The organism is Acidovorax sp. GW821-FHT10A04 (assembly GCF_059415825.1).
In genome coordinates, this window is the sequence record NZ_JBWKNZ010000024.1 from 1 (window position 1) to 51,511 (window position 51,511).

The following is a 51,511-nucleotide window of genomic DNA, read 5'->3' on the forward strand; positions in this document are numbered from 1 at the left end:
GCCGCCGTCAGGGTCGTCTTGCCGTGGTCCACGTGGCCAATCGTACCCACGTTGACGTGGGGCTTGGTCCGTTCGAACTTACCTTTTGCCATTTTTCCGACTCCGAAAAAAATCTACAAACTACACAACGAAATTTCGGCGCACCCGAACGACTTCGGGTGCGCCTGAAGGTGGTGCCCATGGCGGGAATCGGACCCGCGACCTCTCCCTTACCAAGGGAGTGCTCTACCACTGAGCCACATGGGCAATCGGAACCGCTTTCGCAACCCCAAAAAAACTTCTCTCTCAACCTGCCAGCAAACCGAACAATGGAGCGGGAGACGGGAATCGAACCCGCGTCATTAGCTTGGAAGGCTAGGGTTCTACCATTGAACTACTCCCGCGCTGCCAACTGGCCCTGCGATCCCAGCCCCAAGGGGCCTACCGCAACCTGCTTTCATTTTCTTCTACTGGTGGAGGGGACTGGATTCGAACCAGTGTAGGCGTAAGCCAACAGATTTACAGTCTGCCCCCTTTAGCCACTCGGGCACCCCTCCGGAGAATCTCGAATTATAGCACTGAATTTTTACGCTCTGCAAAAGCACATGCCAAAAAAATCCAAGCGCCACTTTTCGCCCCAGACATTGCGCGGCACCGCTTGCGACGGCGGCAGCGTTTCTGCCTGAGACCGCGATTCTATGCCACCCGAAGATGCCCCGGCGCCAAGTTCGGGCTTTTGGTGTGGAAAAAACCGCCGCAGCCCCACCAGCGGCACCAACACCACCCGGCAGGTGCGCTGTCGACCCCGGCCCCTGCTCGCGAGCGCCTGACCCCGCACCCTCCTGCCGGCCGCCGCACCAGAGCCATTTCCTGTGCAGCGTCCAGAAACTCGCGTCAGTGTGCGCAGCACAGGCGCCGGATCGAAGTATTGAATTAACTCATTAATCCATTGAATTTAATCGTTTGAAAGATGGCATGGAACGCATTGAAATACAGCCCATGCCGGGAGCCCGTCCCCCTGGCTGAGGCTTACACGACAACCCCCTACGGAGAGATCGCCCATGGACAGACCGCTTCCACCCCCGCGCCGCCTGCTGCTGGCGTCCCTGGCAACCGCACTGGCCCTGCACCTGGCGGTGCCGCTGCAGGCCCATGCGCAGAGCGCCGCCGCCGCCGAGATCGACCGGCTGCTGGCCAAGCAGGCCATCACGGAACTGATCTACAAGTACCCGCGCGCCCTGGACCGCGGTGACCGCGAGATGCTGATGTCGCTGGCCCATCCGGGCGCGAAGATGCGCTTTGGCACCCGTGACTTCCCCCACTGGGAGGCCTACGTGGATTGGCTGATCAAAGCCCATGACGAGATGGCGGGCAACAACCACCGCATCACCAACATCCTGATCGAAGTCAACGGCGACCGTGCCGTGAGCGAATGCACGGGCACCGCCACGCTGCTGGTTCCCAAGGAAGGCAACCCCAATCTCTACGAAGAGCGCTGGATGCACTCCCGCTACCTGGACACCTGGTCGCGGCGCAACGGCAAATGGGCGCTCGATGGACGCCACACGGTGAGCGACTACCGCCGCGTGCTGGACGTCCCCGCCGAGCTGGTCAAGTCGCGCTACCAGGTCATCGGCCACACCGGACGCAGCGATCCCTCCTACCGGCATTTCGAGAGCATCAAGTGATGAGCCCCCTGCTGAACCCCACCCGCCGGTGCCTGCTGGCCGCACTGGGCCTGGCCAGCGCCCCGCTGTGGGCGCAAGCTCCCGCGTGGCCGGCCCGTACCGTCAAGATCGTGGTCCCCTACGCGCCGGGGGGCGGTGTCGACCTGGTGGCACGCATGCTGGCCGAGCGCCTGCACCGGCAGTGGGGCCAACCGGTCGTGGTCGACAACAAGGCCGGTGCGTCCACGCTGATCGGTGCCACGGCGGTCGCCAAAGCGCCCCCCGATGGGCTGACGCTGCTGCTGACCAGCGAGGCCACCATCACCAGCAACCCCTTTCTGTTCGACAAGCTGCCCTACGACCCCGTGCGTGAGCTGGCGCCCATCAGCCAGCTGGTGAGCCTGCCGCAGATGGTCGTTGCGCACCCTTCGGTGCCAGCGAACACCATGGCCGAACTGATGGGCCTGGTCAAGTCGCGCACCCATGCGCTGAGCTATGCCTCCTACGGCTCCGGCAGCCTGCCACACCTGCTGTTCGAAGCGCTGCGGGCCAAGCACGCAAGCAACCTCGTGCACGTGCCCTACCGGGGGATATCGCCAGCGGTGTCTGCCGTGCACGCCGGCGAGACGCAGCTCACGCTGGCGGGCGTGTCAGGCGCCCTGGCCCTGCTGCGCGCCGGCAAGCTCAAGGCCCTGGCGGTGGGACGCGCCACCCGGCTGGCAGAAATGCCCGATGTGCCCACCCTGCGCGAGGCGGGGCTGGCCGACATCGATCCGGGCGAATCCTGGTTCGGCCTGTTCGCCACCGGGGGCACGCCCGCGAGCGTCGTGCAGAAGATCCACCAGGATGTCGCGGCCATCGGCAACGACCCTGCCTTCCGCGAGGCCGTGCTGCTCGCGCGCGGCTTCGAGCCGGTGTTCTCGAACCCTGCGGCCTTCGCGCGGTTCATCGAGGCCGACATGCGCCAGAAGGCACAGCTGATCCGCATCTCGGGCGCCAAGGCCGAGTAGGCCCCCTCCCCCCTTTTTCCTTCAGCGACTTATGCACCCGCGCGTGGTGCAGGAGATTCTTCGTGCCTTCGAAACCTTCGCCCGACCGTTCCGGCCTCGACCAGGAGCTCATCATCCGTGGCGGCCACGTGCTCACCATGGACCCCGTGCTGGGCGATCTGCCCTGTGCCGACGTGCATGTACGCGATGGCGCCATCGTGGCGGTCGGCCCCCAGCTTCCCGTGCAGGGAGTGCCCGAAGTGGACGCGCAGGACATGATCGTGCTGCCGGGCTTCGTGGACACGCACTGGCACCTGTGGAACAGCGCCCTGCGCGCCCTGGTGCGTGGCGATGACCCCGTGCACGGCTACTTTCCCGTCACCCTGGGGACCGGGCCGCTGTTCACCCCCGACGACAGCTATTGCTCCGTGCGCCTGGGGCTTGCCGAGGGATTGCTGTCGGGCATCACCACGGTCCACAACTGGGCCCACAACACCCGTTCGCCAGCACACGCCGACGCCGAACTGCGCGCCATGGCCGACATGGGCGTGCGCGGTCGTTTCGCCTACGGATGGGGGCAGGAGCAGCCGCTCGCCCAACCCATGGACCTGGGCGGCCTGGAAGGCCTGCAGCAGCAGGGCCTGCCCTCGCCGCTGCTCACGCTCGGCGCAGCCGTGCGCACCCCTGTGAGCAATCCGCGCGGCGCCGTGCCCATAGAGGTGGTGGCTGAGGAGTGCGCCCGCATCCGCTCCCTCAACCTGCCGCTGACCATGCACGCCCGCCCCGGGGTGGTGTCCGTGCTGGCCGAGCACGGCCTGCTGGGCCGCGACCTGCAGCTGGTCCATCCGCAGGGCATGGCGCCACAGGACTGCGCCTTGCTGGCAGCGGCCGGAACCACCATGACCTGCTCGCCCACGATCGAGATGCTTTACGCCCAGGCCAACCGCGGCGTGATCCAGTTCCAGGAGATGGAAGAGGCCGGCGTGCACCAGAGCCTGTCGGTGGACAGCTCCGGCGCATCCGCCAATGCCGACTTCTTCGCCTGCATGCGGGCCCTGCTGTGGTCGCACAAACAGCGCTTCGGCAACCGCATCCCGCTCACCGCGCGCCGCCTGCTGCGCCTGGCGACGCTGGACGGGGCGCGCGACCTCGGACTCGACCACCTGGTCGGGTCCCTCACACCCGGCAAGCGCGCCGACATCCAGATCGTGCGCGCCACCGATCCCAACCTGGCCCCGGCTTTCGATCCTGCGCATGCGCTCGTGTATTCGGCACAGCCGGCCAACGTGGACACGGTGCTGGTCGACGGCCGGGTACTGCTGCGCCGCAGCCAACCCACCCGCTGGGACAGCACCGACATCGTGCGCCGGGCCACCGCGTCCATGCGTGCGCTGGCCCGCCGCCACCCCTTGCCCTGAGCGCCACTTCCCAACCCGGGCCGGCAACGGAGCCAGCCCCTCACCCAAAGGAGAGCACGATGCAACACCGATACACCCGCGCACTGGCGGCCATGGCCCTGGCCGGCCTGCTCCTGCCCCCCGCGATGGCCGCCGAGCACCTGGAGCACGGCGAAAGGACCAAAGGCCGGTCTTATGCACCCGCCGTGGTCACCGAAGGCGGCCGCACCATCTGGCTGGCAGGCGAAACCACCACCACGGACCTGAACGGCAAGGACATCAAGGGCGACTTCGAAGCCCAGGCCCGCACCATCTTCGCCTTGCTGGAGCAGACCCTCCAGCGCGCCGGCGGCAGCCTGCAGGACATCGTGAGCATGACGGTCTATCTGACCGACGCCCGCAACGGCGCGATCTTCTCCAAGGTGCGCACCGAGATGTTCCCCGACCGGCGCTTCCCCGCCAGCGCGCAGATCACCGTGTCCAACCTGGCCGTCCCCGGCATGCTGATCGAGATCCAGGCCGTGGCCGTGACCGGTGACCCATGCGGCAAGGCCAAGCCATGCATCGCGCGTTGACACCCTGGCCCGCCACCGGCCGCCCGCGCTCAGGCCTGCAGTTGCTTGCAGCAGTCTTCGAGGCAGCTGCGGAAGGCGCTGGCACTGGGCGACAGCGAGCGCGAGGCGCGCCAGACCAGCTCGACATTGCGGTGGATGACCGGGTCGTGCAGTTCACGAAAGCGCGTGCGGGTCGAGCGCACCAACGCACCCACGTAGGCCGGCACAACGGTCGCGCCCAGGCCGGCCTCCACCAGGCCCACCGCCGTGCCCAGGTGGCCGACCTCGAAACGCAGCGCAGCCGTCTCGCCCCCCTGGGACACCAGCGGATCGACCAGGGCACGAAAGCCGCCCGCTGGCGCCAGGCCGATCATGGGCTGGCCCTCCAGGTCGGCCCAGACCATGCGCCGGCGCCGTTGCGCCAGGGGCCAGGCCGCCGGCAGCAGGACACCCAGGCTGTGGCGCAGCAGGATCGCCCGCTCCATCGCGACGTCCATCTGCGGAAACACGCCGAAGCCGATGTCGGCGTCTCCGTGGTCCACCGCCCGCACCAGTTGCTCGGTGGGCAGATCGGCAATGCGCACCGACACCGCGGGATGCGAGACCTGGAACTGCGCGATCACGCCGGGCAGGAAGTGGGCTGCCAGGAAGGGGGTGGTCGCCACCGTCACGCGGCCGCGGCGCTTGTGCAGCAGGTCCTGCGTGTTCGCCACCGCGTGCTCCACGTCCGCAAGGATGCGCTCGGCACTCTCGAACAGCTCGCGGCCCGCGTCGGTCAGCGCGATCTGGCGCGTGGTGCGGTCCACCAGCGGCAGGCCCAGCTGCGACTCCAGCTCGCGCACCAGCAGGCTGGTGGCCGACTGCGTCAGGTGCAGCTTGCGCGCCCCCGCAGTGAAGCCTTCGCTCTTGATCACTTCCACGAAGGCGCGCAACTGCCGCAAGGTGATATTCATAAGAAATTCAAATCAATTTCGAGCATTCATTCTATTTATTTCCCCGTCCCTACCCACCCCTCCACGGAAGCGCTCACATGAAAAAAACCTGCTTCGCCCTGTCCTTCATGGGTCTTGCCATGGTCAGTGGCGGCGTCGCCGCACAAACCCAGGTCACGCTGTTCGGCGTGGTCGACCTGGGCATCGCCCATGTTTCGCACGGCAATGCCCGCCTCACCGCACTGAGCTACAGCGGCAACAGCCACGCACGCCTGGGCTTTCGGGGCACCGAAGACCTGGGCGGCGGCATGTCCGCCAGCTTCTGGCTCGAAAGCGCACTCGCCCCCGACACGGGCGGGACCGGACTGAATTTCCAGCGCCGTTCCACCGTCAGCCTGAGCGGCGGCTTCGGCGAGTTGCGCCTGGGCCGCGACATGTCGGCGACCAACCTCAACCCCTCCTGGTTCGATCCGTTCCAGGGCACCGGCATCGGCCAGCCCACGGTCTACAGCATGCTGGGCGCACCGATCCGCGTCAGCAATGCGCTGGCCTACCTGCTGCCAAGGCAGCTGGGCGGCTGGTACGGCCAGGTGCAGTACGCCTTTGGCGAAGAGCCCTCCAACAGTGCCAACCGGCGCAACAACAATTACGAAGGTGCGCGCCTGGGCTTCGCCGACGACGCCCTGAACGTCGCAGCCGCCGTGGGCCGGCGTCACAGCGGCACCGCCACCGCGGCGGCCCAGGTCAAGGCCGCCAACGTGGCAGCGTCCTACCGCATCGGCCCCGTCACACCCATGGCCTTCTGGGCCCGCGAAGAAGACAGCCGGGGGGCACGCATCGACGCCTGGCTGATCGGTGCGTCGCTGCGCCATGGCGTGGGCGAATGGCGCGCCGCCTACAGCCACTACGACCGCAGCCACAGCGGCGACGACTGGAGCAAGCTGGCCCTGGGCTACGTGCACCACCTGTCCAGGCGGACGGCGCTGTACGGAACCTATGCCCACATCCGCAACCGCGGGGCCTCGGCCCAGTTGGTCAGCGGCACCGGCGTAGCCGACTGGCCGACCACCCCGCCCTTGGCATCCCAGGCCGGCGCCCGCTCGCAAGGCGTCGAGCTCGGCATCCGCCACAACTTCTGAAACCGCAGCAGGAGCCTCCCCCATGGACCACCTGTCCCCTTCCCCGGCCGGCAGCCCACCCCACGTGCCCTCGCGCCGCGGCTTTCTCGGCATGTTCGGCTCGCTCGGCACCCTGGGTGCCATCGGCGCAACCACCTTCGTGCCGGAGGGCCGGCCGCTCGCCCAGACCCTGGCCGCCAAGGGTTCGCGCATCGACTTCCACCACCATTTCTTCTCGCCCGCGTGGGTGCGGCTGGTGGAGCGCCAGCACCTGCAGCAGCCGGTGCTGGGCTTCGACCAGTTCAAGACCTGGACGGTGGAGAAAGACCTGGAAGCCATGGACCGCGGCGGCGTGGAAAAGGCCTTCCTGTCCGTCACGCAGCCGGGCGTCTGGTTCGGCAACGTGGCCGAGACACGCGCTGCCGCCCGCGAACTCAACGAGTTCGCCGCTCGCATGAAGGCCGACCACCCCGGCCGCTACGGCCACTTCGCGGTGCTGCCGCTGCCCGACGTGGAGGGCAGCCTGCGCGAGATCGCCCATGCCTTCGACGTGCTCAAGGCCGATGGCGTGGGCCTGCTCTCCAGCTACGACGACAAGTGGCTGGGCGATGCGTCCTTCGCGCCGGTATGGGCCGAGCTCAACCGCCGCAAGGCAGTGGTCTACGTCCATGCCACCGCGCCCAACTGCTGCGCGTGGAACTTCCAGCCGGGCATCCTGCCCACCTTCGTGGAGTTGGGCTCGGACCTCGCGCGGGCCATGGTGAGCCTGATCCACGGCGGCACCGCCAAGGTCACACCCGATGTGCGCTACATCTGGTCGCACGGCGGCGGCAGCATCTGGGCGCAGCGCTTCCTCGTCGGCGAGACGGCCGAATCGCTGGCGCGCGCGGCGCCTGCCGACTCGCGCCTGCACCACCTGCGCCGCTTCTACTACGACACGGCCGCTGCGGCGGATGCGGTGCACATGGGCATCCTGAAGATGATCGTGCCGACCTCGCAGATCGTGTTCGGCTCCGACTTCCCGTGGGTCGAGCCGGCCAGGATCGTCGAAGGGCTGGAGAAATCCGGCCTGAGCGCCAGCGAGCTGCAGGCCATCTACCGCGACAACGCCAAGGCGGTGCTGCGATGAGCGCGGGCACCCCTGTGGTGAAACAGCTGCCCGCCCAGAGCGGCCTGTCGGCAACGGACCCGGCACAGTTGCTGGCCGCCGTGCTGCGCGCCAATGCCGGCACCCGGGATGCGCGGCTCAAGCAGATCATGGACGCACTCATCCGCCATGCCCATGCCTTCGCGCTGGAGGTGGACCTGACGTCCGCCGAACTCGACCTGGGCATGGACTTCCTGGTGCGCATCGGCCAGGCCAGCGGGCCGCACAAGAACGAGGGCATCCTGCTGGCCGACATCCTGGGCCTGGCCACGCTGGCCCAGCTGCGCGGCGCGCGCGAGGCCCTGGCCCAGGGTGGCACCGAGCCCGCACTGGTCGGACCCTTCTGGCGCGCCCGGCAACCGGTGCGCGCAAGCGGCGAGAGCATCGCGACCGCGGACACCCCGGGCGCTCCGCTGCATGTGCGCGGCCGCGTGTGCTCGCTCGACGGCGCACCGCAGGCCAACGCACGGGTGGAGACCTGGCAGGCCTCGCCGCAGGGCCTGTACGAGAACCAGGACCCCGAACAGGAGGACATGAACCTGCGCGGCGTGTTCCTGACCGACGCCCAAGGCCGCTTCGACTTCCACAGCGTGCGCCCCGCAGGCTACCCCGTGCCGGTGGACGGACCGTGCGGCGAACTGCTGGCGGCCCAGGGGCGCGCCATCATGCGACCGGCCCACCTGCACTTCATCGTGGTGGCCGCAGGCCACAAGGTGCTGGCCACGCAGTACTTCGACATCGACGACCCGAATGCCCACGCGGACGTGGTGTTCGGTGCCGTGGGCTCGCTGCTGCGCCGCTTCGAACCCGATGGCCAGGGCGGCTTCTCCCTGGACATCGAACTGCGCCTCGAACCCGGGGCCACGCAGCTGCCCCATTGCCCCCTTCCCTGACCTCCATCCCCATGCAAGACAACGACAACCGAAGTTTCGCGCCGCGCGAGCGGCTCGACGGCGAAATCGCCGTCATCACCGGTGGCACCGGTGCCATCGGACTGGCCACGGCCCGGCGCATCGCCGCGCTGGGCGCACGCGTGGTGCTGCTGCAGCGCAGCGCACCCGAGGCGGCGGCGCCCGCGCTGGCGCAACTTGCCGGCAGCGGGCACCGGGCCCTGCAGGCCAGCGTGACCGACAGCGCCGCTTTGCGCGACGCCGCGCAGACGGTGGAGCAGGAAATGGGCGCCGCCACGGTGCTGGTGAACAGCGCCGGCTTCACCCGCCCGGTGCCTGCGGCCGACCTGGATGGTCTCAGCGACGAGCTGATCGACGAGATCTTCGCCACCAACTGGCGCGGCAGCTTTGCGGCCATCCGTGCGTTCGCACCGCAGATGAAGGCAACGGGCGACTCGGTCGTGGTCAACGTGTCGTCGATCGCGGCCTTCACAGGCCTGGGCAGCAACCTGGCCTACGCGGCTGCCAAGGCCGGCACCGATGCGCTGACGCGCGCCCTCGCCAAGACCCTGGCACCCCGGATCCGGTGCCTCGCGGTGTCGCCCGGTGTGGTCGACACGGCCTTCGTTCCCGGGCGCGATGCGGCCTTCAACGACCGCGTGGGCCCCACGATCCCTTTGCAACGCGTGGGGACGGCGGACGACGTGGCAGCAGCCATCGTCGCCTGCTGCACCTCGCTGCGCTATGCCACCGGCAGCGTGATCGTCGCCGACGGAGGCCGCCATCTCGGCTGACCGACCATGTCCCTCGAAACCACCACCATCCTCACCTGCGCCGTCACGGGCAATCTCACGCGGCCCGACCAGACGCCGCACCTGCCGGTCACGCCCGGGCAGATCAGCGACGCCTGCATGGAGGCCGCAGACGCCGGTGCCGCAGCGGTGCACATCCATGTGCGCGATCCGCACACCGGGGCACCGTCCATGGACGTCGAGCTCTATGCCCGCGTGGTCGAGGCGCTGCGCCGCGACCGGCCCGAACTCATCCTCAACCTCACCACCGGGCCGGGCGGGCGCTTCGTGCCCAGCGCGGACGAACCCCGCCTGGCCGCACCCGGCACCTCGCTGCTGCGGCCCGAACTGCGCGTGGCGCACATCGCGGCGCTCAAGCCCGACATCTGCTCGCTGGACCTCAACACCATGAATTCAGGCGAGCAGGTGGTGATGAACACCCCCGCCAACGTGCGCCGCATGGCCGCCGTGGTGCGCGAACACGGCGTGGTGCCGGAGCTCGAATGCTTCGACACCGGCGACCTGGTGCTCGCGCAGGCCCTGATGGCCGACGGCACGCTGGCCGGGCCAGGCCTGTACACCTTCGTCATGGGCGTGCGCTATGCCCTGCCGTTCACGCCCGCGGCCCTGATGCTGGCGCGCTCGCTGATCGCGCCGCAGGCCTGCTGGTCGGCGTTCGCCGTGGGGCGCCACGCCTTTCCCGCCGTGGCCCAGGCCCACCTGCTGGGCGGAAACGTGCGCATCGGCCTGGAAGACACCATCTACCTCGACAAGGGCCTGCTCGCCCGCAGCAATGCCGAGCTGGTGCACAAGGCGCGCCGCATCGTCGAGGACCTCGGCGGACGCCTGGCGACCAGCGCCCAGGCCCGCACCACCTGGGGCCTGCGTGCCACCAACGCCCTGCACTGAACCGATTTCTTCCCACCCAAGGACTCTCACCATGACCATTGCCTCTCCCGCGCACGCATTGCGCGTGTCCCAAAAGGCCGAAGCGCCCGAAACACTCGACCTGCAACTGCAGCCCCAGGACCGGCCCGACGCACCGCCCGGCCATGCGGTCGTCGAAGTCCTGGCGGCCGCCGTCAACCCCAGCGACGTCAAGGCGGCGCTGGGCCTGATGCCGCAGGCCATCTGGCCACGCACACCGGGGCGTGACTTTTCCGCCCGCGTGGTGGCCGGCCCGACGGAGTGGCTGGGCGCCGAGGTCTGGGGCACGGGCGGCGACCTGGGTGTCACCCGCGACGGCAGCCACGCACGCTACCTGGTGCTGCCGGTGGCGGCCCTGGCGCGCCGGCCCGATGCCGTGCCCGTGGCCGCTGCGGGCACGGTGGGCGTGCCCTTCATCACCGCATGGGAGGGCCTGCGCCGGGCGGGCCTGCAGGGCCCCGGCCAGACGGTGGTGGTGTTCGGCGCCAATGGCAAAGTGGGCCAGGCCGCCATCCAGCTGGCAACGCGCGCCGGCGCCACGGTGGTCGGTGTGGAGCGGGGCACCAGCAGCTACCGCGGCCACGCCAGCCGGCCCGTCCCCGTGCTGGACGGAACCCTCCCCGAGCTGGGCCAGGCCCTCCACGACGCCACGGGCGGGCGCGGCGCCGACATCGCCTACAACACCGTGGGTTCGCCCTACTTCGCACCCGCGCTGCAGGGCCTGGCCGTGGGCGGCACGCAGGTGCTCATCTCCACCATCGAGCGCTCGGTGCCGTTCGACATCCTGATGTTCTACCGCCGCAACCTGCAGTTGCTCGGGGTGGACAGCCTCAAGCTCAGCGTGGTGGACTGCACCGCCATCCTGAACCTGCTGGCACCCGGCTTCAGCGATGGCTCGCTGCGCGCCTTCGACGTCGATCCTGCCGGCCTGGTCCCCCTGGAGGAAGCGGCCGACGCCTACCGGCGCGTGATTGCGGGCTCGTCCTCGCGTGTCGTGCTGGCCCCCTGAACGGAGACAAGCATGCACCTGGTACGACATGCCGATGCGCCCGGCTACGACGCCCCGGGCCACGAAGGCTTCGCGATGGCACGCCTGCAGGGCCGCGAGGCCGGCCCCGCGGACACGGCCTGGATAGGGCTGTCGCTGGTGGCGCCCGGAGGCAGCACGACGCTGTCGGCCTCCCCCCTCGAGAAGTTCTACGTGGTGATGGATGGTGAGCTCGAGATCACCAGCCAGCAACCCGGCGGCCCGCCATGCAGCGAGGTGCTGCGCGCGCTCGACAGCTGCCGCATCGCGCCGGGCGAGGCGCGGCAGCTGCGCAATCGCAGCGCGCACCCGGTGCGGGTGCTGCTGGTGATGGCAGAGCCCCGCTGAGCCCATCGGACGCGCCGCCCGCTCAGCGCCGGTCGTCCACCACGTTGAATTCGAAGCGGAACTGCACCGCGACCTTCTCGGGCAACGTCACCACGACGCGTGTCTCCTGGGGATGAAGAATCGTCCCCCCATCGGCGACGATGGCGCCGTTGGCGACGGCCAGTGTCTCGTCCTTCGAGGTGGTGGTGCGGCGCGTGGCCTCCCAGCCGAACTGCCCGGGACGCAGCTTCTGGCGCTGGATCCATGCCCAGATGGCAACGATCTCCGCATTGACCTCGGTTTCGAGGGCACGGGGGGTCAGCGCCTGACCGGAGAACTCGTAGCGGTCCTCGCGCAGGACCCATTTGAAAAGCAGGTGCGGCATGGTTCTATTGGACACGGCGCATCAGCATTGCGCAAACACCATGGAGGTCTTTTGCACCGAGTCGATGAGGGTCACCATGGTTGCCCCATGGGCGTGCCCGGATCCTGTTGGCAATGCATGGAGGCGCATGTCCATGCCACTCCGAAAAGGAAGCGTCAGCGTTCCGAATCGGCATGGAGACAGGAACAGCATCCAGGTTCATGCTGGGAGATGGTGGTGCGGCTGGCGGGGATCGAACCCACGACCCTTGGCTTCGGAGGCCAATACTCTATCCACTGAGCTACAGCCGCATGCGTGTAGCTCGGCATTATCGCATGCAGCACGCACCCTGCGGAGCAAGCGGCCCCCGCCCTCCGCTTACGGCCTGCCGGCGGCCGGCACCGGGGCCCCGAGCCGCAGCCCCAGGCCGGTGATGAAGGCATCGGTGGTCACACGGCCGATACCGGCGAGGTCGAACACGCCGTTGGACAGGATCCAGTTCTGGATCAGGCCATCGAACAGGGCATGCAGGCCCACGGCGGCGCCCATGGGAGACACCGGCATGGCCACCCGCTGGGCCTGGGCAGCCAGCTCGAAGTCACGGGCCAGCTGGCGCGTGAATCCGTCGCTGGCGGCCAGGTGGCGCTCGCGCACCGCCACCAGCTCGCCCACGTACTCCACCTTGTGCATGGCGATCTCGAACACCCGGCGCGTGTGCTCGTCCGAGGCCACGCTCTCCAGCACCAGGGCCATCACGGCGCGCAGGCGCTGCAGCGGGTCCAGGTCGGTACTGGCTTCGAACTCGCCGTAGCCCTGCTCCAGCGGCAGGGTCACCCGGTCCATCATGGCGTTGAAGAGGTCGACCTTGTCCTTGAAGTGCCAGTAGATGGCTCCCCGGGTGGTGCCGGCGGCCAGGGCGATGTCGCTCAGGGATGCCCGGGAGACGCCCTTGTCGTAGAACACCTTCTCGGCTGCATCGATCAGGCTGTTGCGCGTGGCAATCGCGTCTTCTTTGGTTCTGCGCACCATGGATGCAGCCTCCCGTTCATTGCAATTTCACAGGCGGCCCAGGTTGGGCGCCAGCCCTATTATACATCCATGGTTGTATGTATAATTGCCCGTCTATTGGTAGAAACTCCTATTCGCCGACGCACACCGCTGCTCGGCGATGCCTGCCGTGAACATCCCGTTGATGCCCAACACAAGGACTCCCATGCCTCGCCTGCGTGACCCATCCCGCCGCATTGCGCGCATCCCTGCCCTGCAGCGCATGCTGCCCGTGGCCGCTCTGTGCACCGTTACCGTCTTTCTCGCCGCATGCGGCAAGTCCGATGCCCCGGCCGCCGCGGGCGGTGCGCCCAAGATGCCTCCCGTCGAAGTCGGCGTGGTGGTTGCCACGCCGGGCGACGTGGGGCTGGTCACCGAGCTGCCCGGCCGGGTCGAAGCCTCGCGCGTGGCCCAGGTGCGTGCCCGCGCTGCCGGCATCCTGCTCAAGCGCGAATTCCGCGAAGGCAGCGACGTGAAGGCGGGCCAGCCGCTGTTCCGCATCGACCCGGCCACCTACGCGGCCGCTGCGGACAGCGCCAAGGCCAGCCTGGCCAAGGCCGAGGCCAACCTGGCCCAGGCCACGGCCACGGTGGAGCGCTACCGCCCCCTGGTGGCCGCCAATGCCATCAGCAAGCAGGACTTCGTGAACGCCGAGGCCGCCCAGAAGCAGGCCCAGGCCGACGTGGAAGCCGGCCGCGCAGCCACGCGCACCGCGGGCATCAACCTTGGCTACGCCAGCGTGACGGCCCCCATCTCCGGGCGCATCGGCCGCGCCCTGGTGACCGAAGGCGCGCTGGTCGGCCAGGGCGAAGCCACGCCGCTGGCCATCATCCAGCAGATCGACCCGGTGTACGTGAACTTCACCCAGTCGGCCAGCGACGTGTTCGCGCTGCGCCGTGCCATGGAAAGCGGCCAGTTCAAGCGCGCCAGCGGCGACGCCGCCAGCGTCAAGCTGCTGCTGGGCGATGGCTCGGCGTACGCCCATCCCGGCAAGCTGCTGTTCTCGGACCTGTCGGTCGATGCGTCGACGGGACAGGTCACGCTGCGCGCCGAAGTGCCCAACCCCAAGGGCGAGCTGCTGCCCGGCCTGTACCTGCGCGTGCAGATCGAGCAGGCAGAGGTCAGCAACGCCATCACCCTGCCCCAGCAGGCGGTGACGCGCACCCAGCAGGGTGACACGGTGAGCGTGGTGGGCGAGGACGGCAAGATCAGCCCGCGCAGCGTGAAGATCAGCGCGGCGCAGAACAACCGCTGGGTGGTGCTCGACGGCCTGAAGGCCGGCGAGAAGGTCATGGTCGACGGCTTCCAGAAGCTGCAGATGCTGCCTCCGGGGACACCCGTGAAACCCGTTCCATGGCAGGCCGCCGGTGCCGCGCCCGCTGCGGCGCCAGCCGCCGCAGCAGCCCCCGGTGCCGCACCTGCGGCCTCTGCCGCCGCGTCGAAGTAAGGGGCATCCATGGCCAAGTTCTTTATCGACCGCCCGATCTTCGCGTGGGTGATCGCACTGTTCATCATGGTGATGGGCGGGGTGGCGATCACGCAGCTGCCGATCGCGCAGTACCCGCCGGTGGCACCTCCCGCCATCGTCATCAACGCCGCCTACCCCGGTGCCTCTGCGCAGACGCTGGAGGACAGCGTGCTGTCCGTCATCGAACGCGAGATGAACGGCTCGCCCGGCCTGATCTACATGGAGTCGGTGGCCCAGGCCGATGGCTCGGGCAGCATCACGCTGAGCTTCCAGCCCGGCACCAACGCCGAGCTGGCGCAGGTGGACGTGCAGAACCGACTCTCGCGCGCCTCGCCGCGGCTGCCCTCGGCCGTGACGCAGCAGGGCGTGCGCGTGGACAAGTCGCGCTCCAACTTCCTGCTGTTCACGATGCTCTCGTCGACCAACCCGAAGATGGACACCGTGGCCCTGGGCGACTATGCCTCGCGCAACATCGTGCCCGAGCTGCAGCGCCTTCCCGGCATCGGCCAGGCCCAGCTGTTCGGTACCGAGCGCTCGATGCGCATCTGGATCGACCCGGCCAAGATGGTCAGCTTCAACCTCTCCTCGGCGGAGATCACGGCCGCCATCCGGGCGCAGAACGCCCAGGTGGCCAGCGGCACCATCGGTGACCTGCCCAACGTGGCCGGCCAAGGCATTGCCGCCACCGTGGTGGTCAATGGCCAGCTGTCCAGCGTCGAGCAGTTCGGCGGCATTGTGCTGCGCGCCAACACCGATGGTTCCACCGTGCGCCTCAAGGACGTGGCGCGCGTCGAGCTCGGTGGCCAGGCCTATGCCACCTCGGCGCGCCTGAACGGCAAGCCCGCCGTCGGTATCGGCGTGCAGCTGTCGCCGAGCGGCAATGCGCTGGAGGCCGCCAAGGCCGTGCGCGTGAAGATGGACGAGCTCTCCCGCTTCTTCCCGCAGGGCACGGAGTGGAGCATCCCCTACGACAGCTCGCGCTTCGTGGACATCTCCATCACCCAGGTGGCCATCACCCTGCTGGAGGCCGTGGCCCTGGTGTTCCTGGTGATGTTCCTGTTCCTGCAGAACTGGCGTTACACCATCATCCCGACCATCGTCGTGCCGATCGCCCTGCTGGGCACCTTCGCCACGCTGCTGGCGCTGGGCTTCTCGATCAACGTGCTGACCATGTTCGGCATGGTGCTGGTGATCGGTATCGTCGTGGACGATGCCATCGTGGTGGTGGAGAACGTCGAGCGCATCATGAGCGAGGAAGGCCTGCCGCCGCTGGAGGCCACGCGCAAGGCCATGCGCCAGATCTCGGGCGCCATCATCGGCGTGACCGTGGTGCTGATCTCGGTGTTCGTGCCGCTGGCCTTCTTCTCCGGCTCCACCGGCAACATCTTCCGCCAGTTCTCGGCGGTGATGGTGGCCTCCATCGGCTTCTCGGCCTTCATGGCGCTGTCGCTCACGCCGGCCCTGTGCGCCACGCTGCTCAAGCCGGTGGAAGCCGGCCACCACCATGAAAAGAGCGGCTTCTTCGGCTGGTTCAACCGCGGCTTCTCGCGCACCGCCAAGGGCTACGAAGGCCTGGTCTCGCGCATGCTCCGCAAGGCCGCGCGCTACCTCGTGATCTACGCTGCCATCATCGGCGCCGTGGTCGTGGTCTACATGCGCGTGCCCACCTCCTTCCTGCCCGGGGAAGACCAGGGCAACATCATCGTCAACGTGCAGCTGCCCCCGGGTGCCACCCAGGAGCGCACGCTGGCCGTGATGCAGCAGGTCGAAGAGTTCATCCTCAAGCAGCCCGAAGTGCAGAGCATGGTCGGCGTGCTGGGCTTCAGCTTCTCCGGCCAGGGCCAGAACGCCGCGCTCGCTTTCGTGACCTTGAAGGACTGGAAGGAACGCCACGGCCCCGGCCAGTCGGCCCAGGACGTGGCAGGCCGGGCCTTCGGCGGACTGATGGGCATCCGCGATGCCTTCATCTACCCGCTGAGCCCGCCACCCATCCCCGAGCTGGGCAACGCCAGCGGCTTCTCGTTCCGCCTGCAGGACCGCAGCGGCGCAGGGCACGAGGCGCTGATGAACGCCCGCAACCAACTGCTGGGCATGGCATCGCAGAGCAAGGTGATCACCCAGGTGCGCCCCGACGGCCTGGAAGACGCGCCGCAGCTGCAGATCGACATCGACCGCGACAAGGCCAACGCCCTGGGCGTGCCCTTCGACGCGATCAACTCGGCCCTGTCCACCGCCCTGGGCTCCACCTACGTCAACGACTTCCCGAACCAGGGCCGTCTGCAGCGCGTGGTGGTGCAGGCCGATGCACCGGCGCGCATGCAGCCCGAGGACCTGCTCAAGATCAACGCCAGTAACAGCCAGGGCAAGCCCGTGCCGCTGTCGGCCTTTGCCAGCACCCGCTGGATCAAGGGTGCGCAGCAGACGGTGCGCTACAACGGCTACCCCGCCGTGCGCATCTCGGGCTCGCCCGCGCCGGGCATGAGCACCGGCGCCGCCATGGCCGAGATGGAAAAGCTCGCCGCCCAGCTGCCGCCCGGCTTCGGCTACGAGTGGACGGGCATGTCGCGCGAGGAAAAACTCGCCGGCTCGCAGTCGCTGATCCTGTACAGCTTTGCCATCCTGGCGGTGTTCCTGTGCCTGGCCGCGCTGTACGAAAGCTGGTCGATCCCGCTGGCCGTGATCCTGGTGGTGCCGCTCGGTGTGCTGGGCGTGCTGCTGGCCACCCTGCTGCGCGGGTATGCGAACGACATCTACTTCCAGGTGGGGCTGATCACCATCATCGGCCTGTCCGCGAAGAACGCCATCCTGATCATCGAGTTCGCCAAGGACCTGCAGGCCCAGGGCCGGGGCGTGGTCGAGTCGGCGCTGGCCGCGGCCCACCTGCGCTTTCGCCCCATCGTGATGACCTCGCTGGCCTTCGGCCTGGGCGTGCTGCCCCTGGCCATCGCCTCGGGCGCGGGCTCGGCGAGCCAGCGCGCCATCGGCACCGGCGTGCTCGGCGGCATGATCACCGGCACGGCACTGGCCGTGTTCTTCGTGCCCGTGTTCTTCGTGGTGGTGCGCAGCCTGTTCAAGGGCAGCGCGCGCCAGCAGGAAATGAACCGCCGCCACGCAGAAGAAGCAGGAGTTGGAACCCATGATTGACCGCCGCCCCACCCCTCTGGCCCTGGCCGCAGCCACCGCGCTGCTGCTGCTCTCGGGCTGCTCGATGATCCCCACCTACGAGCGTCCCGAGGCACCCGTGCCCGGCACCTACCAGGCGGGCGCCACGGCGCCCGCAGGGGCCGCTGGCGCGGCGCAGGTGCCGTGGCGGGACTACTTCGCCGACCCGCGCCTGCAAACCCTGATCAGCGCGGCGCTGGCCAACAACCGCGACCTGCGCGTGGCCGCGCTCAACATCGAGCAGGCGCGTGCGCAGTTCCAGATCCGCCGCGCGGACCAGTTCCCCAGCGTGGGCCTGGGCGTCAACGCCAGCCGGGGGCCCTCGGCGTCCAACGGCGACCTGACCAACTCGTTCAGCGCGGGCCTGGCCCTCTCGGCCTGGGAGATCGACTTCTTCGGCCGCATCGCCAGCCTCAAGGAACAGGCGCTGGCACAGTACCTGGCCAGCGAGGAAGGCCGCAATGCCGCCCAGGTCAGCCTCGTGGCCGCCGTGGCCAACGGCTGGCTGACCCTGTTGGCCGACGAAGAGCTGCTCAAGCTCTCGCGCCGCACGCTGACCTCGCGCGAAGAATCGGTGCGCCTCACGCGCCTGCGCCTGGATGCCGGCGTGGCCTCGGAACTCGACTTCCGCCAGGCCGAGTCGCTCACCCAGGCCGCGCGCGCCACACTGGCACAGCAGCAGCGCCAGCGCGCGCTGGATGAGAACGCCCTGGCCTTGCTGCTGGGCCAGCCGGTGCCGGCCGAGGTCCTGGCGAGCCTGGCGGGCAGCACGCTGGCCAACGCACCGGCCATGGCCGCGCTGCCTGCGGGCCTGCCCTCGGAGCTGCTCACGCAGCGCCCCGACATCCGCCAGGCCGAGCAGCAGCTGATCGCGGCCAACGCCAACATCGGTGCCGCGCGCGCCGCCTTCTTCCCGCGCATCTCGCTGACGGCACAGGCCGGCACGGCCAGTGGCGAGCTCTCGGGCCTGTTCAAGAGCGGCTCCTGGGGCTTCACTATCGCCCCGTCACTGCTGCTGCCGATCTTCGATGCCGGCCGCAACCGGGCCAACCTGGAGAGCTCTCAGGCCTCGCGCAGCATCGCCGTGGCGCAGTACGAGAAGGCCATCCAGACGGCGTTCCGCGAGGTGTCCGATGCGCTGGCCGGCCAGTCCACCCTGGTCGAGCAGTCCGAGGCCCAGCAGCGCCAGGCCGAGGCCGAAGAGGCCCGCCTGCGCCTGGCCGACCTGCGCTACCGCAACGGCGTGTCCAGTTACCTGGACCTGCTGGATGCCGAGCGCTCGCTGTTCAGCACCCAGCAAGGGGTGGTGCAGGTGCGGCTGGCCCAGCTGCAGAACCAGGTCGTGCTCTACAAGGCGCTGGGCGGCGGCGGTACGGCCGAGCCAGTGGCGCGGGCGGCTGCGGGCTCCTGAACGCCTTCGGGCGGCCACTGCCACAGTGTGCCGCCCGAAATTGTTTTGTCTGCCTTTCGGCACGCACGTCGCCCGTGCTGCAGGGGCCGGGGGCACCGGCAGATATAATTGAAGGTTGATTGCATCAAAGCCCCACGATAAACCCGAGGAAGTCATGAGCGACACCCACCACGAAGAAGCCCATACCGGCCCGATCAAGAACCCCAAGCAGTTGCTGATCGCGGTACTTGCCTCGTTTGTGATTCCGATCTTTGCCATCATCGGCCTGGTCCTCTACGTCACCTCGGACAACAAGCCGGCCGCCGGCGCGGTGGACACCCAGAAGGCCACCGCGGCACGCATCCAGAAGGTGGGCGCGGTCGAGGTGCGCGATGCCAACCGGCCGCTGGCCAATGGCGAAGCCGTCTACAAGGCCCAGTGCGCCGCCTGCCACGCCACCGGCGCAGCAGGGGCCCCGAAGTTCGGCGATGCCGCCGCTTGGTCGGCCCGCATCAAGACCGGCTTTGAAACGCTGGTGCAGTCCGCCCTCAAGGGCAAGGGCGCCATGGCCCCCCAGGGTGGCGGCGACTTCAGCGACACCGAGATCGCACGTGCCGTGGCCTTCATGGCCAATGCCGGTGGTGCCAAGTTCGAAGAGCCCGCCGCCCCTGCGGCAGCGGCGTCTGCCGCCGGTGACGGCGCATCGGCCGCAGCGGCAGCGCCTGCATCTGGCGCGTCGCAGTAAGCGCACTGCGCACACCCCAACAAAAAGCCGACCCCGCGAGGTCGGCTTTTTTGTGGCCTCTGGAATGGCCTGCTCAGGCGCTGGCGTGCCGTGCAGCCGGGCTGGTCACAAAACCATGGCGGGCCGGCAGGTCCTCGGCCCGCACTTCCACCGGCGTCCAGCGGCCCTGCTCCACGGCGTCGGCGGCCAGGCCCACGTCCAGCGTGTGCACCAGGCCCAGCCCCAGCGGCGTGGCCAGGTACACCCGGCCTTGCGCATCAAGCAGGCATTGCTCCACTGTGGTGGACTTGCCTGTGTGGGAGGTCACCGATCCATCGGCCGCCAGGCGCCAGACCAGCGGCGTGGCTTCGAGTTCCACGTACACGCGTTGCGGCCCGTTCTGGAAGAACCACTGCCCCATCCCATCGGCTTCGTAGTTGCGGTGGATGAAGTCGATCAGCTTCTCGTGCTGCAGCAGCGAGCCCTTGGCCTCTGGGAACGGGCCGGCGGCCTGCGTCCGGTCGTCGCGCATGTACCAGCGCCCGCGCGCATCCAGCCCCAGCCAGCCGTAGCAGTCGGGCACATTCGGCCATTTGGCCAGGGCCTGCTTGACGATGTCATCCATGCCGCGATTGTGCCCCCGCTGCGCGGCGTTCCGTGTCAGTCTGCGCCGCGAGCCAGGTGCCCACGGTATCCGGCATGGCCCGCACATGGCCGGGCAGCCGCCCCTTGGCAAAGCCCACGTGGCCGCCATGCGCCGGCTGCCAGAGGGTGACGCAGCGGCCCACCTCGTGCACGCCAGGCAGGCTGCTGGCCGGAACGAAGGGGTCGTTGCGCGCGTTCACCACCAGCGCCGGGATGCGGATGCGGTGCAGCAGCGGCTTGGCCGACGCCCGCAGCCAGTAGTCCTCGGTGTTGCGAAAGCCATGCACCGGCGCGGTGAAGACGTTGTCGAACGCGTACAGGTCGCGTGCCGCCAGCAGGGCCTGGCGATCGAACAGGCCGGGGTGCTGGGCCAGCTTCTGCAAGGCCTTGGGCACCAGGGTGCGCAGGAACATGCGGGTGTAGACCTGCCGGTTGAAGCCGCGCCCGATCGCATGCCCGCCGGCGGCCAGGTCGATGGGCGAACACACCGCAGCAATGGCGTCGGCGCTGCGACTGGCCTCCTCGCCCAGCTCGGCGGCCCAGCGCAAAAGCGCGTTGCCCCCCAATGACACGCCTGCCGCCATCAGCGGGCCTGTGTGCATGGCACGCAGGCGCTGCAGCATCCAGCCGATCTCGGCATGGTCACCCGAGTGATAAGCGCGCGGCGCGCGGTTGATCTCGCCGCTGCAGCCGCGAAAGTGCGGCAGCGCACAGGCCCAGCCACGCTCTCGCGCGAGGTCGGCAAAGGCCTCGCTGTAGTGGCTGCGCGAGGAGCCTTCAAGGCCATGGAACACCACCAGCAGCGGCCGCTGCGTCGCTGGCGGCACCCCGTCGTCGAGGAAATCCACGTCCACGAAATCCCCGTCGGGCGTCTCCCAACGCTCGCGCCGGTAGGGGGGCGGCGCACCGAACACGCGGCGCGAGTACAGCGCAGGCCAGATGGTCTGCAACTGCCCGCCGGGCAGCCACCGCGGCGCCGTGTATTGCAGGGAGTGCATGGCGTGCGGCACCCTCAATGCAGCACCGGCTGCTGCGCCTGCATGGCCTGCACATCCTCCACCACACCCGCGCTGGCATGGTGCACCACCAGGCGCCAGCCCTGGGGGGTCTTGTGGTAGACATTGGTGGCAATCACGATGGCGCGGTGCATGCCGTCGGGCAGCATCACCTCCACATGCTCGGCCACACTGTGCACCGCGCTGGACAGCGCCTGCACACGGCGCACCTGGGTCGGCCGGGCACGCACCGTGCCATTCGAAAACATGGCCTCGAACGCGGCGCGGATGGCACCGGACCCCACGAGCCGGGGACCGCCCGGGTGCACGCAGACGATGTCCTCCTCGTCGGCCCAGCACGACATCAGCAGTTCGATGTCGCCCCGCTGGAGCGCATCGTAAAAGGCGGTTTCGGTCTCATCCGAAGAGCCGCCCAGGGTGGCGGCTGTGGGTCGTGCGCGTGGCATGGGCAAGGAGAGGGGGGTGGTGGGCGGTGCGCCTATTGTGCGCGGTCCGCTGCGCTTGTGGGCCCGCCCGGGCGGGCCGCTGCGGGCGGTCTGCACAGCATTTGCCACTGTCCTGTTGGCAGCCGCGGGTTTTCCTGTATCCACCCGAGCAAGGGCGCCACCTGCCTGCTTGAGGCACGGGTAAACCCGCAAAAGTTCCCCATGCATTGTTTCCAATACTGGAACAGTTAGTTCGCGACTGGGTGGTTTTTCTCTGGTCACCTGAGGCGTACAGTTCAACCCATCGATGAGCCGAACCCGCAAGGCGACTCACCGAACCCGGTCTGAAGTTGTTTTCTCTCCGGTTTTTTTGAGACGCTTTTTCACTTTAAGGATTTTCATCATGAACACGACCGCACGCTTCCTCTCCATCGCCGCTGTTGCCGCTTTCGCATCGTTTGGTGCCCAGGCCGACGAAGCCGACGCTTCGCAATTCGCCACCAAGTTCGAAACCAACCGCACCCGCGCCGAAGTGGCCGCCGAAGCCGCCACCGTGGCCCAGACCCGCAGCATCGAGCCCGCTGGTTCGCGTGTCGTGACCTACAAGTCCACCGCCGACCGCGCTGCCGTGCGTGCCCAGGCTGCTGACGCTGTGCGCACCGGCCAGATCTCCTCCGGCGAAATCGGCGCTCTGTAAGCCGCCCCGGACCGAACTAACCCTCTGCCCAATCAATAAACAAAGTAAAGAATCGAGATCACCATGAACAAGACCGCACGTTTCCTGTCCATCGCCGCTGTGGCTGCTTTCTCCGCTTTCGGTGCCCACGCTGACGAAGCCGACAGCTCGCAGTTCGCGCTGAAGTTCGACACGAACCGCACCCGCGCTGAAGTGGCTGCAGAAGCCGCTACCGTGGCACAGACCCGCAGCATCGAGCCCGCTGGTTCGCGCGTTGTGACCTACAAGTCCACGGCCGACCGCGCTGCCGTGCGTGCCGCAGCCGCCGAAGCCGTGCGCCTGGGCCAGATCCCTTCGGGCGAAATCAGCGCCCTGTAATCCACAGGCAAGGCTGCAGACCGCACTGCAGCCTCCATGCAAAAGGCCGGTGTCCCGCGAGGGGCACCGGCCTTTTGCATGGGGGGCGCCAAACAGCGGAAGTGATGGCTCACCCAGGCACAATGCATCGGACAGGGACCACACGCACGCCCCGGATGCCACCCTACCGTTCCATCGACCACGTCATGCTGCGCCTGACCGCTGCGGAGCCCTTGTTCGATCTATTCAGCCGCGTGTTCGGCTTGCCCGTGGCCTGGCCTTTGCAGCGCACAGCTTTCGCCACCTACGGCTGGGTGCATGTGGGCAATACGGACCTGGAGCTCTGGGCCGCGGCGTCCAACGCCGACTTGCCCGCCCACGCGCAACCACCTCTCGTGCATGGGTTCGCACTCGAGCCTGCGGGGCCTTTGTCAGCGGCCATGGCGCAAGTCGCGGCACTGGGCATGCAATGCAAGTCATCCCGGCCGTTCCAATCCACAAATGCCCACGGCGAAGTGGTCACGAACTTCACCAACTCTGTGCTGCTGGACCTGTCGGCACCTGAATGCTGCGTGTTCTTTTGCGAATGGAATGCCCAGGGGAGCATCTACCCCTGGGGCGAAGCCGCCACCCCCACGCAACGCCGCGCCCAGCACAGGCAGGCGCTGCAGGGCCAGGCTGGCGGCCCCTTGGGACTGCTCGGGCTGCAGACGGTGCGCATGGGCACGCCGGACCTTGCGGCGCACCAGTGCCGTTGGCGGGCACTCACCGGTACCCCGCCCGGCCATGCCGTCAGCCTCGCACCCGGCATCGGGCTGGAGCTGTTTCCCGCCGGGCAGTTGCGCATCGAGTCACTCACGTTCGGCGTGCACTCGCTGGCCACGGCACGCGCCTTCCTGGCCCCCCGGCAGTTGCTGCAGGCAGACAGCACCACCGAGGACACACTGGCGCTGGCGTGCGAAGGCCTGCAGATCCGCTTGGTCCAGGGCGCCGGCGAGCAGGCATAAAAAAACCCGGCAGGGCCGGGTTTTCAGGCCAGATCCGCGAGGATCTGGAGGGCTTGCTTGCTTACTTGTTTTCTCTTCTCACTTCTTCTGGCGGAACTTGCGCAATGCGGCGACTTGCGCTGCCAGGACGGCCAGCTCGGACTGGGCACGTGCCAAGTCGATCTCGCCCTTGGCATTCTTGAGGGCTTCTTCGGCCGATGCCTTGGCAGCATTGGCCTTCTCTTCGTCCAGGTCCTTGCCGCGGATGGCGGTGTCGGACAGCACGGTCACGCGGTTGGGCTGCACTTCCAGAATGCCACCTGCCACGAACACGAACTCTTCGCGACCGTCGGCCATTTCGATGCGCACCGAGCCCGGCTTGATGCGCGTGATCAGCGGGGTGTGGCGGGGAAAGATGCCCAGTTCGCCAGACTCACCAGGCAGCGCGACAAAGCGTGCTTCACCGGAGAAGATGGACTCTTCGGCACTGACCACATCAACGTGGATGGTGTTCATCATTGCTCCTAGGAAAAGGGGATGGGTTGCTCGATTGCAGTGGAAGGCCGAGCAGCGGTGGGCCGCTGCTCAGCCGCCGGGCAATCAGGCCACCTTCTTGGCCTTTTCGAAGGCTTCGTCGATGGTACCGACCATGTAGAACGCCTGTTCTGGCAGGTGATCGCATTCGCCGCCGACGATCATCTTGAAACCACGGATGGTTTCGGCCAGGGGAACGTACTTGCCTGGCGAACCCGTGAACACTTCGGCCACGTGGAAAGGCTGCGACAGGAAACGCTGGATCTTGCGCGCGCGGGCCACGGCCAGCTTGTCTTCAGGAGCCAGTTCGTCCATGCCCAGAATGGCGATGATGTCGCGCAGTTCCTTGTAGCGCTGCAGCGTGCCTTGCACCGCACGGGCCGTGGCGTAGTGGTCTTCGCCCACGACGTTCGGGTCCAGCTGGCGGCTGGTGGAGTCCAGAGGATCCACGGCAGGGTAGATACCCAGCGAAGCGATGTCACGCGACAGCACCACGGTGGAATCCAAGTGGGCGAAAGTCGTGGCAGGCGAAGGGTCGGTCAAGTCATCGGCTGGCACGTAAACGGCCTGGATGGAGGTGATCGAACCGACCTTGGTCGAGGTGATACGCTCTTGCAGGCGGCCCATTTCCTCGGCCAGCGTAGGCTGGTAGCCCACGGCGGAAGGCATGCGGCCCAGCAGAGCGGACACTTCGGTACCGGCCAGCGTGTAGCGGTAGATGTTGTCCACGAAGAACAGCACGTCACGGCCTTCGTCACGGAAGGACTCGGCGATGGTCAGGCCGGTCAGCGCCACGCGCAGACGGTTGCCTGGTGGCTCGTTCATCTGACCGTAGACCATGGCGACCTTGGAGTCTTCGAGCTTCTCGAGGTTCACCACGCCGGAATCGGCCATTTCATGGTAGAAGTCGTTCCCTTCACGGGTACGCTCGCCCACACCAGCGAACACCGACAGACCCGAGTGGGCCTTGGCGATGTTGTTGATGAGTTCCATCATGTTCACGGTCTTGCCCACGCCGGCGCCACCGAACAGACCCACCTTGCCGCCCTTGGCGAACGGGCAGACCAGGTCGATCACCTTGATGCCGGTTTCCAGCAGCTCTTGCGAAGGCGACAGTTCGTCGTACGCAGGGGCCTTGCGGTGGATGGATGCCGTCAGTTCCTGGCTCACGGGACCGCGTTCGTCGATGGGCGCGCCCAGCACGTCCATGATGCGGCCCAGCGTCGCCTTGCCCACGGGCACGGTGATGGCGTTGCCGGTGTTGGTCACCATGATGCCGCGGCGCAGGCCGTCGGACGAACCCAGGGCGATGGTACGCACCACGCCGTCACCCAGCTGCTGCTGCACTTCCAGCGTCAGCGTCGTGCCTTCGAGCTTCAGAGCATCGTAAATCTTGGGCATCTGGTCGCGCGGGAACTCAACGTCCACCACAGCGCCGATACATTGAACAATCTTGCCTTGCACTTGAGCCATTTTTCGCTCCAATTTAGATGTTGGTTGAGCTGCTTACACAGCAGCGGCGCCAGCCACGATTTCCGAAAGTTCTTTCGTGATCGCTGCCTGGCGCGTCTTGTTGTAGACCAGCTTCAACTCGCCAATGACGCTGCCGGCGTTGTCGGTGGCGGCCTTCATGGCCACCATGCGTGCCGACTGCTCGGACGCCATGTTTTCCGCAACCGCCTGGTAGATCAGGGACTCGACATAGCGGACCAGCAGATCGTCGATCACGGTCTGGGCATCGGGTTCGTAGATGTAGTCCCAGCCATGCTCGGTCTTCTCGGCCTGCATCTGCTCGGACGACAGGGGAAGCAACTGCTCCACCACCGATTCCTGGCGCATGGTGTTGATGAACTTGGTATAGCTCAGGTACACCGCGTTGATCTTGCCTTCCGCGTAAGCGTCGAGCAGCACCTTCACAGGGCCGATCAGCTTGTCCAGATGGGGCGTGTCACCCAGGCCCGTCACGTGCGAAACCACCTTGGCGCCGACACGGTTCAGGAAACCCAGGCCCTTGTTGCCGATGGCAACCGCCTCGGTGGACACGCCAGCACCCTGCAGCTCACGCAGCTTGGCCGTCACGATGCGCAGCACGTTGGTGTTCATGCCACCGCACAGGCCCTTGTCGGTCGTCACCACGATCACGCCGGCCGCCTTGGCATCGTTCAGTTTCATGAACGGGTGCACGTACTCCGGATTGGCGTGGCCGAGATTGGCTGCAATGTTGCGGATCTTCTCGCTGTAGGGGCGGGCAGCCCGCATCCGTTCCTGCGCCTTGCGCATTTTGGATGCAGCCACCATCTCCATGGCCTTGGTGATCTTCTTGGTGTTTTCCACCGATTTGATCTTGCCGCGTATTTCCTTGCCTGCTGCCATGATGGCTCCTCGTCCGGTTTAAGCGAACGACTTCTTGAACGCGCCGATGGCGGCGGTCAATTCGGCTTCAGCGTCCTTGTCCATGGCCTTGGCCTGTTCCAGCTTGGCCAGCAGTGCGGCGTGGCTGGTCTTCAGGAACTGGTGCAGGCCGTGTTCGAAGTCGAGAACCTTCTTGACGTCGATGTCGTCCATGAAGCCCTTGTTCACAGCGAACAGCGTCGCGCCCATCAGCGAGATGGACAGGGGGCTGTACTGTGCCTGCTTGAGCAGTTCGGTCACGCGGGCACCGCGGTCCAGCTGCTTGCGGGTGGCTTCGTCCAGGTCGGAAGCGAACTGCGCGAAGGCAGCCAGTTCACGGTACTGGGCCAGGTCGGTACGGATACCGCCGGACAGGTTCTTCACCAGCTTGGTCTGGGCTGCACCACCGACGCGCGACACCGAGATACCGGCGTTGATGGCGGGGCGGATACCGGCGTTGAACAGGCTGGTTTCCAGGAAGATCTGGCCGTCGGTGATCGAGATCACGTTGGTCGGAACGAAGGCGGACACGTCGCCGGCTTGCGTTTCGATGATGGGCAGTGCGGTCAGCGAACCGGTCTTGCCCTTGACTTCACCCTTGGTGAAGGCTTCGACGTAGTCGGCGTTCACGCGGGCTGCGCGCTCGAGCAGGCGGCTGTGGAGATAGAACACGTCGCCGGGGTAGGCTTCGCGGCCTGGTGGGCGGCGCAGCAGCAGCGAAACCTGGCGGTAGGCCACGGCCTGCTTGGACAGGTCGTCATAAACGATCAGGGCGTCCTGGCCGCGGTCGCGGAAGTACTCGCCCATCGTGCAGCCCGAGTAGGCCGACACGTACTGCATGGCTGCCGATTCGGAGGCCGATGCGGCCACCACGATCGTGTAGTCCATGGCACCGGCTTGTTCCAGTGCGCGCACCACGTTCTTGATCGACGAAGCCTTCTGGCCGATGGCGACGTAGATGCAGGTCACGCCCTGGCCCTTCTGGGCGATGATGGCGTCGATGGCCACGGCGGTCTTGCCGGTCTGGCGGTCACCGATGATCAGCTCGCGCTGGCCACGGCCCACAGGCACCATCGAGTCGATGGACTTCAGGCCGGTCTGCAGGGGCTGGTCCACCGATTTACGGGCGATCACGCCCGGAGCGACCTTTTCGATCACGTCGGTGAGCTTGGCGTTGATGGGACCCTTGCCGTCGATCGGCTGGCCCAGGGCGTTCACCACGCGGCCAACCAGCTCAGGGCCGACCGGCACTTCCAGAATGCGGCCCGTGCACTTGACGGTGTCGCCTTCGGAGATGTGTTCGTACTCACCCAGAATCACGGCGCCAACGGAGTCGCGCTCAAGGTTCAGGGCCAGGCCGAAGGAGGGCTGGCCGTCCTTGGTGGCGGGGAACTCAAGCATTTCACCGGCCATCACGTCCGACAGGCCGTGCACGCGCACGATACCGTCGGACACGGACACCACGGTACCCTGGTTGCGGATATCGCTGCTGGCGGCCAGACCTTCGATGCGGCTCTTGATGAGTTCAGAAATTTCTGCGGGATTGAGTTGCATGACTCTTTCCTTCTTTCTTTGGTTCGCTGTCCTCGCCGCGCGTTACGCGGTGAGGGCCGCTTTCATTTGTTCAAGACGGGCCTTGACCGAAGTGTCCAGCACCTCGTCACCCACCACTACGCGAATGCCACCGATCAGGGACTCGTCCAGCTGAACGGCGAGGTTGAGCTTGCGGCCGAAGCGCTTTTCGAGCGCCGAGCCGACCTCAGCCAGCGCTGCGGCGTCCATCGGGAAGGCGCTGTGCACCACGGCATCCGAAGAGCCGCTGCGGCGATTCACGAGGGCACGGAATTGCACGGCGACTTCCGGCAGCGCGTTGAGGCGCCCGTTGTCGATGACCGTGCGCAGGAAGTTCTTGGCCGTATCGGACAGCGCCGAACGCGCAACACCCGTGACGACGGCGAACACCTGGTCTGCCGTCACCTTGGGGCTGTCTGCCAGCTGGCGCAACTGGGGGTTGGCGGCAATGGCCGCCAGTTCATCGACCCAGTCAGCGGTGCTGGCCAGGTCCATGCCCGCGCCCGCAGTAGCGGCCTTGAACAGGGCTTCGGCGTAAGGGCGGGCAATGGTGGCGAGTTCAGCCATGTGTGTCCCCTTACAGCTCGGTCTTCAGGCGGTTGAGCAGGTCGGCGTGAACGCCGGCATTGACTTCCTTGCGGAGAATCTGCTCTGCACCCTTGACGGCCAGCGCGGCAACCTGCTCACGCAGGGCTTCGCGGGCTTGCACCGTTTGCTGTTCGGCTTCGGCACGGGCGGAAGCAACGATCTTATTGCCTTCTTCCGTGGCGCGTGCCTTGGCTTCTTCGATGATGGCCTGGGCACGTCGGTCGGCGTCCGCAAGACGCGAGGCCGTTTCGTTGCGTGCCTGTGACAGTTCCTTCTCGACGCGCTGGTTGGCAGCGGTCAGTTCGGACTTGGCACGGTCGGCAGCAGCGAGGCCTTCGGCGATTTTCTGGGCTCGTTCATCCAACGCCTTCGCGATCGGGGGCCACACGAATTTCATCGTGAACCACACCAGGATCAGGAAGACGATGGCCTGAATGAACAGGGTCGCGTTGATACTCACGGCAACACCTTTCTAGAGTGGCGTTGAGTGGGAATTACTTGGGCAGGTTGGCCAAGAACGTGGAAGCGAAGGGGTTGGCGAAGGCGAACAGCAGGGCGATGGCCACACCGATCAGGAAGGCAGCGTCGATCAGACCGGCCAAGATGAACATCTTGGTTTGCAGTTCGTTGATCAGCTCAGGCTGACGTGCCGACGATTCGAGGAACTTGCCGCCCATCAGTGCGATACCGATGGAAGCGCCGATAGCGCCGAGGCCAACGATCAGACCACAAGCCAGAGCGACGAGACCGAGAATGTTTTCCATGATGACTCCTGAGTTAAAAAAAGAAAGGTTGAAAGGAAAGAGAAACGAAAGGGAACCGTTAGTGCGCGTTGTGCGCCTGACCGAGGTAGATCAGCGCAAGCATCATGAAGATGAAGGCTTGCAGCGAGATCACCAGAATGTGGAACAGCGTCCAGATGGTGCCAGCGATGACGTGGCCCACAGGCAGCAGCACACCCGACAGCGACAGCGCAGCCGCACCACCCATCAGGGCGATCAGCATGAACACCAGTTCGCCGGCGTACATGTTGCCGAACAACCGCATGCCATGCGACACGGTGTTGGCGACATATTCAATGACCTGCATGAGCAGGTTCACCACGCCCAGGATCAGGGCGAAGATGGGATTCTTGCTGGTGCCGAACGGGGCCGACACGAGTTCGTGCGCCCAGCCGCCGGCGCCCTTGATCTTCACGCTGTACCAGAAGCGCAGGATCAGGATGGCGAATGCCAGGCCCAGGGTGGTGGAGAGGTCGGCCGTGGGCACGACGCGCAGGTAGGCGTGGTGCGGGTCATGGCCGGCAGCGCCATAGATCTGGGCCCAGATGGCGGGCAGCAGGTCCACGGGCAGCATGTCCATGAAGTTCATCAGGAAGATCCAGACGAACACCGTGAGGCCCAGGGGCGCGATGAACTTGCGGCTCTCGGCGTTGTGGATGTTGGCCTTGGCCTGGTTGTCCACCATCTCGACCAGCATTTCCACTGCCGCCTGGAAGCGACCGGGAACGCCGGAGGTTGCCTTGCGGGCCGCGGACCACAGGATCAAAAGGGTCAGAGCACCCAGAACCAAACCCACGATGATCGAGTCATAGTTGATGACCGTGAAGTCAACAATCTTGGTCTGGTTGACGTTTTGAAGATGCTGCAGGTGGTGAACGATGTATTCACTTGCAGTCGGAGCGTGCGCTTCTGCGGCCATCGGACAACTCTTCTCTATATCAATCGGTTTTTCGGACACCGGACCGCACCATGAGCGCGACCCAATACGTTTTCATCGTGAGCACCATGCCTGCCAGCAAGGCCAGCCACACCAGCCCCGGCACAACCCAGGGGGCCGCTGCCAGCAATGCAATGGTGAACACGATCTTGGCAATCTCCCAACCAAAGAACCCCGCCATGGAGGCGCCCGCATTTCCGGACGCCATCTGGCGCGACATACCGCGGGCGAACAATGCGGCCGGAGCCACCACTGCAAGCGCGCCGTAGGCGGCAGACCAGCCCACCTCGGTCCTGCCCGTCAGCCCCCAGGCCACCAGGGCCACGAGCACGCCGACAAGCGCCTGACCCGCCACCACCCTCCACATCGAGACAGGTGGGTTGCGGCTTCGCCACTGCTGCGCTTCCTGCGCGGTCAGGGGCTTGAAGTCAGAATCTTCAGCCTCAGTTTCAGTCTCAGGGGCGATTGTTTTCATTGTTGAGTAACGCCCGTGTTACAGACTGCAAATTTCACAAAGCCTCTAATTATAAGTAAAAACCCGTGCGCAGCGACAAAGACCCGCAATCGGGACTGAAAGGGGTGCGCTCGCCAGCACCTTTGTGGTGACCCACCAACGCCCGCCCGGGCGCTGGGGTTCCCGGTTATGCACCGAAAAGGCGCACATCCGTGTGACACATCCACGACACCGCGAAGGGCTTGCCGCACAATGGCCTTGCCCGCACCGCCACCGCAACCGTAGCACCTGCCCATGACGTCTTCTCCTTTGCCACCGAACCTCACCATCCTCGACTCCTCCTCTGCGGATGCCCGCAAGGACTCGCTGATCGAATACCCCTCGCGGTTCCCGATCAAGGTCATGGGCGCCAAGGTGGATGGCTTCGTCCATGCAGTGACCGAGCTGGCTCGCCAGTACGACCCGACCTTCGACCCTGCCACCATTGAACTGCGCGACAGCAGCAAGGGCAATTACCTCGGAGTTACTGTCACCATCACGGCCACCAGCCGCGAGCAGCTCGACGACCTGTACCGGGCCCTGTCATCGCACCCCCTCGTCAAGGTGGTGCTCTAAGTCCGTGGCCATCGATCTGCGCACCCTGGGGCGGGTGGACTACGCCGCCACCGTGCAGGCCATGCAGGACTACACGGCCACGCGCACGGCCGACACGCCCGATGCGCTGTGGCTGTGCGAGCACGACGCGCTCTACACGCAAGGCCTGGCGGGCAAGAGCGATCACCTGCTCAATCCCGGCACGATTCCGGTGGTGCCCACCAACCGCGGCGGCCAGGTCACCTTCCATGGCCCGGGCCAGGTGGTGGCCTACCCGCTCATCGACCTGCAGCGCGCGGGCTACTTCGTCAAGGAATACGTCTACCGCGTCGAAGAGGCGCTGATCCGCACCCTGGCGCACTTCGGCGTCACCGGCCACCGCGTGGCCGGTGCCCCGGGCATCTATGTGCGCCTGGATGACCCGCACAGCCACGCCATGCTGCCGCAGCGCCCGCAAAAGCGCGAGGCCGCCGGGCCTGGCGAGCCCGATTTCGCGGGCCTCGGAAAGATTGCCGCACTGGGCATCAAGGTCAGCCGCCACAGCACCTACCACGGCGCCGCGCTCAACGTGGCGATGGACCTGGAACCCTTCGGCCGTATCAACCCTTGCGGCTACGCGGGACTGCAAACCGTGGACCTTTCTACAATCGGGGTCCAAACCACCTGGGACGATGCCGCCAAGGTGCTGGGCCAGCAGCTCGGCATCCGCCTGTCTCCCTGAACCGCCACCAAGCCATGAGCACCACCGACGTCGTCCGCGAAGCGCAGTCCATCGAAGCCTACAACCCGCTGGCCAAGCAGAAGGCCGCGGCCAAGCTGTCGCGCATTCCGATCAAGGTCGAACAGGGCGAAGTGCTCAAGAAGCCCGAGTGGATCCGCGTCAAGGCCGGCTCGCCCACCACGCGCTTCTACGAGATCAAGGACATCCTGCGCCAGAACAACCTGCACACGGTGTGCGAAGAGGCGTCCTGCCCCAACATCGGCGAATGCTTTGGCAAGGGCACGGCCACCTTCATGATCATGGGCGACAAGTGCACGCGCCGCTGCCCGTTCTGCGACGTGGGCCACGGCCGTCCCGACCCGCTGGACAAGGACGAGCCGCTGAACCTGGCGCGCACCATCGCCCAGTTGCGCCTGAAGTACGTGGTGATCACCAGCGTCGACCGCGATGACCTGCGCGATGGTGGCAGCGGCCACTTCGTGGAATGCATCCAGAACATCCGCGAGCTCTCGCCGCTCACGCAGATCGAGATCCTGGTGCCCGACTTCCGCGGCCGCGACGACCGCGCGCTGGAGATCCTCAAGGCCGCGCCACCCGACGTGATGAACCACAACCTGGAAACCGCGCCGCGCCTGTACAAGGAAGCGCGCCCGGGTTCGGACTACCAGTTCAGCCTGAACCTGCTCAAGAAGTTCAAGGCCCTGCACCCCAAGGTGCCGACCAAGAGCGGCATCATGGTCGGTCTGGGCGAGACGGACGAAGAAATCCTGCAGGTGATGCGCGACATGCGCGCACACGACATCGACATGCTGACCATCGGCCAGTACCTGTCGCCCAGCAACAGCCACCTGCCGGTGCGCCGCTATGTGCACCCCGACACCTTCAAGATGTTCGAGGAACAGGCCTACAAGATGGGCTTCAGCCACGCCGCCGTGGGTGCCATGGTGCGTTCGAGCTACCACGCCGACCAGCAGGCCCACGCCGCCGGCGTGTAAGACCTGCTGCGCCGCCAACGCGCCCTGCCCTCCTGCCCATGGACACCGCCGGCTCGCTCTCGCTGCGCCGGTATGGCCCCTCCCCCGGCAGCCACAGCCATGACCACTTCCAGGTGCTGCTGGGCCTGGCCGGCGCGCTGGAGCTGGAGATCGATGGACGCGGCATGCGCGTGGCCACCGGCGGCGGCTGCGTCATCGCACCGGGCGCGCACCACGATTTCGAGGCCACCGGTGGCAGCCTGTGCCTGGTGCTGGACAGCAGCGACATGGGCTGGACGCACTGCACCGCCCCGGCATTGCAGAGCGCCCCGCCGCCCCCGGCGCTGACCCTGGCCCGCTACCTCGCCAGCGCCCTGCAGCAGGGCCGCCCCCTGGCCCAGGCCCACGGGCCCGCGCTGCTGCTGGAGGCCTGGCTGCCCCCCTCCCCCGCCTCCCGGACGCCGAACCCGGTGGACGCCACCGCACGCCGGCGCGCCATCGACTGGCCCGCGCTGCGCGCCTGGGCCGCACTGCAATGGCACCGGCCGCTGTCGGTGGCCGACATCGCCCGGCAAGTGCACCTGAGCCCCAGCCAGTTCGCCGCGCGTTGCCGCGATGAACAAGGCCAGGGCGCGATGGCCTGGCTGCGCAGCCAGCGGCTCGAACACGCCCGCTTGCTGCGCTCGGGTGGCATGGCTGTGGCCGAGGTGGCGCGGCGCACGGGCTACCGCTCACCTTCGGCCCTCACGGCGGCCCTGCGCCGCGGCTGACCGGCCCGGCTCCACGACCGGGGGATGGCGACGACGCTCCGTCGTTGCGCGATGCCCGGCGCGCTTACAGTGGCCGCATGCAAGCCAATCTCTATGCCCTGGGCGCCATTGCGCTGTGGGCTTCCCTCGCCTCGCTGGGCGTGTCGCTGACCCATGTGCCGCCCTTCCTGCTGACCGGGGTGGCGCTGATCATCGGCAGCGTGCCGGCCTGGCCCTTCGTGCTGCGCGACCCGTCGCAGTGGCGCATTCCGCTGCGCACGCTGGCCCTGGGCGTGTACGGGCTGTTCGCCTACCACTTTCTCCTGTTCATCGCGCTGCGCCACGCGCCACCGGTGGAGGCCAACCTGGTCAACTACCTGTGGCCGCTGTTCATCGTGGTGCTCGCACCCGTGCTGTTGCCTGGCGTGTCACTGCGCTGGCCGCACGTGCTAGCGGCACTGCTGGGCTTCGGCGGCGCGGCGATTGCCATCGTGGGCGGCCGCGAGCTCAACGGCACCCTGGCCTGGGGCTACCTGCCGGCCTTCGCAGCGGCGTTGATCTGGGCCACCTATTCGCTCATGACCAAGCGCGTGGCGGCCTTTCCGACCACGGCCATAGGGCTCTTCGGCCTGGTCTCGGGCGTGCTCTCGCTGTTGTGCCACGTGGCGCTGGAGCCCGCGGCCACCCTGGCGCCGCGCGACTGGATGCTGCTGGCCGTGCTGGGCCTGGGGCCGCTGGGTGCTTCGTTCTTCCTGTGGGACAAGGCGCTCAAGCTCGGCGATGCCCGGCACATCGGCATCCTGAGCTACATCACGCCGCTGGCCTCGACCGCCTTGCTGATCGTGGTGAGCGGCCGCGCGTTCAGCGCCAGCATCGCGCTGGCCACGGCCATGATCATCAGTGCGGCCATCCTGGGCATGCGGGCGAAGTAGAGGACGCCCCGCAAGCGCCAACAGATCAAGCCGCCCCCGCGGACACCCTGGGAGCCATTTGCGCCCTGCGCAAGCGCAAGAAGAGCCAGCCGGTGAGGGACAGGTTCAGCAGGTTCCAGCCAATGCCGTTGAGGAAGGCGGCGTGGTAGCTGCCGGTGAGGTCGAAGATGAAGCCCGACAGCCAGCCGCCCAGCGCCATGCCGACGAGCGTGGCCATGATGGCGGCACCCACCAATGCGCTCGCCCGCGCGGGCGCGAAGTGCTCGCGCACGATGATGGCGTAGGTCGGCACGATGCCGCCCTGGAACAGGCCGAACAGCGCCGAGATCACATACAGCGGGACCAGGCCGTCATAGGGCAGGAACAGCAGCAGGGCGATGCCCTGCAGCGCAGACCCCAGCAGCAGGGTGCGGATGCCGCCGATGCGGTCACAGATCAGCCCGAAGACCAGCCGGCTCACGATGCCGCAGGCCAGCATGAGCGACAGCATCTGCGCGCCCTGGGCGGCACCGAAGCCCAGATCGGTGCAGTAGGCCACGATGTGGACCTGCGGCATGGCCATGGCCACGCAGCACGCCACGCCGGCCACGCACAGCAGCGCCATCGCAGCGCCCGGCGCGAGGCCGAAGGGACGTGCGTGGTCCACAGCGGCCGCCTGGGCGCCAGCCGCCGCGGCCTGGATGGCCGGCGGGCGTTGGCGCATGCGCAGCGACAGCGCGAGCATGCCCAGACCGCAAACCACGCCCAGCGCCACGTAGGTCGGCCTCCAGCCGATGGTGTCGATGCCGTACTGCACGATGGGCGGCCAGACCGCGCCCGCCACATAGTTGCCGCTGGCACAGACCGCCACCGCAATGCCACGCCGGCGGTTCCACCACAGCGCCGTGTCGGCCAGCAAGGGCGCGAACGTGGCCGAGCTGCCGATGAAGCCCATCACCGCATGCGCCAGGCCGAAGGCCCAGATGCTGCCGGAAAAGGCCGCACCGACGAAGCCGCCCAGCACGGCCAGCGCACCCAGCCAGAGCACGGGCGTGAGGCCATGGCGGTCGGCCAGCCGGCCCGTGAGCAGGCCGCCCAGGCCCAGGCAGACCATCATCAAGGTGTAGGGCAGCGAGGCACTCGCACGGCCGATGCCGAACTCGCTCTGCACGGCCGGAAGCACGACCGACACCACGTACATGCTGCTGTTGCCCAGCACCACCAGGCCCAGGGTGACCAAGAGGCGCTGGAAGGCCTGGCGCGAGTCGATGAGGGACGCGTCTGCGGGGACTGCTACCGGGATATGGGCCAAATCGACCTCCAGCGCTTTTCCAGCGAGCGCTGGCAGCTATTGATTCGAGAGTTTTCTAGGATGCCAGCAGCGCCGCAGGTTCTTCCCCGTCCAGCACCTGCTGCGCCCAGGGCACGAGCTTGCGCGTGTCGGCGCGCAGGATCTCCTGCTTGACGGCCAGGATCTGCGCCGGGTGCATGGAAAAGCTGCGCAGGCCCAGGCCCAGCAGCAACCGCGTCATGGTCACGTCGCCCGCGGTCTCGCCGCAGACGCAGACGCTCTTGCCCTGGCGCTCGCCCTCGGCGATCACGTCGGCCACCAGGCGCAGCACGGCCGGGTGCACCGGGTCGTAGAGATGCGCCACGGCCTCGTCGGCCCGGTCGATGGCCAGGGTGTACTGGATCAGGTCGTTGGTGCCGATGGACAGGAAGTCGAAATAGCGCAGGAAGGTGCGCACCATCAGCGCCGCGGCCGGCACCTCGATCATGGCCCCCAGCTGGATCGGGCCGTAGGGCTCGCCCCGGGCATCGAGCTCGGCGCGCGCCAGGTCCACCTGGGCCAGGGTCTGGCGGATCTCGTTGGTGTGCGCCAGCATAGGGAACAGCAGGTTCACCTTGCCATGCGCCGCCGCACGCAGCACGGCCCGCAGCTGGGTGCGGAACATGGCCGGGTCGGCCAGGCTCCAGCGGATGGCACGCAGGCCGAGCGCGGGGTTCAGGTGCGTGTCCTTGTGGACCTTGCTGTCCAGCGGCTTGTCGGCCCCCACGTCGATGGTGCGGATGGTGACCGGCAGGCCCTGCATGCCGTCGAGCGCCTCGCGGTAGGCGCGGTACTGCTCGTCCTCGCCTGGCAGGTTGCCGGTGCGGCCCATGAACAGGAACTCGCTGCGAAACAGGCCCACACCCACGGCACCGGCGCGCACGGCCCCCACGGCATCGCCGGGCTGCTCGATGTTGGCCAGCAGTTCGATGCGGTGGCCGTCGATGGTGACGGCCGGGGTGTGCCGCAGGCGCGACAGGCGCTCGCGCTCGAGCTCCGTCTGGCGCTGGCGAAAGCCGTACTCGGCCAGGATGATGGGCGAGGGGTCGACGATGATCACGCCAGCATCACCGTCGATGATGACCCAGTCGTCCTGGCGCACCAGTTGGCTGGCCGCGCGGGCGCCGACCACGGCCGGGATGTCCATGCTGCGCGCGACGATGGCGGTGTGCGAGGTCTTGCCGCCCACGTCGGTCACGAAGCCGGCGAACACGCTCTGCTTGAACTGCAGCATGTCGGCCGGCGACAGGTCGTGCGCCACCAGCACCAGGGGCACGTCCACCGTGTCGTCGAGCAGCAGGTCCTGCTGGGTCTTGCGGCGCGGGCTGCTGGCGGGCGGTGCCACGGGGCTGGCCACGCCTTTCATGTAGCGCAGGATGCGCTCGACCACCTGTTCCAGGTCGGCCTTGCGCTCGCGCAGGTACTCGTCCTCCATCTCGTCGAACTGGCGTGCGATCACCTCGAACTGGGTGGTGAGCGCCCACTCTGCGTTGTACAGGCGCTCGGTGATCCAGTGCTTGACGCCGCCCGTCAGAGCCTCGTCCTGCAGCAGCATCAGGTGCACGTCGAGCAGCGCGGTGAGCTCATGCGGCGCGTCGGCCGGCATGTCGGTCTGCAGGCGCTGCAGCTCCTCGACCACCGCATTGCGGCCCTGGCGCACACGCTCGATCTCGGCCGGTATCTGTTCGGGCTGGATGAAGTAGTGGGCCACGTCCACGCGGCTCGACGCCACGAGCACGGCACGGCCGATGGCAATGCCGCGTGCCACCGCCAGACCGTGGACGGCGAAGGTCATCGGAAACCCCTTTCTTCTTCAGCCATGTCAGCCATGGCGCGTTTATTCGCCTTCGCCGAACTTGTCCGCAATCAGCGCCAGCAGCCCATCCATGGCCTCCTGCTCGCGATCGCCGTTGGTTTCGATCTCGACCTCGGTGCCGATGCCGGCGGCCAGCATCATGACCCCCATGATGCTCTTGGCATTGATGCGGCGGTCACCGCGGCTCATGAAAACGTCACAGGGAAAGCTGCCTGCCAGCTTGGTGAGCTTGGCCGAGGCGCGGGCATGCAGGCCCAGTTTATTGCTGATGGTCGTACGAGTCTTGATCATGTCGGTTGCGTCGGGACTGGTTCTGCGGCGCGGCGATGGCCACCTGCATCACCCCTTGCGTACCGCCCACCACCGCACGGGTGACGACCGAGTCCAGGGGCTCTGCACGGTAGCTCACGGCACGCAGCAGCATCGGAAGATTGACCCCTGTCACCAGGCGCGAGCGCACACCATCGACCAGGCGCTGCGCCACGTTGCAGGGCGTGGCGCCGAACACGTCGGTCAGCACCAGGGTGGAGTCGGCGCCCAGCTGGTCCAGCAGGATCTGCGCCTGGGCCAGCGTTTCTTCGGGCCGCTCGTTGGGCTGCACATCCAGTGCGGCCACGCTGTCGCCACAGTCGGCGAACACATGCAATGCGCATTCGCGCAGGGCATGGGCCAGGGGGGCATGGGCGATGAGGAGGATGCTGGTGCTCATGGGACAGAGGTTTGGAGCACATTATGGCGCTGGGCCCGTGCAAACCACAGGTAGGCCCCGGTGTTGCAGGCCAGGAAAACCCCCATGGCCGCCCGGAACGATTCGGTCGTCGACAGGCCTGCGGCCGCAAAGGCATCCACGGCCAGGCCAATGCCCCATTGCACCACGAACACGCCGGCAAAGATCACCAGGTTGAAGGCCGACAGCGCACGCCCCGCCAATGCCTGTGGAAAAGCCATGCCCACCGCCGGCTGCGACAGCGATACGAAAGTGCACGAGACACAGAACAGCGCCCAGGCCGCGCCCCCCGCCGCCGGCCCGGCGACGATGATCGCCAGCAGGATACACAGCGACAGCGGCAGGCCCGCAAGGATGAGCCGGTCGGCCCCGAGGCCGCGGCGCAGCAACCAGGGGTTGACCATGCCCCAGGTCCAGAAGGTGCACAGCATGGAGACGTTGATCCAGAACAGGCCAATGGCCGACTCGAACGCGGTGTAGCCGGCCACCTGCTGCATCCAGGGCCCCGCCCACAGGGTCTGCATGGCCACCATGCCGCCATAGACGAAGAAACCCAAGGGCGCCATGCGCTGGAAGTAGGGATGGCGCCAGACCACGCCATAGCCGCCCGGGGCAGCTGGCGGCGCAGCCGCTCCTGCCGCGGGCACCGCCGCATGCCAGCGCGGCACCCACAGCGCAATGCCCACCATGGCCACGCCGATCAGCACGGCCAGCCCCCAGAACAGCGGGCGCCAGCCCACCAGCGGCAGGGCCCACTGCACCGGCAGGGTGGAGGCCACCATGCCCAGCGAACCGGTCATCAGCATCCAGGAGTTGGCGCGCATCTGCGCAGTCGGGTCGAACCAGCGGCGGTAGCCGGTGAGCGGCGCCATCAGGCAGGCGCTCACCCCGGCACCGCAGAGCACGCGCCCCGCGAGCAGGCCCGAAAAGCCCGTGGCCATCGAGAACACCAGGCAACCGGCGACGGCCACGCCCAAAAAGCCAAGCAGCACCTTCTGCGGGCCGTGCCGGTCCAGCCAGGTGCCCAGCGGCAGTTGCGTGGCCGAAAAGCCCAGGAAATAGCCGCCCGCGAGCAGGCCCAGGTCGCTGGCGTGCAGGGTGAATTCCTGCGACAGGGTGGGCGCCAGCGTGGCCGTGACGGCGCGCAGCAGCGCCGACAGGAAATACGCGAAGGCGAACGCGAGGAAGACGATGACGGCCATGCGCCGTGGCAGCACACCGGCGCTCATGGCAGCAACAGCCCGGCGAAGAAGGTATCGGCCACCTCCGGACGCGGCTTGGGCGCATAGACCACGGCGTGGTACAGCCGCATCTGCGGCCCCACGGGGCGGGCAAACCAGACCGCCTGGGCGGTGACGGCCTGCCCATCGGCCGCCCGCCCCTGCGCCGCGGTGCGCACCGATTGGGGCAGTGGCAAGGCGTTGCGCGGGGCAAATGGGGCATCGGTGGCCTGGGCCTGGGCGCCGCCCAGGCGCGCCAGCATGGCGGACCGCCAGTGCGTGAGTGCCACGCCCACCTGCGCGGGATCGGTCAGCGTGGCGTAGGACACGGCGAAGGTCGCTCCATCGGCTTCGCAGCCCACCATGGACAGGTCGACCGGCGTGCCCGCCAGCTCCACCTTGCGCGTGGCATGGTCGGGCTTGCAGGGCAGCGTGATGGTGAGAGCAGCCTCGGGCAGGGCCACGGTGCGCCAGTTGAGTGCCGGGCTGCATGCGGCCAGTCCCAGGAGGGCGCTGGCAGCGCCGGTCAGTGTCCAGTTCATGGACCCATTATCGGCAGTGCTCGCCTTTTTGGTGCACGGCGAACGGGAAGGAGAACTTTTGCGCGGCCCAGCAGTCCATACGGAGGGACAGGCCGCCGGCAGGCGGGAGCCTTGTCCGGCACAATACCGTGCGGGCTGGTGCCCGCACTTTCGGGATGGAATGACGCCATGGGTATCAAGCAGTGGGCAGCAGGTGCAGCGGTGGTGGCTTTTGCCGCCGTGGGCGCCTACGTGTACCTGGACACGGGCCGCTCTGCGGCGCCCGAGTCCACCTTCGTGCTACTAGACGGCTCGCGCCAGTCGACGGCCGACCTGCGCGGCAAGGTGACGCTGGTGAACTTCTGGGCCACGAGCTGCACCACCTGCGTGGCCGAGATGCCCGAGATCATTGCCACCTACAAGAAGTACCAGCCCAAGGGCTTCGATACGCTGGCCGTGGCCATGAGCTACGACCCACCAAGCTACGTGGTGAACTTTGCCGAAACGCGCAAGCTGCCCTTCAAGGTGGCCATCGACAACACCGGCGCCGTGGCCCAGGCCTGGGGCGACGTGCGGCTCACGCCCTCGACCTTCATCGTCAACAAGCGCGGGGAGATCGTCAAGACCTATGTCGGGGCACTCAATTTCCCCGAACTGCACCAGTTGATCGAGAAATTGCTGGCGGAGACCTGATCCCACCAGCCACCGCGCCATGAAAAAAAGCCTCTTCCACCCGGAAGAGGCTTTTTGCCTTGGGGACCACCGCCGAGGCGGCCGGATCACTTGGCGCGGTAGTTGTCGTGGCAGGCCTTGCAGCTGTTGGCCGTGGCACCGAAGGCGGTCTTGAGGTTGTCGAGGTTGCCGGTCTTCGCAGCCGCCGCCAGCTTGACAGTATCGGCCTCGAGCTTGTCCGAGTGCTCCTTGAACTTGGCCTGCTGGGCCCAGATCTCGGGCAGGGCCTTGGTGGGCGCCCCCTTGTCGGTGCCGGCGCCAAAGCCGGCCCAAGGCAACTTGGCCATCTCGGCGACGATGTCCGCATTTTCCTGCGCCGCCTTGGCGTCGAAGGGAATGCGGCCATTGGCCATGGCGCCCAGGCGGCCGAAGTGCTGGCCCATCACGAACAGCGCACTCTGGCGGTACTTGATGGCGTCTTCGGGCTTGGCGAACTGGGCAGATGCGGGCGCCGACAGCATGGTGACGGCCGCGGCAAAGGCGACTACAGCGAGGGTTTTCATCGGATATTTCCTTTTATCGTGGGGAGCAAAAACCAACCAGCCGACGCCAGTATGCCGCTTTGCGGCGGTTTTGGCATGTCTGTCGATGCGCGTTGGCGACGCCAGCCATCTCGCGCACAATGCGGCCAAGAACACCCCTACGACACGGCAAGCGCCGGAGCACGACCATGACACACACCGTCCGCATCTGGGATCTGCCTACCCGCCTCTTCCACTGGACCCTGGCCGCCAGCGTGATCGCCCTGGTGGTGACGGCCAAGGTGGGCGGCAATGCCATGGTCTGGCACCTGCGCCTGGGCTATGTGGTGCTGGCGCTGCTGGTCTTTCGGCTGGTCTGGGGCCTGGTGGGCGGGCACTGGTCGCGCTTTGGCGCCTTCCTGTACTCGCCTGCCCGCCTGGTGCGCTACCTGCGCGGCACCGGCCACCCCGAGGACGCGGTGGGCCACAGCCCGCTGGGCGCGCTCTCGGTCTTCGCCCTGCTGGCCGTGCTGGCCGCCCAGGTGGGCACCGGCCTGCTCAGTGACGATGAGATCGCCTTTTCAGGACCGCTGACCCGCTTTGTCTCCAACGCGGTCGTGGGCCAGGCCACGGGCTACCACAAGGAGATCGGCCAGTACCTGGTGCTGGGCCTGGTCGCGCTGCACCTGCTGGCCATCGTCTTCTACGTGGTGGTGCGCAAGCACCGGCTGGTGCGGCCCATGCTGCACGGCAACAAGGAGCTGCCCCAGCCCGTGGCGCCTTCGCGCGACGACCTGGCCAGCCGCATCGCGGCGGTGGTGGCCCTGGCCCTGGGCGCGGGCCTGGCCTGGTGGGTGTCGACCCTCGGGGCGGTGGCGTTCTGAGCGCCTGTTCCCGGCGTGCCCGGATCGAGCCGCTACACTGCCCCTTCCCCAGCCCCTGAATTTCCGCCTTGGACAAGCCTGCCGTCACCCTGCTGAATCCGTCGTCCGCCGCCGAGATGGAGGCGGTGCGCGACATCTTCCGGGAATACGCCGGCACCCTGAACGTGGACCTGGCGTTCCAGGATTTCGAGACCGAGCTGGCCCGGTTGCCCGGCGACTATGCCGCACCGCGCGGCCACCTGCTGCTGGCCATGGTGGAGGGGGCCATTGCGGGCTGCTGCGCCCTGCGTCCGCTGGATGCCGCCGACTATCCCAACGCCAGCGAGATGAAGCGCCTGTACGTGCGCAAGGCCTTTCGGGGGTTCGGCCTGGGCCGCGAACTGGCCGAGGCCATGCTGGACCAGGCGCGCCGCGCGGGCTATGCCTGCGTGCTGCTCGATACGCTCGATGGCATGGAGTCGGCCCGGGCCCTCTACACCGACCTGGGCTTCGAGGAGATCCCGCCCTACTACCACAACCCCATTGCGGGCTCGCACTACCTCAAGGTGGACATCTCCTGAGGTCGATGGTGTTCCACTGCACCTGTTGGGCCATCGTTCGTTGCCCTGTTTTTGATAGCAACGATAGAATGCCTGCGGCCTGGTGCCAAGCATTCTGAATCACTGAAGGTTCGGGCCGTGGGGTAGCCCCACGGTGTATCCGACAAGCACGCTTCGCGGCGCGCGAACCACCCGCCACCCGTGGCGCCCAGTTCGCGCCCGACCCGCAGGTTGGTGCCAGGCCACCTCCATCCCACAGCCGCCCATCCCCGCCAACACGCCGTGAAGACACCCGTCCGCTCCCGCGTGCTGGCCAAGGCGATCGCGATGGCCGTGCTGGCCGACGCGCAGACACCCGAGCACCGCACGCCCCAGGCCTTGGTCGCGCGGGTACAGGCCAGCCTGGGACTGGAGCCTGCTGCAGGCTCTCCCCTCCCTGCCTTTCTGCTGGAACAGTTGCAGCGCCTGTCCGCGATGTCATCCCCGGAGTGGGCGCGGTGGGAACCGGAAGATGTGGCCGCCTGGCTCTGTTGGGGCCGTTGGTGGCGCAGCGCAGGTCTGCGCTGGGGAACGGAGCCTTCCGGGGCTGGGGTGGAAGATGGCGCATCGGCCTGGGATGGCGATGACGAAGACATCGCCGAACCCGACGGCGATGGTGAAGGCGATGACATCCTGCCCGGCCTGCCGCCCACCGATTGGACGGCACCGCGCCTGGGCCAGGCATTTCGCATCTGGACCGCGACGGCACGCAGCGCCGTGCCACGGCGTTGGCTGCTGCGCCCCGCCGGAGCGGGGCCCCTGCCCGCCTGGATGGACCGCGGCACCACAGTGCCGGTCCTGGCGACAGCCACCGATGTGGCCCAGGTCCTGGCTGTTTCGGTGGAGGATCTGTTGTGGCTTGCGCCCCAAGGCGCCTTCTGGCGTGAGCGGCACTCCGAAGGCCATTCCCTTCCTGCGTCGCACTACCGCTACAGGCTGCTGCCCAAGCCCAGCGGTGGCCTGCGCCTGCTCGAGTCCCCGCGCCCGCGCCTGGTGCACGCACAGCGGCGCATCCTGTACACGCTGCTGGCGAACATCCCCACCCATGAAGCTGCGCACGGATTTGTTCGCGGCCGCAGCGTGGGCAGCCACGCACGCATTCACACCGGCCAGGCCGTGGTCATCCGCTTCGATCTGGCGGACTTCTTCACGCAGATTCACGCCACGCGCGTGCGGGCCCTGTGGCGCGCCCTGGGCCACGGACGTGCCGCCGCCGAACTGCTCACCCAACTGACCACCGCGCGCACCCCGGCGGGGGTGCGGGATCGGCTGCTGGAATCCATGCCCGAGCTGCCGACGTCCATTGCGCAGCGCCGCGCCACCGCCCAGCGCCTGGCCCGGCCCCATTTGCCCCAGGGTGCGCCCACGTCGCCGGCACTGGCCAACCTGTGCGCCTTTGGGCTCGATGTGAGGCTGCAGGCGCTCGCGCAACGTTTTGGCGCGAACTACACGCGCTATGCCGACGACCTGGTCTTTTCCGGTCCCGACATGCTGCGGCGCCAGTTCATTGCGCTGCGCGCCTGGGTCGCGGCGATTGCACAGGACGAAGGCTTTGCCTTGCGGGCCGACAAGACCCGGGTGATGCCCGCCCACCAGCGCCAGTTTGTCACCGGCCTGGTGGTCAACCAGCGCGCCAACTACAGCCGAGTGCAGTTCGACACGCTCAAGGCACGGCTGCACCGGCTGGCACAGCAGGCGCAGGTGGATGCGGGCGAGCGCGCGCGGTTGGAGGGGGAAATCCGCTGGGTCAGCCAATGGCTGGCACCAGCGCGCACTGCAAAGTTGCAACGCTTGCTCGCCGCGATCCGCTTCGGGTCGATGGACAGCGAGCTGGCGGCGAAGGGCTGAAATCAGGCCTTGGCCTGGGCCAGCAGGGTCGCCGCGTCGCTGACTTCGAACTTGCCCGGGGCTTCGATGTTGAGGGTGACGACCTTGCCGTCGCGCACCAGCATCGAGTAGCGGTTGCTGCGCAGGCCCAGGCCCTTGCCGTTGAGGTCCAGCGTCAGGCCAGTGGCCTTGGCGAAGGTGGCGTCGCCGTCACCGAGCATGCGCACCTTGCCGTCGGTCTTCTGGTCGCGCGCCCAGGCGCCCATCACGAACGCGTCGTTCACGCTCACGCACCAGATTTCATCGACGCCCGCCGCCTTGAACTCGGCGGCCTTTTCCAGGTAGCCGGGCACATGCTTGGCCGAGCAGGTGGGCGTGAAGGCGCCGGGCAGCGCGAACAGCGCAATGGTCTTGCCTGCCGTAGCCTTGTCCACCGGCACGGGGTTCGGGCCAATGGAGCAGCCCTCGCCCTCGACTTCCGAGTATTCCATCAGGGTGCTGGCAGGCAGGGTGTCACCGACTTTGATCATTGATCTCTCCTAGGGTTGTTGGTAGGTATGTATCCGCATGCCCCGGGCGCCGCACACAAAATGCGACCCCCAAAAGCAAAACGACCCACATTGTGGGTCGTTTTGGAGGGCAGTGCTGCCAACAAGCCGGGAGGGCTTAGAGCAGGCCGGCCTTTTGCACCAAGCGGGTGGCAACCCAGTTCTTGGTCTTGGAGAGCGGACGGCTCTCGGTGATTTCGATCACGTCGCCCAGCTTGTACTCGCCATTTTCATCATGGGCGTGGTACTTGCTCGACTTGCCCACGATCTTGCCGTAGAGCTCGTGCTTCACACGGCGCTCGATCAGCACGGTCACGGTCTTTTGGCGCTTGTCGCTGACCACCTTGCCAATCAAGGTGCGCTTGAGGGATTTTTTAGCTTCCGTCATGTCGGCTCCTTACTTGGCGGCTTGCTTTTCAGCAAGGATGGTTTTTGCACGGGCGATGTCGCGGCGGGTGGTGCGCAGCGTGTTGGTGTTGGCCAACTGCTGGGTCGCCTTCTGCATGCGCAGGCCGAAGTGGGCCTTCTGCAGAGCCTTGATTTCGCTTTCGATGCCGGCAACGTCTTTTTGGCGCAGTTCAGTAGTCTTCATTGCTTGTTCTCCTGAATTACGAGCCAATGTGGCGGCTGACGAACGTGGTGCGCAGCGGCAGCTTGGCGGCAGCCAGGCGGAACGCTTCACGGGCCAGTTCTTCGGGCACGCCGACGATCTCGAACACGATCTTGCCGGGCTGGATTTCGGCCACGTAGTACTCGGGGTTGCCCTTACCGTTACCCATACGCACTTCTGCGGGCTTGGTAGAGATTGGCTTGTCCGGGAACACGCGGATCCAGATGCGGCCGCCACGCTTCACGTGACGGGAGATTGCACGGCGTGCAGCCTCGATCTGGCGGGCCGTCAGACGGCCACGGTCGGTGCACTTCAGACCGAAATCACCGAAAGCAACGGAGGCACCCCGCGTTGCAACACCAGTGTTACGGCCCTTTTGCTCCTTGCGGTATTTGCGGCGAGCAGGTTGCAGCATACTTATTCTCCTTTTCCGTCCGCTGCTGTAGCGGGCGCGGCGACTTTGCGTACGCGCTTAACGGCGGTGTTATCAGCGCCACCAGCTTCCGCTGGCTTGTCGCTGCCGTCGGCCGGGCCGGTGTTCACACCGGCTGGACGACGTGGGCCTCCACGGCCAGCACCTGGACGGTCGCCACCTGGGCGGCCATCACGGCGTGGACCGCGTGGGCGGCGTTCTTCGTCTGGACGTGGGGTTTCCACGGCAGGCAGGTCGTTACGACCCAGCGTATCGCCCTTGTAGACCCAGACCTTGACGCCGATCACACCGTAGGTGGTCTTGGCTTCGGAGGTGCCGTAGTCGATGTCGGCGCGCAGCGTGTGAAGTGGCACGCGGCCTTCACGGTACCACTCGCAGCGAGCGATTTCGATACCGTTCAGACGGCCGGACGACATGATCTTGATGCCCTGGGCACCCAGACGCATGGCGTTCTGCATGGCGCGCTTCATGGCGCGGCGGAACATGATCCGCTTTTCGAGCTGTTGCGTGATGCTGTCGGCGATCAGCTTGGCATCGATTTCGGGCTTGCGCACTTCTTCGATGTTCACTGCGACGGGCACGCCCAGGCGAGCAGCGAGTTCCTTCTTGAGGTTCTCGATATCTTCACCCTTCTTGCCGATCACCACGCCCGGACGTGCCGAGTAAATGGTGATGCGGGCGTTCTTGGCGGGGCGCTCGATCAGGATGCGCGACACGGCGGCGTTCTTCAGCTTGGCCTTCAGGTACTCGCGCACCTTGATGTCTTCGGCCAGCATGCCCGCGAAGTCGCGGTTGCTGGCGTACCAACGGCTGGACCAGTTGCGGCTGACCGCAAGGCGGAAGCCGGTAGGATGGATTTTTTGTCCCATAGTCTTCCGAGCCTTTAGTTGCCAACCGTCACGTACACATGGCACGTGGGCTTGCTGATGCGGTTGCCGCGGCCTTTGGCGCGCGCGGTGAAGCGCTTGAGCGTGGTGCCTTGTTCGACGTAGATGGTCTTGACCTTCAGTTCGTCGATGTCGGCGCCGTCGTTGTGCTCAGCGTTGGCGATGGCGGACTCCAGAACCTTCTTGACGATTCCCGCAGCTTTTTTCTGCGTGAAGTTCAGGATGTTCAGAGCCTGATCCACCTTCTTGCCGCGGATCAGATCAGCGACCAGACGGCCTTTGTCGACCGACAGACGGACGCCCCGGAGGACTGCACGTGTTTCAGACATGGTCGTTCCTTATTTCTTCTGGACTTTTTTGTCCGCGGGGTGGCCCTTGAAGGTGCGCGTCAGGGCGAATTCGCCCAGCTTGTGGCCCACCATCTGGTCGGTAACGTACACAGGTACGTGCTGCTTGCCGTTGTGCACGGCGATGGTCAGACCGATGAAATCGGGCAGAACCATGGAGCGGCGCGACCAGGTCTTCACTGGCTTCTTATCCTTGGTGGCAACGGCCTTTTCGACCTTGGCCAGCAAGTGATGGTCAACAAATGGACCCTTTTTGAGAGAGCGAGTCATCTGTTACCCCTTACTTCTTGCGACGCGACACGATCATGATCTGTGTGCGCTTGTTGTTACGGGTGCGATAACCCTTGGTCAGATTGCCCCAAGGATCGACTGCATGGCGGCCTTCGCCGGTGCGGCCTTCGCCACCACCGTGAGGGTGATCCACCGGGTTCATGGCCACGCCGCGAACCGTAGGACGAATACCCATCCAGCGCTTCACACCGGCCTTGCCCAGTTGGCGCAGGCTGTGTTCTTCGTTGGCCACTTCGCCAATGGTGGCGCGGCATTCGATGTGGATCTTGCGCACTTCACCCGAGCGCATGCGCACTTGGGCGTAGGTGCCTTCGCGGGCCAGCAGGGTTGCCGAAGCACCAGCCGAGCGGGCGATCTGCGCACCGGCACCGGGCTTGAGCTCGATGCAGTGGATGGTCGAACCCACGGGGATGTTGCGGATAGGCAGCGTGTTGCCAGCGCGGATCGGCGCTTCCGAACCGGACAGCAGGGTTGCGCCCACTTCCAGGTTGCGGGGAGCGATGATGTAGCGGCGCTCGCCGTCGGCATAGCACACCAGAGCGATGTGGGCCGTACGGTTCGGGTCGTACTCGATGCGCTCAACCTTGGCCGGAATGCCGTCCTTGTTGCGCTTGAAGTCCACCACACGGTAGTGATGCTTGTGACCACCGCCCTTGTGGCGGGTGGTGATGTGACCGTTGTTGTTACGGCCGGCCTTCTGGAACTGGGGTTCCAGCAGGGGGGCGTACGCTTCACCCTTGTACAGGTGGTCACGCGTGACCTTCACCACGGCACGTTGGCCGGGCGAAGTGGGTTTCATCTTGATAACGGCCATGATTAAGCAGCCTCCCCAGACAGGTTCAGCTCTTGACCTGGCTGCAGCGTGACGTATGCCTTGCGAACGTTGTCGCGGCGGCCCACGGTCTTGCCGAAGCGCTTGGTCTTGCCTTTGGTGTTCACCACGGAAACGCCCTTGACCTCGACCTTGAACATCAATTCCACAGCGGCCTTGATTTCTGGCTTGGTAGCGTTCTGCAGCACCTTGAACGTCACAGCATTGGACTTCTCGGCAACCATGGTGGCCTTTTCGGACACGATGGGAGCGACCAGCACTTGCATCAGACGACCTTCGTCAAACTTGAGTGTGCTCATGCGAACATCTCCTTGAGTTTGTCGATTGCACCCTTGGTGACGAGCACTTTCTTGAAACGGACCAGCGACACGGGATCGGCGTAACGCGGCTCGACGACGAGCACGTTCACCAGATTGCGCGAAGCCAGATACAGGTTTTCGTCCACTTCCTCGGAGATCACCATCACCGATTGCAGGTTCATCGCCTTGAACTTGTCGGCCAGGACCTTGGTCTTGGGCGAGTCAAGCTTCAGGGAGTCGACCACCGCCAGACGGCCTTCGCGGGCCAGCTGCGACAGGATCGCAGACATGCCGGCGCGGTACATCTTCTTGTTGATCTTTTGCGTGAAGTTTTCTTCTGGCAGGTTCGGGAAAATCCGACCGCCCCCGCGCCACAGTGGCGACGAGGTCATACCTGCACGTGCGTTACCCGTACCCTTTTGCTTGAAAGGCTTCTTGGTCGAGTGACGGACTTGCTCGCGGTCCTTCTGAGCGCGAGTGCCTTGGCGTGCGTTGGCTTGGTAAGCCACCACGATCTGGTGAACCAGATCTTCGTTGTATTCACGACCGAACACGGTTTCAGGAACATCCAGCTTGGATGCGCCCTGGCCTTGGTCATTCAGGAGTTCGAGCTGCATTAGTTCGCTCCTTTGGAGGCTTTGGCCTTGATCGCTGGACGCACCGTCACGAACCCACCCTTGGAGCCCGGAATAGCGCCCTTGATCAAGAGCAGTTGACGCGCTTCGTCGATGCGGATCACATCGAGGTTCTGCGTGGTCTTGGTGACATCGCCGAGGTGGCCCGTCATCCGCTTGCCAGGGAACACACGGCCTGGATCCTGCGCCATACCGATGGAGCCGGGAACGTTGTGCGAACGGCTGTTACCGTGCGACGCGCGTTGCGAGCTCATGTTGTGGCGTTTGATGGTACCGGCGTAGCCTTTACCGATCGAGGTGCCTTGCACGTCGACCTTCTGACCCACGGAGAACACGGACGTCACAGCCACCGATGCGCCAGCTTGGTACTGGGCAGCGGTATCGGCGGTCACGCGGAATTCCTGGATGATTTCACCGGCTTCGACACCTGCCTTGGCAAGGTGGCCGGCTTCTGGCTTGGTCACACGCGATGCTTTGCGCGAACCGAACGTGACCTGCAGGGCCACGTAGCCATCGTTCTCTTGGGTTTTGATCTGGGTTACGCGGTTGTTGGACACATCCACCACCGTGACAGGCACTGCGTCCCCGTCATCGGTGAACAGACGCATCATGCCCACCTTGCGACCCAGCAACCCGAGGGAGTTGCTCAGACTCATTTGTTTCTCCAAAACTTCCACCGCCGCAACTTCAATTGGCTGCGGCGTTGCACTCGCGTGCATGAAAGAGGGTTATTAAAACTTCGCCCGCGCACCTTGCCTGGGCAAGGTGCACCTATGAATCCGCATGCACAAAAGCGCACGCAAATAAAGCGAAGCCCTAAAGTATAACGCGAACTGCTTTTGCAAGCAAGTTCGCGTTATACGAGACCAAAACCTGGCGGGCAGGCCCGCCAGGAAGGGATCATTACTGCAGCTTGATTTCGACGTCCACGCCGGCTGGCAGGTCGAGCTTCATCAGGGCGTCAACCGTCTTGTCGGTGGGGTCCACGATGTCCATCAGACGCTGGTGCGTGCGGATTTCGAGCTGGTCGCGGCTGGTCTTGTTGACGTGCGGCGAGCGCAGGATGTCGAAGCGCTTCATGCGCGTCGGCAGGGGCACGGGGCCCTTGACGATGGCGCCGGTGCGCTTTGCGGTGTCAACGATCTCGGCAGCGGACTGGTCGATCAGCTTGTAGTCAAACGCCTTCAGGCGGATGCGGATCTTTTGCTTGGACATGTCAGTTCCTTCTTGTTATTGGATCGATCAGGCGATGATCTTGGCCACGACGCCGGCGCCGACGGTACGACCGCCTTCACGGATGGCGAAGCGCAGGCCTTCTTCC

At 66.5% G+C, this 51,511-nt stretch carries 63 protein-coding genes and 4 tRNA genes; 27 read left to right on the top strand and 40 right to left on the bottom strand.

Annotation, left to right across the window (positions count from 1 at the left end; genetic code table 11):
• From AC07PF_RS31905 to AC07PF_RS31920, 4 genes are all read right to left on the bottom strand, one after another.
• A partial coding sequence (locus AC07PF_RS31905) for a GTP-binding protein (RefSeq protein ID WP_005434227.1) occupies positions 1-92 on the bottom strand: 92 nt, incomplete at its 3' end.
• Between the two features lie 79 nt (positions 93-171).
• Positions 172-246 (bottom strand) — tRNA-Thr (locus AC07PF_RS31910).
• Between the two features lie 63 nt (positions 247-309).
• Positions 310-383, bottom strand: a tRNA-Gly gene (locus AC07PF_RS31915).
• A gap of 67 nt (positions 384-450) precedes the next feature.
• A tRNA-Tyr gene (locus tag AC07PF_RS31920) sits at positions 451-536 on the bottom strand.
• Positions 537-1,040: 504 nt separating this feature from the next.
• Here AC07PF_RS31920 and AC07PF_RS31925 point away from each other — a divergent pair.
• The 4 genes from AC07PF_RS31925 (at position 1,041) to AC07PF_RS31940 (ending at position 4,607) form a co-directional block, all read left to right on the top strand.
• The gene (locus tag AC07PF_RS31925; protein ID WP_007859404.1) at positions 1,041-1,667 is read left to right on the top strand and encodes a nuclear transport factor 2 family protein; all 627 of its coding nucleotides are present in this window, start codon (positions 1,041-1,043) and stop codon (positions 1,665-1,667) included.
• Positions 1,667-2,656: a Bug family tripartite tricarboxylate transporter substrate binding protein gene (locus AC07PF_RS31930; RefSeq protein WP_494614608.1), complete on the top strand. Its 990-nt coding sequence runs from the start codon at positions 1,667-1,669 to the stop codon at positions 2,654-2,656. The genes AC07PF_RS31925 and AC07PF_RS31930 overlap by 1 nt, the downstream gene beginning before the upstream one ends.
• A 62-nt stretch (positions 2,657-2,718) precedes the next feature.
• Complete coding sequence (locus AC07PF_RS31935; RefSeq protein WP_494614609.1) at positions 2,719-4,053, top strand: amidohydrolase family protein; 1,335 nt, start codon at positions 2,719-2,721, stop codon at positions 4,051-4,053.
• Between the two features lie 59 nt (positions 4,054-4,112).
• Complete coding sequence (locus AC07PF_RS31940) at positions 4,113-4,607, top strand: RidA family protein (RefSeq protein WP_145699484.1); 495 nt, start codon at positions 4,113-4,115, stop codon at positions 4,605-4,607.
• Between the two features lie 29 nt (positions 4,608-4,636).
• On the opposite strand, the gene AC07PF_RS31945 is transcribed toward AC07PF_RS31940, so the two are convergent.
• The gene (locus AC07PF_RS31945) at positions 4,637-5,539 is read right to left on the bottom strand and encodes a LysR family transcriptional regulator (protein WP_494614610.1); all 903 of its coding nucleotides are present in this window, start codon (positions 5,537-5,539) and stop codon (positions 4,637-4,639) included.
• Between the two features lie 77 nt (positions 5,540-5,616).
• Here AC07PF_RS31945 and AC07PF_RS31950 point away from each other — a divergent pair, with 77 nt between their 5' ends.
• The 7 genes from AC07PF_RS31950 to AC07PF_RS31980 are packed head-to-tail and all read left to right on the top strand — an operon-like array spanning position 5,617 to position 11,766.
• The gene (locus tag AC07PF_RS31950; protein ID WP_494614611.1) at positions 5,617-6,657 is read left to right on the top strand and encodes a porin; all 1,041 of its coding nucleotides are present in this window, start codon (positions 5,617-5,619) and stop codon (positions 6,655-6,657) included.
• A 22-nt stretch (positions 6,658-6,679) separates the two neighbouring features.
• Positions 6,680-7,765: an amidohydrolase family protein gene (locus AC07PF_RS31955; protein WP_494614612.1), complete on the top strand. Its 1,086-nt coding sequence runs from the start codon at positions 6,680-6,682 to the stop codon at positions 7,763-7,765.
• The gene (locus AC07PF_RS31960) at positions 7,762-8,676 is read left to right on the top strand and encodes a dioxygenase family protein (protein ID WP_494614613.1); all 915 of its coding nucleotides are present in this window, start codon (positions 7,762-7,764) and stop codon (positions 8,674-8,676) included. The genes AC07PF_RS31955 and AC07PF_RS31960 overlap by 4 nt, the downstream gene beginning before the upstream one ends.
• A gap of 11 nt (positions 8,677-8,687) precedes the next feature.
• On the top strand, positions 8,688-9,467 hold the full coding sequence (locus tag AC07PF_RS31965; protein WP_494614614.1) for an SDR family NAD(P)-dependent oxidoreductase: 780 nt from the start codon (positions 8,688-8,690) through the stop codon (positions 9,465-9,467).
• 6 nt (positions 9,468-9,473) lie between these two features.
• Positions 9,474-10,373 (top strand): beta-keto acid cleavage family enzyme, encoded by a 900-nt coding sequence (locus AC07PF_RS31970; RefSeq protein ID WP_494614615.1) that lies wholly within the window; start codon positions 9,474-9,476, stop codon positions 10,371-10,373.
• A gap of 31 nt (positions 10,374-10,404) precedes the next feature.
• Entirely contained in the window at positions 10,405-11,400 is a 996-nt protein-coding gene (locus AC07PF_RS31975; RefSeq protein WP_494614616.1) for a quinone oxidoreductase family protein, read from the top strand.
• A 12-nt stretch (positions 11,401-11,412) separates the two neighbouring features.
• The gene (locus AC07PF_RS31980) at positions 11,413-11,766 is read left to right on the top strand and encodes a cupin domain-containing protein (protein ID WP_494614617.1); all 354 of its coding nucleotides are present in this window, start codon (positions 11,413-11,415) and stop codon (positions 11,764-11,766) included.
• A 22-nt stretch (positions 11,767-11,788) separates the two neighbouring features.
• Here the strand turns inward: AC07PF_RS31980 and AC07PF_RS31985 are convergent, their stop codons facing one another.
• From AC07PF_RS31985 to AC07PF_RS31995, 3 genes are all read right to left on the bottom strand, one after another.
• Positions 11,789-12,145 carry a hypothetical protein gene (locus AC07PF_RS31985; RefSeq protein WP_494610310.1) on the bottom strand — a complete coding sequence of 119 codons (357 nt, stop codon included), beginning with the start codon at positions 12,143-12,145 and terminating at the stop codon, positions 11,789-11,791.
• A 199-nt stretch (positions 12,146-12,344) separates the two neighbouring features.
• Positions 12,345-12,420, bottom strand: a tRNA-Arg gene (locus tag AC07PF_RS31990).
• Between the two features lie 67 nt (positions 12,421-12,487).
• On the bottom strand, positions 12,488-13,138 hold the full coding sequence (locus tag AC07PF_RS31995) for a TetR family transcriptional regulator (RefSeq protein ID WP_494614618.1): 651 nt from the start codon (positions 13,136-13,138) through the stop codon (positions 12,488-12,490).
• 163 nt (positions 13,139-13,301) lie between these two features.
• Here AC07PF_RS31995 and AC07PF_RS32000 point away from each other — a divergent pair, with 163 nt between their 5' ends.
• The 4 genes from AC07PF_RS32000 (at position 13,302) to AC07PF_RS32015 (ending at position 19,921) form a co-directional block, all read left to right on the top strand.
• On the top strand, positions 13,302-14,603 hold the full coding sequence (locus AC07PF_RS32000) for an efflux RND transporter periplasmic adaptor subunit (protein ID WP_494610311.1): 1,302 nt from the start codon (positions 13,302-13,304) through the stop codon (positions 14,601-14,603).
• A 9-nt stretch (positions 14,604-14,612) separates the two neighbouring features.
• Entirely contained in the window at positions 14,613-17,768 is a 3,156-nt protein-coding gene (locus AC07PF_RS32005; protein ID WP_007859437.1) for an efflux RND transporter permease subunit, read from the top strand.
• A complete protein-coding gene (locus AC07PF_RS32010) occupies positions 17,761-19,197 on the top strand; it encodes an efflux transporter outer membrane subunit (RefSeq protein WP_007859438.1) in 1,437 nt (478 codons plus the stop codon). The genes AC07PF_RS32005 and AC07PF_RS32010 overlap by 8 nt, the downstream gene beginning before the upstream one ends.
• A 154-nt stretch (positions 19,198-19,351) precedes the next feature.
• Positions 19,352-19,921 carry a c-type cytochrome gene (locus AC07PF_RS32015; RefSeq protein ID WP_007859440.1) on the top strand — a complete coding sequence of 190 codons (570 nt, stop codon included), beginning with the start codon at positions 19,352-19,354 and terminating at the stop codon, positions 19,919-19,921.
• Between the two features lie 73 nt (positions 19,922-19,994).
• On the opposite strand, the gene AC07PF_RS32020 is transcribed toward AC07PF_RS32015, so the two are convergent.
• Genes AC07PF_RS32020 through AC07PF_RS32030 form a run of 3 tightly spaced genes read right to left on the bottom strand, consistent with a single transcriptional unit; the run spans position 19,995 to position 22,007 of the window.
• On the bottom strand, positions 19,995-20,525 hold the full coding sequence (locus tag AC07PF_RS32020) for a DUF2946 family protein (protein ID WP_007859442.1): 531 nt from the start codon (positions 20,523-20,525) through the stop codon (positions 19,995-19,997).
• On the bottom strand, positions 20,518-21,543 hold the full coding sequence (locus tag AC07PF_RS32025) for a YheT family hydrolase (RefSeq protein WP_007859444.1): 1,026 nt from the start codon (positions 21,541-21,543) through the stop codon (positions 20,518-20,520). Before AC07PF_RS32025 ends, AC07PF_RS32020 begins: the two co-directional genes overlap by 8 nt.
• Before the next feature lie 14 nt (positions 21,544-21,557).
• Complete coding sequence (locus AC07PF_RS32030) at positions 21,558-22,007, bottom strand: YybH family protein (RefSeq protein WP_007859447.1); 450 nt, start codon at positions 22,005-22,007, stop codon at positions 21,558-21,560.
• A gap of 382 nt (positions 22,008-22,389) precedes the next feature.
• Here AC07PF_RS32030 and AC07PF_RS32035 point away from each other — a divergent pair, with 382 nt between their 5' ends.
• The 3 genes from AC07PF_RS32035 to AC07PF_RS32045 all read left to right on the top strand — a co-directional run bounded on the left by AC07PF_RS32035 (position 22,390) and on the right by AC07PF_RS32045 (position 24,026).
• Positions 22,390-22,683, top strand: coding sequence for a DUF4148 domain-containing protein (locus tag AC07PF_RS32035; RefSeq protein ID WP_145699468.1), 294 nt, complete (start codon positions 22,390-22,392; stop codon positions 22,681-22,683).
• Positions 22,684-22,746: 63 nt separating this feature from the next.
• Positions 22,747-23,040, top strand: coding sequence for a DUF4148 domain-containing protein (locus tag AC07PF_RS32040; protein ID WP_145693723.1), 294 nt, complete (start codon positions 22,747-22,749; stop codon positions 23,038-23,040).
• Between the two features lie 155 nt (positions 23,041-23,195).
• Positions 23,196-24,026, top strand: a complete 831-nt coding sequence (locus AC07PF_RS32045; RefSeq protein WP_494614619.1) for a hypothetical protein — start codon at positions 23,196-23,198, stop codon at positions 24,024-24,026.
• 78 nt (positions 24,027-24,104) lie between these two features.
• Here the strand turns inward: AC07PF_RS32045 and AC07PF_RS32050 are convergent, their stop codons facing one another.
• From AC07PF_RS32050 to AC07PF_RS32090, 9 genes are all read right to left on the bottom strand, one after another.
• Entirely contained in the window at positions 24,105-24,521 is a 417-nt protein-coding gene (locus AC07PF_RS32050) for a F0F1 ATP synthase subunit epsilon (protein ID WP_007847729.1), read from the bottom strand.
• 84 nt (positions 24,522-24,605) lie between these two features.
• Positions 24,606-26,012, bottom strand: a complete 1,407-nt coding sequence (gene atpD, locus AC07PF_RS32055; RefSeq protein WP_007847731.1) for a F0F1 ATP synthase subunit beta — start codon at positions 26,010-26,012, stop codon at positions 24,606-24,608.
• A 33-nt stretch (positions 26,013-26,045) separates the two neighbouring features.
• On the bottom strand, positions 26,046-26,912 hold the full coding sequence (gene atpG, locus AC07PF_RS32060) for a F0F1 ATP synthase subunit gamma (RefSeq protein ID WP_007847732.1): 867 nt from the start codon (positions 26,910-26,912) through the stop codon (positions 26,046-26,048).
• Positions 26,913-26,930: 18 nt separating this feature from the next.
• Entirely contained in the window at positions 26,931-28,484 is a 1,554-nt protein-coding gene (atpA, locus tag AC07PF_RS32065) for a F0F1 ATP synthase subunit alpha (protein ID WP_007847735.1), read from the bottom strand.
• A gap of 42 nt (positions 28,485-28,526) precedes the next feature.
• Positions 28,527-29,069 (bottom strand): F0F1 ATP synthase subunit delta, encoded by a 543-nt coding sequence (locus AC07PF_RS32070; protein ID WP_007847738.1) that lies wholly within the window; start codon positions 29,067-29,069, stop codon positions 28,527-28,529.
• A 10-nt stretch (positions 29,070-29,079) separates the two neighbouring features.
• Complete coding sequence (locus tag AC07PF_RS32075) at positions 29,080-29,550, bottom strand: F0F1 ATP synthase subunit B (protein WP_007847746.1); 471 nt, start codon at positions 29,548-29,550, stop codon at positions 29,080-29,082.
• Positions 29,551-29,584: 34 nt separating this feature from the next.
• Complete coding sequence (gene atpE, locus AC07PF_RS32080; RefSeq protein ID WP_007847749.1) at positions 29,585-29,854, bottom strand: F0F1 ATP synthase subunit C; 270 nt, start codon at positions 29,852-29,854, stop codon at positions 29,585-29,587.
• Positions 29,855-29,912: 58 nt separating this feature from the next.
• Positions 29,913-30,791, bottom strand: a complete 879-nt coding sequence (atpB, locus tag AC07PF_RS32085) for a F0F1 ATP synthase subunit A (protein ID WP_007847753.1) — start codon at positions 30,789-30,791, stop codon at positions 29,913-29,915.
• A gap of 19 nt (positions 30,792-30,810) precedes the next feature.
• Positions 30,811-31,284 (bottom strand): ATP synthase subunit I, encoded by a 474-nt coding sequence (locus tag AC07PF_RS32090; protein WP_007847755.1) that lies wholly within the window; start codon positions 31,282-31,284, stop codon positions 30,811-30,813.
• 273 nt (positions 31,285-31,557) lie between these two features.
• Between AC07PF_RS32090 and AC07PF_RS32095 the strand changes: the two genes are divergently transcribed.
• The 5 genes from AC07PF_RS32095 (at position 31,558) to AC07PF_RS32115 (ending at position 35,233) form a co-directional block, all read left to right on the top strand.
• Positions 31,558-31,878: a YbeD family protein gene (locus tag AC07PF_RS32095; RefSeq protein WP_007847757.1), complete on the top strand. Its 321-nt coding sequence runs from the start codon at positions 31,558-31,560 to the stop codon at positions 31,876-31,878.
• Between the two features lie 61 nt (positions 31,879-31,939).
• On the top strand, positions 31,940-32,578 hold the full coding sequence (gene lipB / locus AC07PF_RS32100; protein ID WP_238541779.1) for a lipoyl(octanoyl) transferase LipB: 639 nt from the start codon (positions 31,940-31,942) through the stop codon (positions 32,576-32,578).
• Positions 32,579-32,592: 14 nt separating this feature from the next.
• Positions 32,593-33,573: a lipoyl synthase gene (gene lipA / locus AC07PF_RS32105; protein ID WP_494614620.1), complete on the top strand. Its 981-nt coding sequence runs from the start codon at positions 32,593-32,595 to the stop codon at positions 33,571-33,573.
• Positions 33,574-33,611: 38 nt separating this feature from the next.
• Positions 33,612-34,322, top strand: a complete 711-nt coding sequence (locus AC07PF_RS32110) for a helix-turn-helix transcriptional regulator (protein ID WP_494614621.1) — start codon at positions 33,612-33,614, stop codon at positions 34,320-34,322.
• A 77-nt stretch (positions 34,323-34,399) separates the two neighbouring features.
• Entirely contained in the window at positions 34,400-35,233 is an 834-nt protein-coding gene (locus tag AC07PF_RS32115) for a DMT family transporter (RefSeq protein ID WP_494614622.1), read from the top strand.
• Between the two features lie 25 nt (positions 35,234-35,258).
• Here the strand turns inward: AC07PF_RS32115 and AC07PF_RS32120 are convergent, their stop codons facing one another.
• The 6 genes from AC07PF_RS32120 to AC07PF_RS32145 are packed head-to-tail and all read right to left on the bottom strand — an operon-like array spanning position 35,259 to position 40,847.
• A complete protein-coding gene (locus AC07PF_RS32120) occupies positions 35,259-36,524 on the bottom strand; it encodes an MFS transporter (RefSeq protein WP_494614623.1) in 1,266 nt (421 codons plus the stop codon).
• A gap of 55 nt (positions 36,525-36,579) precedes the next feature.
• Positions 36,580-38,337 (bottom strand): phosphoenolpyruvate--protein phosphotransferase, encoded by a 1,758-nt coding sequence (gene ptsP, locus AC07PF_RS32125; RefSeq protein ID WP_007847773.1) that lies wholly within the window; start codon positions 38,335-38,337, stop codon positions 36,580-36,582.
• Positions 38,338-38,379: 42 nt separating this feature from the next.
• Entirely contained in the window at positions 38,380-38,649 is a 270-nt protein-coding gene (locus AC07PF_RS32130; RefSeq protein WP_007847774.1) for an HPr family phosphocarrier protein, read from the bottom strand.
• Entirely contained in the window at positions 38,618-39,067 is a 450-nt protein-coding gene (locus tag AC07PF_RS32135) for a PTS sugar transporter subunit IIA (RefSeq protein ID WP_007847776.1), read from the bottom strand. Before AC07PF_RS32135 ends, AC07PF_RS32130 begins: the two co-directional genes overlap by 32 nt.
• Positions 39,064-40,314, bottom strand: a complete 1,251-nt coding sequence (locus AC07PF_RS32140) for an MFS transporter (protein WP_494614624.1) — start codon at positions 40,312-40,314, stop codon at positions 39,064-39,066. Before AC07PF_RS32140 ends, AC07PF_RS32135 begins: the two co-directional genes overlap by 4 nt.
• Positions 40,311-40,847, bottom strand: coding sequence for a hypothetical protein (locus tag AC07PF_RS32145; protein ID WP_494614625.1), 537 nt, complete (start codon positions 40,845-40,847; stop codon positions 40,311-40,313). The genes AC07PF_RS32140 and AC07PF_RS32145 overlap by 4 nt, the downstream gene beginning before the upstream one ends.
• 168 nt (positions 40,848-41,015) lie before the next feature.
• Here AC07PF_RS32145 and AC07PF_RS32150 point away from each other — a divergent pair, with 168 nt between their 5' ends.
• On the top strand, positions 41,016-41,519 hold the full coding sequence (locus AC07PF_RS32150; protein ID WP_494614626.1) for a TlpA disulfide reductase family protein: 504 nt from the start codon (positions 41,016-41,018) through the stop codon (positions 41,517-41,519).
• Between the two features lie 86 nt (positions 41,520-41,605).
• Here AC07PF_RS32150 and AC07PF_RS32155 read toward each other — a convergent pair whose 3' ends face one another.
• Complete coding sequence (locus AC07PF_RS32155; protein ID WP_007847785.1) at positions 41,606-42,061, bottom strand: c-type cytochrome; 456 nt, start codon at positions 42,059-42,061, stop codon at positions 41,606-41,608.
• Positions 42,062-42,228: 167 nt separating this feature from the next.
• On the opposite strand from AC07PF_RS32155, the gene AC07PF_RS32160 reads away from it, so the two are divergent.
• The 3 genes from AC07PF_RS32160 to AC07PF_RS32170 all read left to right on the top strand — a co-directional run bounded on the left by AC07PF_RS32160 (position 42,229) and on the right by AC07PF_RS32170 (position 45,329).
• Positions 42,229-42,903 (top strand): cytochrome b/b6 domain-containing protein, encoded by a 675-nt coding sequence (locus tag AC07PF_RS32160; RefSeq protein ID WP_494614627.1) that lies wholly within the window; start codon positions 42,229-42,231, stop codon positions 42,901-42,903.
• Between the two features lie 68 nt (positions 42,904-42,971).
• Positions 42,972-43,463 (top strand): GNAT family N-acetyltransferase, encoded by a 492-nt coding sequence (locus AC07PF_RS32165; RefSeq protein ID WP_145699455.1) that lies wholly within the window; start codon positions 42,972-42,974, stop codon positions 43,461-43,463.
• A 261-nt stretch (positions 43,464-43,724) separates the two neighbouring features.
• A complete protein-coding gene (locus AC07PF_RS32170; protein ID WP_494614628.1) occupies positions 43,725-45,329 on the top strand; it encodes a reverse transcriptase family protein in 1,605 nt (534 codons plus the stop codon).
• A 2-nt stretch (positions 45,330-45,331) separates the two neighbouring features.
• Here the strand turns inward: AC07PF_RS32170 and AC07PF_RS32175 are convergent, their stop codons facing one another.
• From AC07PF_RS32175 to AC07PF_RS32235, 13 genes are all read right to left on the bottom strand, one after another.
• Positions 45,332-45,838 (bottom strand): peroxiredoxin, encoded by a 507-nt coding sequence (locus AC07PF_RS32175; RefSeq protein WP_007847795.1) that lies wholly within the window; start codon positions 45,836-45,838, stop codon positions 45,332-45,334.
• A gap of 136 nt (positions 45,839-45,974) precedes the next feature.
• Entirely contained in the window at positions 45,975-46,244 is a 270-nt protein-coding gene (gene rpsQ, locus AC07PF_RS32180) for a 30S ribosomal protein S17 (protein WP_007847796.1), read from the bottom strand.
• A gap of 9 nt (positions 46,245-46,253) precedes the next feature.
• Positions 46,254-46,448 carry a 50S ribosomal protein L29 gene (gene rpmC, locus AC07PF_RS32185; protein ID WP_007847797.1) on the bottom strand — a complete coding sequence of 65 codons (195 nt, stop codon included), beginning with the start codon at positions 46,446-46,448 and terminating at the stop codon, positions 46,254-46,256.
• Between the two features lie 16 nt (positions 46,449-46,464).
• Positions 46,465-46,881 carry a 50S ribosomal protein L16 gene (gene rplP / locus AC07PF_RS32190; RefSeq protein WP_007847799.1) on the bottom strand — a complete coding sequence of 139 codons (417 nt, stop codon included), beginning with the start codon at positions 46,879-46,881 and terminating at the stop codon, positions 46,465-46,467.
• A 2-nt stretch (positions 46,882-46,883) separates the two neighbouring features.
• Positions 46,884-47,768 (bottom strand): 30S ribosomal protein S3, encoded by an 885-nt coding sequence (gene rpsC / locus AC07PF_RS32195; RefSeq protein ID WP_007847801.1) that lies wholly within the window; start codon positions 47,766-47,768, stop codon positions 46,884-46,886.
• Between the two features lie 14 nt (positions 47,769-47,782).
• Complete coding sequence (rplV, locus tag AC07PF_RS32200) at positions 47,783-48,115, bottom strand: 50S ribosomal protein L22 (RefSeq protein WP_007847806.1); 333 nt, start codon at positions 48,113-48,115, stop codon at positions 47,783-47,785.
• A 9-nt stretch (positions 48,116-48,124) separates the two neighbouring features.
• A complete protein-coding gene (gene rpsS, locus AC07PF_RS32205; RefSeq protein ID WP_007847809.1) occupies positions 48,125-48,403 on the bottom strand; it encodes a 30S ribosomal protein S19 in 279 nt (92 codons plus the stop codon).
• Positions 48,404-48,413: 10 nt separating this feature from the next.
• Positions 48,414-49,238 carry a 50S ribosomal protein L2 gene (rplB, locus tag AC07PF_RS32210; RefSeq protein ID WP_007847814.1) on the bottom strand — a complete coding sequence of 275 codons (825 nt, stop codon included), beginning with the start codon at positions 49,236-49,238 and terminating at the stop codon, positions 48,414-48,416.
• Positions 49,239-49,240: 2 nt separating this feature from the next.
• Entirely contained in the window at positions 49,241-49,555 is a 315-nt protein-coding gene (gene rplW, locus AC07PF_RS32215) for a 50S ribosomal protein L23 (protein ID WP_007847815.1), read from the bottom strand.
• On the bottom strand, positions 49,552-50,172 hold the full coding sequence (rplD, locus tag AC07PF_RS32220) for a 50S ribosomal protein L4 (RefSeq protein ID WP_007847817.1): 621 nt from the start codon (positions 50,170-50,172) through the stop codon (positions 49,552-49,554). Before rplD ends, rplW begins: the two co-directional genes overlap by 4 nt.
• Positions 50,172-50,846 carry a 50S ribosomal protein L3 gene (rplC, locus tag AC07PF_RS32225; RefSeq protein WP_007847818.1) on the bottom strand — a complete coding sequence of 225 codons (675 nt, stop codon included), beginning with the start codon at positions 50,844-50,846 and terminating at the stop codon, positions 50,172-50,174. Before rplC ends, rplD begins: the two co-directional genes overlap by 1 nt.
• A gap of 247 nt (positions 50,847-51,093) precedes the next feature.
• Positions 51,094-51,405 carry a 30S ribosomal protein S10 gene (rpsJ, locus tag AC07PF_RS32230; protein ID WP_005796953.1) on the bottom strand — a complete coding sequence of 104 codons (312 nt, stop codon included), beginning with the start codon at positions 51,403-51,405 and terminating at the stop codon, positions 51,094-51,096.
• Positions 51,406-51,432: 27 nt separating this feature from the next.
• The coding region (locus AC07PF_RS32235) for an EF-Tu C-terminal domain-related protein (protein ID WP_290575830.1) at positions 51,433-51,511 on the bottom strand (79 nt) is incomplete at its 5' end.

Bases quoted from the DNA above. Each gene is read 5' to 3' on its own strand.
- AC07PF_RS32115 (WP_494614622.1), top strand. From the start codon at position 34,400: ATGCAAGCCAATCTCTATGCCCTGGGCGCCATTGCGCTGTGGGCTTCC.
- AC07PF_RS32070 (WP_007847738.1), bottom strand. From the start codon at position 29,069: ATGGCTGAACTCGCCACCATTGCCCGCCCTTACGCCGAAGCCCTGTTC.
- AC07PF_RS31960 (WP_494614613.1), top strand. From the start codon at position 7,762: ATGAGCGCGGGCACCCCTGTGGTGAAACAGCTGCCCGCCCAGAGCGGC.
- AC07PF_RS31945 (WP_494614610.1), bottom strand. From the start codon at position 5,539: ATGAATATCACCTTGCGGCAGTTGCGCGCCTTCGTGGAAGTGATCAAG.
- AC07PF_RS31930 (WP_494614608.1), top strand. From the start codon at position 1,667: ATGAGCCCCCTGCTGAACCCCACCCGCCGGTGCCTGCTGGCCGCACTG.
- AC07PF_RS32095 (WP_007847757.1), top strand. From the start codon at position 31,558: ATGACGTCTTCTCCTTTGCCACCGAACCTCACCATCCTCGACTCCTCC.
- AC07PF_RS32045 (WP_494614619.1), top strand. From the start codon at position 23,196: ATGCCACCCTACCGTTCCATCGACCACGTCATGCTGCGCCTGACCGCT.
- lipB (WP_238541779.1), top strand. From the start codon at position 31,940: ATGCAGGACTACACGGCCACGCGCACGGCCGACACGCCCGATGCGCTG.
- AC07PF_RS32030 (WP_007859447.1), bottom strand. From the start codon at position 22,007: ATGCCACGCGCACGACCCACAGCCGCCACCCTGGGCGGCTCTTCGGAT.
- AC07PF_RS32110 (WP_494614621.1), top strand. From the start codon at position 33,612: ATGGACACCGCCGGCTCGCTCTCGCTGCGCCGGTATGGCCCCTCCCCC.
- rplC (WP_007847818.1), bottom strand. From the start codon at position 50,846: ATGAGTCTGAGCAACTCCCTCGGGTTGCTGGGTCGCAAGGTGGGCATG.
- rplV (WP_007847806.1), bottom strand. From the start codon at position 48,115: ATGTCTGAAACACGTGCAGTCCTCCGGGGCGTCCGTCTGTCGGTCGAC.
- ptsP (WP_007847773.1), bottom strand. From the start codon at position 38,337: ATGACCTTCGCCGTCCACGGTCTGGCGGTGGCACGCGGCATTGCCATC.
- rpsJ (WP_005796953.1), bottom strand. From the start codon at position 51,405: ATGTCCAAGCAAAAGATCCGCATCCGCCTGAAGGCGTTTGACTACAAG.
- rpmC (WP_007847797.1), bottom strand. From the start codon at position 46,448: ATGAAGACTACTGAACTGCGCCAAAAAGACGTTGCCGGCATCGAAAGC.
- AC07PF_RS32090 (WP_007847755.1), bottom strand. From the start codon at position 31,284: ATGAAAACAATCGCCCCTGAGACTGAAACTGAGGCTGAAGATTCTGAC.
- AC07PF_RS31995 (WP_494614618.1), bottom strand. From the start codon at position 13,138: ATGGTGCGCAGAACCAAAGAAGACGCGATTGCCACGCGCAACAGCCTG.
- AC07PF_RS32160 (WP_494614627.1), top strand. From the start codon at position 42,229: ATGACACACACCGTCCGCATCTGGGATCTGCCTACCCGCCTCTTCCAC.
- AC07PF_RS32000 (WP_494610311.1), top strand. From the start codon at position 13,302: ATGCCCAACACAAGGACTCCCATGCCTCGCCTGCGTGACCCATCCCGC.
- AC07PF_RS31970 (WP_494614615.1), top strand. From the start codon at position 9,474: ATGTCCCTCGAAACCACCACCATCCTCACCTGCGCCGTCACGGGCAAT.
- rplB (WP_007847814.1), bottom strand. From the start codon at position 49,238: ATGGCCGTTATCAAGATGAAACCCACTTCGCCCGGCCAACGTGCCGTG.
- lipA (WP_494614620.1), top strand. From the start codon at position 32,593: ATGAGCACCACCGACGTCGTCCGCGAAGCGCAGTCCATCGAAGCCTAC.
- AC07PF_RS31940 (WP_145699484.1), top strand. From the start codon at position 4,113: ATGCAACACCGATACACCCGCGCACTGGCGGCCATGGCCCTGGCCGGC.
- AC07PF_RS32050 (WP_007847729.1), bottom strand. From the start codon at position 24,521: ATGAACACCATCCACGTTGATGTGGTCAGTGCCGAAGAGTCCATCTTC.
- AC07PF_RS32175 (WP_007847795.1), bottom strand. From the start codon at position 45,838: ATGATCAAAGTCGGTGACACCCTGCCTGCCAGCACCCTGATGGAATAC.
- atpB (WP_007847753.1), bottom strand. From the start codon at position 30,791: ATGGCCGCAGAAGCGCACGCTCCGACTGCAAGTGAATACATCGTTCAC.
- rpsS (WP_007847809.1), bottom strand. From the start codon at position 48,403: ATGACTCGCTCTCTCAAAAAGGGTCCATTTGTTGACCATCACTTGCTG.
- AC07PF_RS32005 (WP_007859437.1), top strand. From the start codon at position 14,613: ATGGCCAAGTTCTTTATCGACCGCCCGATCTTCGCGTGGGTGATCGCA.
- atpE (WP_007847749.1), bottom strand. From the start codon at position 29,854: ATGGAAAACATTCTCGGTCTCGTCGCTCTGGCTTGTGGTCTGATCGTT.
- AC07PF_RS32130 (WP_007847774.1), bottom strand. From the start codon at position 38,649: ATGATCAAGACTCGTACGACCATCAGCAATAAACTGGGCCTGCATGCC.
- AC07PF_RS32040 (WP_145693723.1), top strand. From the start codon at position 22,747: ATGAACAAGACCGCACGTTTCCTGTCCATCGCCGCTGTGGCTGCTTTC.
- atpD (WP_007847731.1), bottom strand. From the start codon at position 26,012: ATGGCTCAAGTGCAAGGCAAGATTGTTCAATGTATCGGCGCTGTGGTG.
- AC07PF_RS31955 (WP_494614612.1), top strand. From the start codon at position 6,680: ATGGACCACCTGTCCCCTTCCCCGGCCGGCAGCCCACCCCACGTGCCC.
- AC07PF_RS32035 (WP_145699468.1), top strand. From the start codon at position 22,390: ATGAACACGACCGCACGCTTCCTCTCCATCGCCGCTGTTGCCGCTTTC.
- AC07PF_RS32150 (WP_494614626.1), top strand. From the start codon at position 41,016: ATGGGTATCAAGCAGTGGGCAGCAGGTGCAGCGGTGGTGGCTTTTGCC.
- AC07PF_RS32020 (WP_007859442.1), bottom strand. From the start codon at position 20,525: ATGGATGACATCGTCAAGCAGGCCCTGGCCAAATGGCCGAATGTGCCC.
- atpA (WP_007847735.1), bottom strand. From the start codon at position 28,484: ATGCAACTCAATCCCGCAGAAATTTCTGAACTCATCAAGAGCCGCATC.
- rplD (WP_007847817.1), bottom strand. From the start codon at position 50,172: ATGCAGCTCGAACTCCTGAATGACCAAGGCCAGGGCGCATCCAAGCTG.
- rpsQ (WP_007847796.1), bottom strand. From the start codon at position 46,244: ATGACGGAAGCTAAAAAATCCCTCAAGCGCACCTTGATTGGCAAGGTG.
- rplW (WP_007847815.1), bottom strand. From the start codon at position 49,555: ATGAGCACACTCAAGTTTGACGAAGGTCGTCTGATGCAAGTGCTGGTC.
- AC07PF_RS32135 (WP_007847776.1), bottom strand. From the start codon at position 39,067: ATGAGCACCAGCATCCTCCTCATCGCCCATGCCCCCCTGGCCCATGCC.
- AC07PF_RS31925 (WP_007859404.1), top strand. From the start codon at position 1,041: ATGGACAGACCGCTTCCACCCCCGCGCCGCCTGCTGCTGGCGTCCCTG.
- AC07PF_RS32145 (WP_494614625.1), bottom strand. From the start codon at position 40,847: ATGAACTGGACACTGACCGGCGCTGCCAGCGCCCTCCTGGGACTGGCC.
- AC07PF_RS31950 (WP_494614611.1), top strand. From the start codon at position 5,617: ATGAAAAAAACCTGCTTCGCCCTGTCCTTCATGGGTCTTGCCATGGTC.
- AC07PF_RS32155 (WP_007847785.1), bottom strand. From the start codon at position 42,061: ATGAAAACCCTCGCTGTAGTCGCCTTTGCCGCGGCCGTCACCATGCTG.
- AC07PF_RS32025 (WP_007859444.1), bottom strand. From the start codon at position 21,543: ATGCACTCCCTGCAATACACGGCGCCGCGGTGGCTGCCCGGCGGGCAG.
- AC07PF_RS31980 (WP_494614617.1), top strand. From the start codon at position 11,413: ATGCACCTGGTACGACATGCCGATGCGCCCGGCTACGACGCCCCGGGC.
- atpG (WP_007847732.1), bottom strand. From the start codon at position 26,912: ATGGCAGCAGGCAAGGAAATACGCGGCAAGATCAAATCGGTGGAAAAC.
- AC07PF_RS31965 (WP_494614614.1), top strand. From the start codon at position 8,688: ATGCAAGACAACGACAACCGAAGTTTCGCGCCGCGCGAGCGGCTCGAC.
- AC07PF_RS31975 (WP_494614616.1), top strand. From the start codon at position 10,405: ATGACCATTGCCTCTCCCGCGCACGCATTGCGCGTGTCCCAAAAGGCC.
- rplP (WP_007847799.1), bottom strand. From the start codon at position 46,881: ATGCTGCAACCTGCTCGCCGCAAATACCGCAAGGAGCAAAAGGGCCGT.
- AC07PF_RS32140 (WP_494614624.1), bottom strand. From the start codon at position 40,314: ATGAGCGCCGGTGTGCTGCCACGGCGCATGGCCGTCATCGTCTTCCTC.
- AC07PF_RS32015 (WP_007859440.1), top strand. From the start codon at position 19,352: ATGAGCGACACCCACCACGAAGAAGCCCATACCGGCCCGATCAAGAAC.
- AC07PF_RS32010 (WP_007859438.1), top strand. From the start codon at position 17,761: ATGATTGACCGCCGCCCCACCCCTCTGGCCCTGGCCGCAGCCACCGCG.
- rpsC (WP_007847801.1), bottom strand. From the start codon at position 47,768: ATGGGACAAAAAATCCATCCTACCGGCTTCCGCCTTGCGGTCAGCCGC.